Raw genomic sequence first — 47,280 nt, 5'->3', positions numbered from 1 at the left:
GGCCGGGGCCGCCGGCGCGGGAGCGCGCGCGGCGGGCTGCGCGGCCGCGGAGGCCGGGGCCGGCGAGGCATCCAGCGCGACCACGCCGGTCGGGACGTCGCTGCGCACCTCGCGCACGCGCAGGCGCGCGCTCTCCGCCTCGGCGCGCATGGCGTAGGGCCCGACGCGCACCCGCTGCGCCGGGCGCCCCTGCCAGGTGGTGTTCTCGGCGTAGGCCGGCAGCCCCGCCTGGCGGAAGGCGGCGACCAGCGACTGCGCGTTGGCCGCATTGCTGTAGACGCCCGCGTTGACCGCGAAGCGGCCCTGGCCGTCGGCGGCCGGCGCCGGCGCGGAGGCCGCCGGCCGCTGCGTCGCCGGCGCGCTGGGGGCGGGCGCCGGTGCCGCGGGCGGAGGCGTCTCGTCGGCGGGTGCGCGGGAGGAGGCCGGCGGCAGCGCCTCGGCATCGGCCAGCGGCAGTTCGTCGACCCGCGGCGCGGGCGTGCCGCCCGCCTCGACCGTGGCGAGGCGGAAGTCGTCGGTCGGCGCGGTCTGGCCGCCGTCGGCGTCCGCCGTCGCGGCGGTGTTCGCGGGCGTGATGGGCGCCAGCGGCAGCTCGCGCGTCTCGTAGCCGCGCGCCGGCGCGTCCGGGAGCGTCAGCGGAAGATCGCTGGCCTCGTCCTCGGGCGCGGGCCCTTCGAGCAGCATGGGAACGAAGATCACGGCGAGCGCCACGAGAACCGCGGCGCCGATCAGGCGCTGTTTCAGGGCTGAATCCATCGCGCGAGGACGCTCCGGCGGAAGGCGTGCGGCGAATTATACGCGCGGGGTACGACGGGAACGCGGCGCGGGCGGGCGACGCTTCAGCTTTCCGGGGCCTGTCGTGCGCGCGGGGACGCGATGCGGATGCGCGGCCGCCGTCGCCGCGCGCGCCCGGCACGCGCCGGAGCGCACCGCACTCACCTCGAAGGCACCTCGGCCTCCAGCGCATGCAGCGCGGCCGCCACCGTGTAGAAGGAGCCGAACACGAGGATCCGCTCGCCCGGCGCGGCCGTGGCGCGCGCGGCGGCCAGCGCGGTGGCGACGTCGGGCGCGGTCTCCACCGCGTCCGCGGGCAGGACGCCCACCTTCCGCGCGCGCAGCGAGGCCGCGTCCAGGCCGCGCGGCGTGTCGCCGCCGAGCCCCGCGAGATGCCACCGCACCACCTGGCCCGCGAGCGGCGCGAGGATGCCGGCGATGTCCTTGTCGGCGAGCGCCGCGAACACCGCCCGCACCGCGCCCTGGTCCGCGCTCGCCGCCAGCCAGCGCGCGAGTTCGCGCGCGGCCTGCGGGTTGTGCGCCACGTCGAGCACGAAGGTCGCGTCGCCGTGCCGCACGCACTGCAGGCGGCCGGGCACGACCGCGGCGCGCAGGCCCGCGGCGAGCGCCGCGTCGGGCAGCGCGAGATCGAGCGCACGCAGCGCCGCGATGGCCGCGGCGGCGTTCTCGCGCTGGACCGGGGCCGCCAGGGCCGGGTCCGGCAGCGCGACCTCGTAGCCCGGCTCGCGCCAGCGCCAGCCGCCGTCCGGGTCGGAGTCGACGAAGAAGTCGCACTGCGCGCGGATCGCCGAGGCACCGAGGGCGTAGGCGCGCCGCAGCACGCTCGACGGCGGATCGCGCTCGCCGAGCACGACAGGCTTCCAGGCACGGATGATTCCCGCCTTCTCGGCCCCCACCGCCTCGCGGTCCTCGCCCAGCCACTCGGCGTGGTCGAGATCGACGGTGGTGATGACGGCGACGTCGGGGTCGACGAGGTTCACCGCGTCGAGCCGGCCGCCCAGCCCGACCTCGAGCACCGCCAGATCCAGCTCCGCACGTTCGAACAACCAGAGCGCGGCCAGCGTGCCGTACTCGAAGTAGGTGAGCGGGGTGTCCCCGCGCGCGGCCTCCACCGCCTCGAAGGCCGCGACCAGATCGGCGTCGCCGACATCGGCGCCGTCGATGCGCACCCGCTCGTTGTAGCGCAGCAGGTGCGGCGAGGTGTAGGCACCGACGCGGTGGCCGGCCGCCCGGGCGATGGCCTCGACGAAGGCCACGGTCGATCCCTTGCCGTTGGTCCCGCCGACCGTCACCACCCGCCGCGCGGGCCGCCCGAGGCCCAGGCGCGCCGCCACCTCGCCCACCCGCTCGAGCCCAAGCGCGATGGACTGCGGATGCTGGCGGCCGATGCGGTCGAGCCAGGCGTCGAGGGACTGGGGCACGGCGTGTGGGTCCGGAGGGAGGGCCGGACATTGTCGCACCGGTGGGAGAGGCGGGAGTCAGGGCAGGAGTGAGCGACGAGGAGCGAGAAAGAGGAAGAGCGCGCACCGGCCCTCACTCCTCTCCACTCACTCCTCTCCACTCACTCCTCAAGCCCCCTCACTCCGCGAGCCCCCCTCACTCCTCGGAACCACGCACGCCCATCTCCTCCAGCAGGCGCGGCGCCGGCTGCACCTGCTCCATCACCCAGAGCAGGTAGCGGATGTCGACGTGGATGGTGCGGGTGAGTTCGGGGTTGAACACCCAGTTCGAGGCCACGCTCTCCCAGTTCATGTCGAACACCAGGCCCACCAGCTCGCCGTTGGCGTTGAGCGTGGGCGAGCCGGAGTTGCCGCCGGTGACGTCGAGATCGGTGAGGAAGTTGACCGGCACCGTGCCCTGGGCCGCGGACGCGCGGTTGCCGTGGCGCCCGGCCGCGATGGCGTCGAGCTGGGCCTGCCCGGCATCGAACGGGTCCTGGCCGGTGTGCTTATCGGCGATCTCCTCCAGCCGGGTGAAGGGCTGGTGGACGACGCCGGGCGCGGGGCTGTAGCCGGTGACGTTGCCGAAGGTGATCCGCAGGCTGGAGTTGGCGTCCGGATAGACCGCCCTGCCCTCGCTGCGGTTGTAGTCGATCACCGCCTGCAGGAAGAGCGGGCGGTCGCGCATGTCCTCGCCGCTCGCGGCCTTGGCCTGCGCCTCGCGCTCCAGCAGGTAGGGCGAGAGGGCGACGGCCAGGCGCAGGGCGGCGTCGCCGCTGGTCTGGATGCGTTCGAAGTCGGCGTCGATCCAGCCGAGGCGGATCGCGCGGTCGCCCAGGCGGGTGCCCGCGTACAGCCCGTCGAGCGCGCGCTCCACCGCGGCGGCGTCGTTGCCGCCGAGCCAGGCGTCGATGGCCGGCACGCGCTGGTCGGCGGGAAGCTGGACGTAGCGGCCCAGCCAGTAGGCCAGCAGTTGGCGGTCCACGCCGGCGTCGTAGCGACGGTCCATCTGCTCCAGGTTGCCGCGGAAGGCCGCGGCGTCGCGCACCTGGTAGCCGCTGGCGCGCTCGGCGTCGGGCTTGGCCTTCTCGATGGAGGCGCGGACCAGGCGGTTGGCGGTGGAGATCAGGCCCGTGTTGAGCACGCCGTTGACCACGAGGTCGCGCTCGCGGGTCGCGCGCTCGGCGGCATGGGCGGCGCGCAGGCGCTCATAGGCCTGCAGGGCGGGACGGCCCTGGCGCCCCTGGCCGCGCAGCCAGTCCAGCACCGCCGCTTCGTCGCGGCGCTTCGCTGCCATGGCATCGGCCTTCTCGAAGCCCTCGAGCTGGCCGGTCATGTTCTTGAGGTAGTTGTTGAGCCCCTTCACCTGGGCTGCGTACTTGATCTCGACGTCGCGGTCGGCGCGGCCCGCCGCCTCGATGATGTCGAGTTGCGCGCGGTAGCTCTCGATGCCCGCCGGGTAGGTCCAGCCCTGGGTGTGCTCGAACTCGTCGGCGAGCGCGTAGCGGAAGGTGCGCCCCGGGTAGCCGGCGACCATGGCGAAGTCGCCCGCCTCCAGGCCCTCCTCGCCGATGCGCAGCCAGTGCTTCGGCCGGTAGGGCACGTTGTCCTCGGCGTAGGGCACCGGGCGGCCGTCCTTGTCGACGTAGGCGCGCAGGAAGGTGAAGTCGCCGGTGTGGCGCGGCCACATCCAGTTGTCGATGTCGCCGCCGTAGGCGCCGATGCCGGCAGGCGGTGCGTAGACCACGCGCACGTCCTTGATCTCCATCTGCCGGAACAGGCGGTACTCCAGCCCGCCGAAGAACGCGTACACGGTGCAGCGGTAGCCGCCGCCCTGCTCGCACTCGGCCACCATGCGCTTCTGCAGCGCCTCGGTCGCGGCCTGGCGGGCGGCGCCGTCGCGCGCATCCGCCTGCGCCGCGCGGACCTGGTCGGTGACGTCGGTGATGGACTCGGTGACGTAGATGCGCGCGTTCGGGCCGCCGCTGATCTCGTCGGCGAGGGTCGGGGCGTCGAAGCCCTCGGTGGTGAGGTCGCGCTCCGGCGTGGAGTTGAGCTGGAGCGAGCCGTAGGCGCAGTGGTGGTTGGTCACCACCAGGCCTTCCGGCGAGACGAAGCTCGCCGTGCAGCCGCCGAGGCTCACCACGGCCGCCATCGGGTGGGCGGTGAGGTCGGTCAGCTGCTCCGGCGGCAGGGTCAGGCCGGCCTCGCGCAGGGGACCGGCGATCTCCGGCAGCTGCTGGGGCACCCACATGCCCTCGACGGCGCCGGCGCGGGCCGGCAGGAACACGAGGCCGGCGACGAGCGCGGCGGCGAGCGGATGGAAACGAAGGGTCATGCGGTGCTCCGGATGTTCGCGCCCCGCGGCCGCGGGGCGTGGATGAGTGGCGGCAGGATGTCAGCGCGCGGCGGGAACGCCCAGCTCGCGCAGCAGGTGCGGTGCGGGATAGACCTCGTCCATGAGCCAGCGCATGTAGCGCATGTCCACGTGGATCGCGCGCTTGTAGCGCGGGTCGAACTTCCAGCTCGCGCTGACCGACTCCCAGTTGCTGTCGAAGTTGAGCCCGACCAGCTCGCCGCGGGCATTGAGCACCGGCGAGCCTGAATTGCCGCCGGTGGTGTCGAGGTTGGTGAGGAAGTTGACCGGGACGCTGCCGATCGCCGGCTCCACGTAGTCGCCGAAACGGCGCGCGGCAATGGCGTCCAGCAGGGGCTGCGGCGCGTCGAAGGGCGCCTTGCCGGTGTTCTTCTCGACGATGCCCTCCACCCGCGTCAGCGGCGCGTAGCGCACGGCGTCGCGCGGCGCCAGCGACTCCACCCGGCCGTAGCTCACCCGCAGGGTGCGGTTGGCGTCGGGGTACACCGCCCTGCCCTGCTGCCGCCGCCACGCCACCAGGGCGTGCATGTAGGCCGGACGCAGCCGCAGCTGCTCGCCCTCGCGCGCCTTGCGCGCGTCCTCCAGCCGCTGCAGGGCCGGCGTGAGCGCGGCGGCCAGGTCGAGCAGCGGGTCGGGCTCCATGCCACGGCCGGCCCGCGCCGCCTCGAAGCGCGCCAGGCGCTCGGCCTCGGTCCCGAGGGCGGTGCCGCCGTAGAGGCGCGCCAGCACCGCGTCGAGCGCCTCCGGCGTGCGCCCGAAGGCGGCGTCGAGCTCGGGCAGGCGCTGCGCGTCGGGCAGCCGCTGGTAGCGCGTGAGCAGGGTGCGCAGCAGGGCGGTCTCGACCTCGGGCGCGTAGCGCCGCTGCACCTGCCGGAGCTGGCCCTCGATCAGCCCGTGGTCGCGCGCCTGGTAGCCGCGCTCGCGCTCCGCGTCGGGCCGTGCCGACTCCATCCGCAGGCGCTCCAGGGTCAGCGCCGCGCGCAGCAACTGCGTCTGGCTGCCGAGGTAGCCCACGAGCAGGTCGCGCTCGCGCTGCGCGGACGCCGCGGCAATGGACGCCTGCAGCGCCCGGATCGCCGCCAGGTCGGTGCCGTCGGCCGCAGCGAGCATGCCGCGCTCGTCCTCGGCGCGCTCGCGCACCGCGTCGCTGCGCAGCAGGCCCTCGAGCTCACCGGTGAAGCGCTTGCTGCCGTTCTTGAGCGAGGCGAGCTGCGAGGCGTAGCGGGTACGCGCATCGGCGTTCCCGGCGCCCGCGGCCTCGATGGTCGCGATCAGCGCGTCGAGCACCTCGACCTGCGCCGGCAGCCGCCAGTTGACCTGCTCGTCGAACTCGGCCGCGGTGCGATGGCGGTAGGTGATCCCCGGGTAGCCGGCGAGCATGGCGAAGTCGCCCTCGGCCAGTCCGTCGCGCGCCAGGCGCAGGTGCGACGGCGGCGCGTAGGGCACGTTGTCCGCCGAGGGGTCGGCGGGCCGGCCGTCCGGCCCGACGTAGGCGCGGAGCAGGGTGAAGTCGCCGCTGTGCCGCGGCCACATGAAGTTGTCGATCTCGTCCCCGTAGTTGCCGATGCCGCGCGGCGGCGCGTAGACCAGCCGGATGTCGCGCAGCTCGAGCTGGGTCACGCGGTAGAAGTCGCGCCCGTGGAACAGGGTCTCGACGCTGCAGCGGACGTCGCCCTGCGCCTCGCATTCGGCCACCAGCGCCTTGGAGGCACGGTCGACGGCGTCGTAGTAGTCGCGCCCGGTCCGCCCCTGCGCCTCCGCCAGCACGCGTCCGGTCACGTTCTCGAACCCGGTGGTCACCAGCACGCGGTAGTCCGGGTTGGCCGGCAGCTCGGCATGGCGGTCCGCGGCGACGTAGCCGGTCTCGATGAGGTCGCGGCCCTCGCCGGAGTTGTACTGGACGACCCCGAGCGCGACGTGGTGGTTGGTCAGCACCAGCCCCTCCGGCGAGACGAAGGCGCCGGTGCCGCCGCCGACCCGCACCACGGCGTTGAGCGGCGCGCGGGTGAGGTCGGCGAGTTCGGCCGGATCGCCCTGGTAGCCGGCGGCGCGCAGGCTGTCGGCGATCTCGGGCAGCTGCGCCGGCAGCCACATGCCCTCGTCGGCGGCGGCGCTGCCGCAGGCCAGGACGAACGCGACGGCGACTGCGGTGCGGCGGCTCATCGGACCGCCTCCCCGTGCGGCAGGCCCATCTCGTCGAGCAGGTTGTGCGCGCCGGAGACGGTGTCCATCACCCAGCGCATGTAGCGGGCGTCCACGTGGATGGAGCGGGTGACCGCCGGGTTGAACACGTAGTCGGAGGCCAGGCTTTCGTAGTTGCCGTCGAACAGCAGGCCGACCAGCTCCCCGCGCGCGTTCAGGGTGGGCGAGCCGGAGTTGCCGCCGGTGGTGTCCACGTCGCTCAGGAAGTTGACCGGCACCGCGCCGAGCCCCGGCGCCGCGTAGCCGGCCCCGGCGCCCGCCGCGATGGCGTCGAGCTGGGCGCGGGTGGCGTCGAAGGGGTCCTCGCCGGTGTGCTTTTCGACGATCCCGCCCAGCGTGGTGAACGGCGCGTAGGCCACCGCGTCGCGCGGCGAGTAGCCCTGCACGCTGCCGAAGGTGATGCGCAGGGAGTTGTTCGCGTCCGGATAGACCGGGCGTCCCTGCGCGGCGCTGTGGTCGAGCGCCGCCTGCATCGCCTGCGGGCGCAGGACCGAGAGGCGCCCGTCGCGGGCCTTGGCCGCGTCCTCGATGCGCTCGAGCGCCGGCGCCAGCGCGACGGCCAGCCGGATGGCTGCGTCGTCCGCCGTCTCGAAGGCGGCGGCATCGGCCTCGAACCAGCGCAGGCGGTTCTCCGTCTCGCCGAGGCCGCTGCCGGCGTACAGCGCGTCGAGCCGGGCGTCGAGGTCGGGTACCCCGGTCCGTCCCGGCCGCAGGCCCAGCCAGGCGTCGAGTTCCGGCACGCGCTGCTCGGCCGGCAGCGCCGCATAGCGGCGCAGCTTCATCGCCAGCAGGGCGCGATCCACCTGCGGGTCGTAGCGGCGTTCGAGCTGGCGCAGCTGCGCCTCGTTGCGCGCGCGGTCGCGCGCCTGGAAGCCGGGCTCGCGCTCGGCATCGGGCCTGGCGTTCTCGCGGGCCTGGCGGTACAGCCTGCTCGCGGTCCCGACCAGGCCGCCGCTGGCGACCGCGCCGACCCAGAGGTCGCGCTCGCGCGTCGCCCGCGCCGCGGCGATCTCCCGCTCGAGGCCCTCCAGCGCGTCGAGCTGGGCGCTACGGTCGCCCGCCTCGCGCAGCCACGCCGCCAGCGCGGCCTCGTCGGCGCGCTTGTCGGCGACGGCGTCGATGCGTGCGAAGCCGTCGCGCTGGCCGGAGTAGAGCTTGAGCCCGTTGTTGAGGCTGGCGACGGTGGCCGCGTACTTGATGGCCGCGTCGGGGCGCCCCTCGGTCTCGCGCGCGATGACGGCGAGCTGCTCCTGCAGGTAGTCGATCAGCGTCGGCAGGCGCCAGTCGACGATGTCGGCCACCTCGCTCGCCCGGCGGTGCCGGTTGGTGCTGCCGGGATAGCCGGCGACCATCACCAGGTCGCCTTCGGCCGGGCCGTCCGCGGCCACCCGCAGCCAGCTCCTGGGCCGGTAGGGCACGTTGTCCTCGCTGTAGGCCGCGGGCTTGCCGTCCGGGCCCACGTAGGCGCGCATGAAGCTGTAGTCGCCGGTGTGCCGCGGCCACTCGAAGTTGTCCTCGTCGCCGCCGAACTTGCCGATGGCCTCCGGCGGCGCGTGCACCAGCCGCACGTCGCGGATCTCCATCTGCCGGATCAGGTAGAAGCGCAGGCCGCCGAAGAAGTTGTAGACCTCGCAGCGGTAGCCGGCCGTGGCCTCGCAATCCGCGACCAGCGCCTTGGAGTTCGCGGCGATGGCGTCGAAGCGCGCGCGGTCGGAAAGGTCGGCGGCCAGCCCGCCGGTCACCTGGTCGGTGACTTCCTCGATCGCCTCGGTGACGTAGACGCGCATGGACGGATCGGCCGGCAGCTCCTCCTCGAGACTGCGGGCGAGGAAGCCTTCGGCGATGAGGTCGCGCTCGGGCGTCGAGTTGTACTGGATGGCTCCGTAGGCGCAGTGGTGGTTGGTCACCACCAGGCCCTGCGGCGAGACGAAGCTCGCGGTGCAGAACCCGAAGCCGATCACCGCGTTCAACGGGTGCGCGGTGAGGTCGCCCAGCGAGGCCGGATCGATCTCCAGCCCGCGCGCGGCGAGCGTGCCGGCGAGCTCGGCCATCTGGTGCGGCTGCCACATGCCCTCGTCGGCGTGGGCGGCGGACGCGGCGACTGCCGCGAGCAGGGAAACGGCAAGGGCACGCAGGCGCACGGGAGCTCCGGTCGGAACGAGGCGAATCCGTGACCATAGGCAGCCACGGGGAGGAGGCGGATGTGCCGGGGGTCATGGCTCCTGGGGTAAAGCGGGAAAGGTGGGGCGAGAATCGGGAATCGGGACCTGGGGGCGCGACCAGCGGCGGTTTCACTTCGGTCCGGCTGGATCAACGCCTTTCCGGACCGGCATGGCCCGCCATTCCCGATTCCCGATTCCCGGCTCCTCCCGCCTCCCGCCCCACCCTTCCCGCCTTACCCCAAAAGCTATACTCCCCCGCCTCCCCACACCCAGCAGGTCCCGCCCCGATGTCGTCCGCCACCATGAAGGCCCTGGTCAAGCGCCTGCCGGAAGAAGGGATCTGGATGGAGGAGGTGCCGGTGCCGGTGCCGGGTCCGAACGAGGTGCTGATCAAGGTCGAGAAGACCGCGATCTGCGGGACGGACCTGCACATCTACAAGTGGGACGAGTGGTCGCAGCGGACGATCAAGCCGGGCCTGGTCATCGGCCACGAGTTCGTCGGCCGCATCGCCGAGCTCGGGCCGGGCGTCACCGGCTACGCTGTCGGCGACCGGGTCTCGGCCGAAGGCCACATCGTCTGCGGGCACTGCCGCAACTGCCGGGCCGGGCGCCAGCACCTGTGCCCGAACACGGTGGGCATCGGCGTCAACCGCGCCGGCGCCTTCGCCGAGTACATCGTGATGCCGGCCAGCAACCTGTGGCCGATCCCGGACGCGATCCCGTCGGAGCTGGCCGCCTTCTTCGACCCCTACGGCAACGCGGCGCACTGCGCGCTGGAGTTCGACGTGGTGGGCGAGGACGTGCTGATCACCGGTGCCGGCCCGATCGGCGTGATCGCCGCGGGCATCTGCAAGCACATCGGCGCCCGCAACGTGGTCGTGACCGACGTCAACGACTTCCGCCTGAAGCTCGCCGCCGACATGGGCGCCACCCGCGTGGTCAACGTCGCCAAGACGCCGCTCAAGGCGGTCATGGCCGACCTGCACATGGAGGGCTTCGACGTCGGGCTGGAGATGAGCGGCAACCCGCAGGCCTTCAACGACATGCTCGACTGCATGTACCACGGCGGCAAGATCGCCCTGCTGGGCATCCTGCCGAACGGCGCCGGCGCGAACTGGGACAAGATCATCTTCAAGGGCCTGACCCTGCACGGCATCTACGGCCGGCGCATGTACGAGACCTGGTACAAGGCCACCCAGCTGGTGCTGTCGGGCTTCCCGCTGGGCAAGGTGCTGACGCACCAGATCCACATCGACGACTTCCAGAAGGGCTTCGACCTGATGGCCGAGGGCCGCTGCGGCAAGGTCGTCTGCACCTGGTGAGCTCCGCGCCGGCAGGCTGAATCGCAGGCAGCGCGGGCGCGCGCCCCCCGTTCCCGACGGCGTCGGGGCATGGACAATGAGGGGCCATGTCCGTCCCCGCCATGCCCGAGCCCGCCGCCTCCCCGCCGCTGCCCTTCCGCCTGCGCGCCGTCTGCGCGGGGCTGCTCCTGGCCGCGTGCCTGGGCGCCGGTCCGGCCGCGGGCGCCGAGGACGAGCCGCGGCTCCCCGCCTACCAGCTGGTCGCGGAGGAACTGCTCAACGGCCCGACCTGGAGCGTCCGGCCGATGGCGCAGGTGCACGGCTACCAGGCGCGCTTCCTGATCGACACCGACTGGGGAACGATCGAGGCCGAGAGCGTGCAGGTGCTGGCCGAGCGCATCGCCGAGATGCCGGCGGTCGAGGTCATGCAGAACGCCGCGGTGACCGAGGTGCTCGGCGAGGTCGCGCTCGAACAGGTCTCCGCGCCCGCCCGCGCGCTGTGGAACGTGGTGAGCAACCCGGTCGACACGGTGGTCGGCCTGCCGGGCGGCGTGGTGCGCTATTTCGGCGAGCGTCTGCGCAGCGTGCGCGACCGCGCGGTCAAGCTGGGCTCGCGCGCCGAGGACCACATCTTCCACAACGGCTCGGCCTATCGGGACGTGGACGCGCCGATGAGCGCGTGGCGCGCGCCCCTGCCGGACACGCCGGAGGAGGAGGATCCTTGGTACGACAACGACGTCACCGACGAGAGCGTGCGCCTGGTGCGCGGCGAGCTGCGGGTCAACCGCCTGCGCCGCGAGATCGCCGGCCGCCTCGGCGTGAACCCCGAGACCGACAACCCGCTGATCCGCCCGCGGCTGGACCGCCTCGCCTGGATGGCGTCGATCGGGCGGCTGGGCGTGGATCGCGCCTTCACCCTGCTGACGGTCGGCGCCTCCGACGTCATCGGCACCGCCGGCGACCTCAACACGCACGTGCTGCGCATGCCCGAGGAGGACGCGCGCGCCTACAACGACGCGCGACTCGCGCGCCACTGCGCCGACGAGGACCAGCGCTACCTGTTCATCCGGCGCGGCCGCTTCGGCCTGGAGCGCCAGACGCTGCTGATCGACCGCCTGCTCCGCCTCGCGCCCGCCGGCGGCTGCGAGGCGCTGATCGACACCGCGCTGATGGCGCGCAGCGGCATCGAGACGCGCTTCGTCGTCGACGCCCTCGGCATGATCGAGCACCACTTCGGCGACGCCGCCCGCGGCGGGCGCTTCGTCCCGCAGGGCGCGATCCTCGCCTACGAGACGCCGCAGCGCGAGTTCATCCTGCCGCTGCCGGTGGACTACCTCAGCTGGACGCCGCAGATGGAGGCCTGGTTCGACGCGCGCGGCATCGGCGACCGCAGCTACCGGACGGTGCTGATCGGCGGCCGCATCAGCGAGCGCGCCGAGCGCGAACTGACCCGCCGCGGCTGGAGCATCGTCGCCCGGGCGCCCTACCCCGGCGCGCCGCCCTATGCGAGCCCGGTGCTGGGCGCCGCCGTGGCCAGCGAGGACGCCGCGCTGCGCTGAAGGACGGCCGGCGGGCGCCTGCACGACGGGCGCTCCGATACACTGGCGGGCCCGATTTTCCCGCGAGCCCGCCATGTCCCTCACCGCCCGCTACGCCACCGAACTCGACAGCATCCGCGAACAGGGGCTGTTCAAGCGCGAGCGCGTCATCGCCTCGCCGCAGTCGGCGGAGATCGAGCTCGAGGACGGGCGTCGGGTGCTCAACTTCTGCGCGAACAACTACCTCGGCCTCGCCGACCACCCGCGGGTGATCGAGGCCGCCAAGCGCGCGCTGGACACCCACGGCTTCGGCATGGCCTCGGTCCGCTTCATCTGCGGCACCCAGGACCTGCACAAGCGGCTCGAGGCCAGGATCGCCGACTTCTTCGGGCAGGAGGACACCATCCTCTACGCCGCCTGCTTCGACGCCAACGGCGGCCTGTTCGAGCCGCTGCTGGGCGAGAACGACGCCATCGTCTCCGACGCCCTCAACCACGCCTCCATCATCGACGGCGTGCGCCTGTGCAAGGCCAGGCGCTACCGCTACGCCAACTGCGACATGGCCGACCTCGAGGCGCAGCTGAAGCAGGCGCGCGCCGACGGCGCCGGCACCATCCTGATCACCACCGACGGCGTGTTCTCGATGGACGGCTTCATCGCGCCGCTCGACGCGATCACCGAGCTGGCGCGGAAGTACGACGCCCTGGTGCACATCGACGAGTGCCACGCGACCGGCTTCCTCGGCGCCACCGGCCGCGGCTCGGCGGAGGTGCGCGGCGTGCTCGACCGCATCGACATCGTCACCGGCACCCTCGGCAAGGCGCTGGGCGGCGCGCTCGGCGGGTTCACCACCGCCAGGCGCGAGGTGATCGAGATGCTGCGCCAGCGCTCGCGCCCCTACCTGTTCTCGAACTCGCTGCCGCCCCACGTGGTCGCGGCGGGCATCGAGGTGTTCGACATGCTGGCCGAGGCCGACGACCTGCGCGAGACCCTCAAGACCAACACGGCCTACTTCCGCGCGCGCATGACGGCCGCGGGCTTCGACCTCAAGCCGGGCGAGCATCCCATCGTCCCGGTCATGCTCTACGACGCGCCGCTGGCGCAGCGCTTCGCCGAGCGCCTGCTGGAGGAAGGCATCTACGCGATCGGCTTCTTCTTCCCCGTCGTGCCCAAGGGACAGGCACGCATCCGCACGCAGATGTCGGCCGCCCATACCCGCGACCACCTCGACCGCGCCATCGAGGCCTTCGTCAAGGTCGGACGCGAGCTGGGCGCGCTGAAGGACTGACGGCCGGACGCCCGCGGCGCCAGCCTCCCCATCGCGGGCGGCTACGCGCGCACGCGCAGCGCCGCGACCTCGCCGGGTGCCAGCGGGCGCCATGCGCCCTTCGGCAGCGCGCCCAGTTCGAGCGGACCGATCGCGACGCGGATCAGGCGCAGCACGCCGAGCCCGTGCGCGCCGAGCAGGCGCCGGATGTGGCGGTTGCGGCCCTCGTCGAGCTCGATCTCCAGCCAGGTGGTGCGCGGATTCGCGCGGAGGATGCGCAGGGCGTGCACGCCGAGGAAGGTGTCGCCGTCCCGGACGCCTTCGGCGATGGCCGCCGCCCGCGCCGCCTCGATAGGCGCGTCCACCTGCACGCGGTAGGTCTTGAGCAGGGCACTCTCGGGCGACGTGATGCCGGCGGCCCAGCCCGGGTCGTTGGTGAACAGCAGCAGGCCCTCGCTGGCCTGGTCCAGGCGCCCCACCGGTGCCACGTACGGCAGCCCTGCGCCTTCGAGGCAGCGGAAGACGGTGTCGCGGCCGCGCTCGTCGCGCGCCGTCGTCACCAGGCCACGCGGCTTGTTGAGGGCCAGGTAGACGCCGGACGCGGCGGCGACCGGCGCCGCGGCGTCGTCGACCCGGATGAGGGCGCGGACCGGATCGGTGGGCGCCTCGGGGTCGCGAACGAGACGCCCGTCGACCCGCACGCGCCCGGCGACGATCAGCCGCTCCGCCTCGCTGCGCGAGCAGTAGCCGCGCTTGGACAGCACGCGTGCGAGGCCATAGCGCGGGCCGCGCATCGGTGACCGCCCACCGGACTCCGGCGTCTTCGACATTTCCCGCCCCCAACGACGCACGATGCCCGCCACGTGGGCGGGCATCGTGGACTCCTCGGCGCTGCCGGCGGCAGCGCAATCGATCAGTTGGCGGTATCGGCCGCCGGCTCGGGCGCCGCGCCCTCGGCCGGCGCCGGGGCGGCCGGCGTGGCCGCGGGCGCGCGCGAGATGGTGATGCCGCGCGACTTCATCCATGCATCGAATTCGGCGGCGGTGAACTTGGTTCCCGCATTGAAGCGGTAGGGCGTGTTGTCCCACTCCGTGCGCTTCTGGTAGGCGGGCGCGGCCGCGACGTTCTGGCACCCCTCCAGCCGCAGGCGCAGCAGCACACGGTCGACCGACAGCATCTCGTCGCTGGCGCGTGCGAGCGCGCCGACCGGCGCGCCGAGCTGCACGCCGCCACCGGGGAGCTCCATCGCGACGGCAGGGATGCCCGTCGGCCGCACGGGCCGCGGCTGCGGAACGACGGCACCGGAGCACTCCGGCGAGGTCTCGGCCTGCACCACGTGCACGGGCAGGACCGCAAGGGAAAGAACGAGGGCGGGCAGCAGACGGGACATGGCGGCGGACTCGGCGGAGGACTTGCTGCGGATACTAAGGAAGGTGCCGCAACCCATTCAAGGGAAAAGGCAAACTTCCTTTGTGAAGATCGCAAAAGACGAAGCCCGGCACAGGGCCGGGCTTCGTAGGCTACAGCATCCGGAACGTGGATCAGTTCTGGACGTTCAGCTCCGTACGGCGGTTCTCGGCGCGACCCTGCGGGTTGTCCGAGCCGTCCGGGTTGGTGTTCGGCGCGATCGGGCGGCTCTCGCCGTAGCCGACCGGGCCCACCAGGCGCGACGGGTTGATGCCCTGCTGGACCAGGTAGTCGTACACGGCGCGGGCGCGACGCTCGGACAGACGCTGGTTGTACTCCTCGGAACCGATCGAGTCGGTGTGGCCAGCCACCTCGACGCGCAGATCCGGGTAGTTCTGCAGGACCTGCACCGCCTCGCTCAGGACCGAGATCGCGTCCGGACGCAGGGTGGCGCGGTCGAAGTCGAAGTTCACGCCGCGGAGGTCGATGGTGACCGGCACCGGGCAGCCGTCCGGACCGACCGGGGTACCCGGCGGGATGTCCATGCCATCGCAGGGACCAGCCGGCGGCGGCGGCGGCGGCGGCGGAGCGACCGGAGCCGGAGCGACCGGCGCGGCGGGCTCCGGCCCGAGCTTGACGATCAGGCCGACCGACGCGAAGGCATCGACGAAGCGATTCTCGTTCGGAGCGTAGAAGCTCGAGTCGTCGAAGTTGACGCGGGCGCCGACTTCGGTGCGGAGCGCGGTGCGGCCGTAGTCGGCCTGGAGACCGACGCCGACGTTCGCGGCGAGGTAGTTGTCACGACGCTGGCCGGGCGAGCGCGGATCCGGCGTGATGTCGAACTCCTCCTCCGAACGCTGCAGGCCGAGGCCGAAGCGCAGGTACGGCCACCAGGTCTGGTCGGCGGTCGCATCGCGGAAGTGGTAGCGCGCATCGACCGAGGCGCCGTACTGGCTCCACCAGAGATCCTGGTTGTGGTCGAAGTTCGGGTTCTGGTAGTTCAGGGTGAAGTCCAGCGACCAGTTCGGGTTGAGGAAACGACCGAAGCTGAGCTCGCCGAAGGGGGCATTGTTGGTGCCGCGATCGGAGTCCTGGAAGTTGTAGCCGGCGGCGGCGCCGACGTACCAGCGGTCGTCGTAGTCCTGCGCCATCGCGGTGGACGCCGCGCCCATTGCGCCGAGCAGGGCGAGGCCGAGGAGTTTCTTCTTCATTTACGAGCTCCTTTGTAAGGAATTCCGTCGTGCAACGTCGGAGGGGTGGTGACGGCCAACCCGGCGCGCCATCTCGTTCAGCTTATCGATCGGCAGTGAAGATCAGGTTAACACAGTCCTAACGATCCTCACGAAGCTGTCCGGGCCTGCCTATAAAACCAGCCGGGCCATGAACTTAGACACGGGCAGCGACAGCAGCGCCCGGGGATCGCGGGCCAGCGCGCGGAGCGCCTCGGCCCGGTCGGCCGGCAGATGCGCGCCGATGGCCGCGTCGAACTTGTCCATGAGCAACGGGATGCCCTCGGCCCTGCGTCGCCGGTGGCCGACCGGGTAATCCACGCACACCCGGCGGGTGCTGCTGCCGTCCTTGAAGAAAACCTGCACCGCGTTTCCGATGAAGCGCTTCCCGGGGTCGTGGTAGTCGCGCGTGAATCCAGGGTTCTCGACCACCTCGGTCCGCGCCCGCAGGGCGTCGATGCGCGGGTCCGCGGCGACCGCGTCGCCGTAGTCCTCGGCGGTCAGGCGCCCGAAGATCAGCGGCACCGCGACCATGTACTGGATGCAGTGGTCGCGGTCGGCGTAGTTCGCCAAGGGACCGGTCTTGTCGATGATGCGCACGCCGGCCTCCTGGGTCTCGATGACGATGCGCTCGACCTCGTCCAGGCGCAGCGCGACCTCGGCATGCAGGGCCATGGCGCACTCGACGGCGGTCTGCGCGTGGAACTCGGCCGGGTAGCTGATCTTGAACAGCACGTTCTCCATGACGTAGCTGCCGAAGGCGCGGTCGAACTCGAACGGCCTGCCGCCGAACGCCACGTCGTAGAAGCCCCATGTCGGGGCCGAGAGCGCGCTGGGATAGCCGACCACGTCCTTGTGCACCGCGTTGAGGGCATGGATGACGGCGCGCCGGCAGGCGTCGCCGGCGGCCCAGCTCTTGCGCGGGCCGGTGTTCGGCGCGTGCCGGTAGGTCCGCAGCGCGCCGTTGTCGATCCAGCTGTGCGAGACGGCGTTGCGGACCTGGTCGCGGCTGCCGCCGAGCATGGCGGTGGCGACCGCCGTGGAGGCCAGCCGCACGAGGATGACGTGGTCCAGGCCGACGCGGTTGAAGCTGTTCCTGAGCGCATGCACGCCCTGGATCTCGTGGGCCTTGATCGACCAGCCGAGCACGTCGGCGACGGTCGGCCCGGGCCTGCCCCGGCGCTCGGCCTGCCGTCCCTGCCAGTCGGCGACGGCGAGGATGGTGCCGAGGTTGTCCGAGGGATGGCCCCACTCCGCCGCGAGCCAGGTGTCGTTGAAGTCCAGCCACCGCACCTGCACGCCGATGTTGTAGGCGGCCTGGGCGGGATCGAGCTCGAAGTCCGTGCCCGGCACGCGGGCGCCGCCGGGCAGGACGGCGCCGGGCACCAGCGGGCCGAGGTGCCGGGTGCAGGCCGGGAACTTCATCGCCAGCATCGCGCAGGCCAGGGAGTCGAGCAGCACGTAGCGCGCGGTCTCCATGGCCTCGGCCGAGGCCGGCGCGTCGCCCAGCACGTAGTCGGCGACGGCATCGATGGGCGCGTCGAACGCGGGGCGCGCCGCGGAGCGCGCGTCGTGGTCGGCCATCGGTTCCTCCTGGCGGGCAGCGGAGTCCGGAGTGTGGCGGGCGCGGTGTGGCCGTCGCGCGTAGGCGCGCCGACGCCTTGCCCCCGGCATGCGCTTCGGGGCACTGTGCGCCACCCGTACGCGTGCGTATCGACATGACCGCCTACCCGCACCTCTTCGCTCCCCTGGACCTCGGCTTCTGCACCCTGCCCAACCGCGTGCTGATGGGCTCGATGCACACCGGACTCGAGGACCGGCGGGCCGACTTCCCGAAGCTGGCCGCCTACTTCGCCGAACGCGCGCGCGGCGGCGTCGGGCTGATGGTCACCGGCGGCTTCGCGCCCAACCTGCGCGGCTGGCTCAAGCCCTTCTCCGGACATCTCGGCTGGCGCTGGGAGGCGCGGCGGCATCGTGCGGTGACGGCGGCCGTCCATGCCGAAGGCGCGCGCATCTGTGCGCAGTTGCTGCATGCCGGCCGCTACGCCTACCACCCCTTCTCCGTGGCCCCGTCGCCGCTCAAGGCACCGATCAATCCGTTCACGCCGCGCGGCCTGGGCGCGCGCGACGTCGAGCGCCAGATCGAGGCGTTCGTGCGCGCCGCGGCGAACGCGCGCGAGGCGGGCTACGACGGCGTCGAGGTCATGGGCTCGGAGGGCTACCTGATCAACACCTTCCTCGCGCCGCGGACCAACCGCCGCACCGACGCCTGGGGCGGCTCGCCCGAGGCGCGGATGCGCTTCGCGGTGGAGATCGTCCGCCGCATCCGCGAACGCTGCGGCCCCGACTTCATCCTGATCTACCGGCTGTCCCTGCTCGACCTCGTGGAGGACGGCTCGGACTGGGACGAGATCGTGATGCAGGCGCGCGCGGTCGAGGCCGCCGGCGCGACGCTCATCAACACCGGCATCGGCTGGCACGAAGCGCGCGTGCCGACCATCGCCACCTCGGTCCCGCGCGCGGCCTTCGCGGGCGTCACCGGCAAGCTCCGGCCCCTGGTCGGCGTGCCGGTCGTGGCCACCAACCGCATCAACATGCCGGAGGTGGCCGAGCGCATCCTGGCCGCCGGCGAGGCCGACATGGTGTCGATGGCCCGGCCCTTCCTCGCGGATCCCGACTGGGTGGCCAAGGCGCGAGCGGGAACGCCGGAGCGCATCAACACCTGCATCGCCTGCAACCAGGCCTGCCTGGACCACGTGTTCGCGCAGAAGCGCGCGACCTGCCTGGTGAACCCGCGCGCCTGCCACGAGACGGAACTGGTGTACCGGCCCGTGGCGACGCCGCGCCGGATCGCCGTGGTGGGCGCGGGTCCCGCGGGCCTGGCCTGCGCCACCGTCGCCGCCGAGCGCGGGCATGCGGTGACCCTGTTCGAGGCCGCACCGGTCATCGGCGGCCAGTTCAACCTCGCCCGGCGGATTCCCGGCAAGCGCGAGTTCGACGAGACGCTGCGCTACTTCGACCACCGCCTCGACGAGGTCGGCGTGGTGCGCCGCCTGGGACACGCGGCCACCGCCGACGACCTGCTCGGGTTCGACGAGATCGTGCTCGCGACCGGGGTGGTGCCGCGCCGCGTCGACTTCCCGGGCGCCGACGACCCGCGCGTGCTCGGCTACCTCGACGTGCTCGAAGGACGCGCGCGGCCGGGACGGCGGGTGGCGATCGTCGGCGCGGGCGGCATCGGCTTCGACGTCGCCAGCTTCCTGGTGCACGAGGGCGACGCGACCGAGCACGATGCGCGCCAGTGGATGCGCGAATGGGGCGTCGATCCCGACTTCGAGAACCGCGGCGGCCTGGCGCCGGCGCGCCCCGCCCCGCCCGCCCGCGAGATCTGGCTGCTGCAGCGCTCCCCGGGCCGTCCCGGCGCGCGGCTCGGCAAGACCACCGGCTGGATCCACAGGGCCAGTCTCCGCGCCAGGGGCGTCACCGCGCTCGGCGGCGTGCACTACGAGCGCTTCGACGACACCGGCCTGCACATCCGCATCGGCGACGAGACGCGCTGCCTGCCGGTGGACAACGTGGTCGTCTGCGCCGGCCAGGAGCCGCGACGCGACCTGGAGGCGGCACTGGCCGCGCAGGGGCGCCAGGCGCATCGCATCGGCGGCGCGGACCTGGCGGCGGAACTCGACGCCAAGCGTGCGATCGCGCAGGGCAGCCGCCTCGCCGCGACGCTCTGAGCACGCCGGGCCGTCGGTGTGGAGCGGGTCGCACGCCGGCGCCCGCATGCCAGCCGTGCGCGACGCGGCATGCCCGCGGGGCGGGTCGCACGCACCCGACAATCGTGACGAACATCACGTTTTTTGCGCGGCTGCGGCCTAGCAGACAATCGTGCATTGTGAGCGGCCCGCGAACGGGCCGTTCACCTGACGTTGCGTTTTGCGCGGATAAGGTGCGCGCCACTGCAGACCCGCGGCACATGGCCTCGCGGGTTTTTTATGTTCCGAATCAAAGTCTTGCGGAACATGAAACGGCATGGAGCCGTGCTTCCCCATCACGCCAGGCGGGTCTTCCACGGCAAAACGCGTTCCCTGTTCAGCGGGGCGCGGGTGGACCGCGCAACGGAGCAAGGAGAACGCCATGAAGTTGAGCCTGATCCTCTGGCTCGCGCAGATCCTTCCACAGCCGGTCGCCGACCCGCTGTGCCTGACGACGACGATCTACCTCGAGGCGCGCAACCAGTCCATCGAGGGACAGCGTGCCGTCGCGGAGGTCGCCCTCCGCCGCCTCGACAGCGGCCGCTGGGGCGACAGCGTCTGCGAGGTCGTCACCGCGCGCGGCCAGTTCGCGCCGTCCATCGTCCATCCCGGCCACCGCCTGAAGAACGTGCAGGCCTGGACCGCATCCGCGGAGGTGGCGCTGGACGTCCAGCAGCAGTGGGCGCTGCCTCCCGGCGAGCGCAACGAGGTGGTGCCGGGTGCCAGCCATTTCGCCGCGCTGTACGCGAACCCGGCCTGGGCCAACGCGCCGAAGGTGAAGACCATCGGCGACCACGCCTTCTACCGGGTCCTGCGCCTGTAGCAGCCGCGTCCCGTGGCCGGGCGCGACTGCGTCCCGGTCCGCCCTACGCACCCACCCCATCACGAAGAAGGCCGCGCATCCGCGCGGCCTTCCCGTTCCGGCACGACGATCAGCGGCGGTCGATCGGCACGAACTCGCGGTCCTCGGGACCGGTGTAGTTCGCGCTCGGACGGATGATCTTGCCGTCGATGCGCTGCTCGATGACGTGAGCGCTCCAGCCGGCGGTGCGGGCGATCACGAACAGCGGCGTGAACATGGCCGTCGGCACGCCCATCATGTGGTAGCTCACGGCGCTGAACCAGTCGAGGTTGGGGAACATCTTCTTGATGTCCCACATCACCGACTCCAGGCGCTCGGCGATGTCGTACATCTTCATGCTCTCCTGCTCGGCCGAGAGCTGCCGCGCCACTTCCTTGATGACCTTGTTGCGCGGATCGGACACCGTGTAGACCGGATGCCCGAAGCCGATGACGACTTCCTTGCGCTCGACCCGCGCCTTGATGTCGGCCTCGGCCTCGTCGGGCGTCTCGTAGCGCTTCTGCACCTCGAAGGCGACCTCGTTGGCGCCGCCGTGCTTGGGGCCGCGCAGCGCGCCGATCGCGCCGGCGATGCAGGAGTGCATGTCGCTGCCGGTGCCCGCGATCACGCGCGCGGTGAAGGTCGAGGCGTTGAACTCGTGCTCGGCGTAGAGGATCAGGCTGGTGTGCATCGCGCGCACCCAGCTCTCGCGCGGCGCCTCGCCGTGCAGCAGGTGCAGGAAGTGGCCGCCGATGGAGTCGTCGTCGGTCTCCACCTCGATGCGCCGGCCGTTGTGGCTGTAGTGGTACCAGTACAGCAGCATCGAGCCCAGCGAAGCCATCAGCTTGTCGGCGATGTCGCGCGCGCCCGGGTGGTTGTGGTCGTCCTTCTCCGGCGCGATGCAGCCGAGCACGGACACGCCGGTGCGCATCACGTCCATCGGGTGGGCCGAGGGCGGCAACTGCTCCAGCGCGGCCTTCACCGCCGCCGGCACGCCGCGCAGCGCCTTCAGCTTGGCCTTGTAGCCGGCCAGCTCCGCGCGGTTCGGCAGCTTGCCGTGCACCAGCAGGTAGGCGATCTCCTCGAACTCGCTGGTGGTGGCCAGGTCGAGGATGTCGTAGCCGCGGTAGTGCAGGTCGTTGCCGCTGCGGCCGACGGTGCACAGCGCGGTATTGCCGGCGGCGGTGCCGCTCAGCGCGACCGACTTCTTCGGCTTGAAGGTCGGGGCCGGGGTTTCGGACATGGAGCGTCTCCTGTTTGAGCGTGGGGTGTCCGCGCCGGGGGCGCGGCGTGGCCGCGACGGGCGCGGCGGGGGGCGCGTCAGCCGCGCTTCCTGGCGTAGAGCGCGTCGAGGTGCTGCTCGAAGGCGTGGTAGCCGATGCGGTCGTAGAGCTCCTCGCGGGTCTGCATGGTGTCCAGCACGGCTTTCTGGTGGCCGTCGCGGCGGATGGCCGCGTAGACGTTCTCCGCGGCCCTGTTCATCGCGCGGAACGCGGACAGGGGATACAGCTGGATCGCCACGCCCACCGAGGCCAGCTCGTCGCGGGTGAACAGCGGGGTCTTGCCGAACTCGGTGATGTTGGCCAGCACCGGCACCTTCAGCGTCTCCACGAAGCGCCTGTAGGTCTCGAGGTCGTAGGCGGCCTCGGCGAAGATGCCGTCGGCGCCCGCCTCGACGCAGCGCTGCGCGCGCTCCAGCGCCGCGTCCACGCCATCGACGGCGATGGCGTCGGTGCGCGCGATCAGGAAGAAGTCGGGATCGGTCTTGGCGTCCACCGCCGCCTTGACGCGGTCGACCATCTCGTCCGCGGTGACGATCTCCTTGCCGGGCCGGTGGCCGCAGCGCTTGGCGCCGACCTGGTCCTCGATGTGGCAGGCGGCCGCGCCGGCCTTGATCAGCGACTTCACCGTCCGCGCGATGTTGAAGGCGCTGGGGCCGAAGCCGGTGTCGATGTCGACCATCAGCGGCAGGTTGCACACGTCGGTGATGCGACGCACGTCGACGAGCACGTCGTCGAGCGTGTTGATGCCGAGATCGGGCAGGCCCAGCGAGCCTGCGGCCACGCCGCCGCCCGACAGGTAGATGGCGCGGTAGCCCGCGCGCTTGGCCAGCAGGGCGTGGTTGGCGTTGATCGCGCCGACGACCTGCAGGGGGGATTCTTCGACGAGCGCGGCGCGGAAGGCCGCGCCCGGGGACTGCGTCTGCGACATTGCGCGACTCCTGGGACTGGCCGCCGGCGGCCGCCGCGAGTGGCGTCCGGACCCGGCGAACGGGGACGGCGCCGGCGCACGATGCGCGGCGCGGATATCCCGAGGATTCTAGCAGCGCGGTCGATGGCGGTCGTGCTGCGGCACAGAATCGCGCCGCGCGGCAGGCGGCGGCGCGGCCGCCGCAGCGCGGGCGCCCCTAGCCTCCGAAGTCCGGCCCCCGCACCAGCGCGCGCTTGATCTCCTCCAGCGCGTTGGGATCGTCGAGCGTGGACAGGTCGCCGGGGTCGCGGCGTTCGCTGATCGCCGCCAGCGAACGCCGCAGCAGCTTGCCGGAGCGGGTCTTCGGCAGCGCACCGACGATGTAGACGCGCGCCGGCCGCGCGACGGCGCCGAGCTGCTCGACCACGCGCGCGCTCATGCCGCGCGCGGCCTCGGCGCGCGCCGCGTTGTCGCCCGCGGCGCGCAGGGTGGCGAAGACGACGGGCACCTGTCCCTTGAGTTCGTCGGCGCAGCCGATCACCGCGGCCTCGGCCACCGCGGGATGCCCCGAGACCACCTCTTCGATCTCGCGGGTCCCGAGCCGGTGCCCCGCCACGTTGATGACGTCGTCGGTCCGGCCGAGGATGAAGGTGTAGCCGTCCGCGTCCCGCACCGCCCAGTCGAGCGAGCTGTACAGCAGTTCCTTGAAGTGGCTGAAGTAGCTCGACAGGAAGCGCTTGTCGTCGTTCCACACCGTGGACAGGCAGCCCGGCGGCAGCGGCGGCTGGATCACCAGCACGCCCTTCTGGTCCGGCGCGGCGTCCTGCCCCGTGGTCTCGTCGATGACGCGCAGCCGGTAGCCCAGGTTCGGGAGGCCGGGCGAGCCGAACTTGCCGGGCTTGAGGTCCAGTCCCGGCAGCAGGCACAGCACCGGCCAGCCGGTCTCGGTCTGCCAGTAGTTGTCGATGACCGGCTTGCCCAGGCCCTCGTTGATCCAGCGCGCGGTGGGCTCGTCCAGGGGCTCGCCGGCGAGGAACAGCCACTTCAGCGCCGACAGGTCGTACTTCCGGAGGAAGGCAGGGTCGTGCTTCTTCAGCACGCGCACGCCGGTGGGCGAGGAGAACATGGTGCGCACGCCGTACTTCTCGCACAGCGACCACCAGATGCCCGCGTCGGGACTGGTCGGCAGCCCTTCGTACAGCAGCGAGGTCGCACCCACGATCAGCGGTCCGTAGACGTTGTAGCTGTGCCCGACGGCCCAGCCCACGTCCGAGGTGGAGAACATCACCTGCCCCGGGCCGACGTCGTAGACGGTACGCATCGACAGCGCCATGGCCACCGCGTAGCCGCCGACGTCGCGCTGCACGCCCTTGGGCTTGCCGGTGGTGCCGGAGGTGTAGAGCAGGTAGCTCGGCGCGTTGGATTCGAGCCACTCCACCGGCACGTCCGCATCCGCGTGGCGGCCGACGAGTTCGGCGTAGTCGAGGTCGCGCCCGTCGACCCGGCGCAGGTCCGGATCCAGGCCGCGGCCGACGACGAGGACGTGCGGCGGCGGGTGCGCGGCCTCCTCGAGCGCGGCGTCCACCAGCGGCTTGTAGCGCACGACCTTGCCGCCGCGCATGCCCGCGTCGGCGCAGACCAGCAGCTTCGGCCTGGCGTCGTCGATGCGCAGGGCCAGGTTGTGCGCGGCGAAGCCGCCGAACACCACGGAGTGGATGGCGCCGATGCGCGCGCAGGCGAGCATCACCACCACCGCCTCGGCGATGTTCGGCATGTAGACCACGACCCGGTCCCCGCGCCCGACGTCGAGCGACTTCAGCACCGCCGCGGCGGCGTTCACCTCGCGATGGAGCTGGCGGTAGGTGAGTTCTCGGGTGAGGCCGGTCTCGGTGGACACCGCCACCAGTGCGAGCTGGTCGGCGCGTGCGGCCAGGTGCCGGTCCACCGCGTTGTGGCAGAGGTTGGTGGTGCCGCCCACGAACCAGCGGCGGAACGGCGGATGCGAATAGTCGAGGATGCGTTCCGGCGGCCGCTGCCAGTCGATCGCCCTCGCCTGCTCCGCCCAGAACGCTTCCGGCTGCTCGATGGAGTACCGGTAGACTTCTTCGTACGTCTGGCCCTGCTGCGTCATGCCTGTCGTCCGGGGGAAACGATGGGCCTAGGCTACGACCGCCGCGGGGCGAGCGGCCTTCGACCTTGGTCGAAGCGGTACGGCCCGCACGCGGAAACGACGAAGGGCGGCCGGAGCCGCCCTTCGCGAAGCGCCGCGCGACCGCGGACTCAGCCCAGCAGGTGCGCCACGCCGCTGCGCTCCTCCTCGAGCTCGGCGAGGGTCCTGTCCATCATCTGGCGGCTGTACTCGTCGATCTCGACGTCCTTGACCACCGTGTACTCGCCGTCCTGGGTGATCACCGGCACGCCGTAGATGACGCCCTCGGGGATGCCGTAGCTGCCGTCCGACGGCACGCCCATCGTGACCCACTTGCCGTTGGAGCCCAGCACCCAGTCGCGGATGTGGTCGATGGCGGCGTTGGCCGCGGAGGCGGCCGAGGACAGGCCGCGCGCCTCGATGATGGCGGCGCCGCGCTTGCCGACCTTGGGGATGAAGGTCTCGCGGTTCCAGGTCTCGTCGTTGACGAGCTCCTTGAGCTTCCGGCCGCCGGCGGTGGCGAAGCGGTAGTCGGGGTACATGGTCGGGCTGTGGTTGCCCCACACCACCAGGCCCTCGATGTCGCCGACCGGCACCCCGGCCTTCTCCGCCAGCTGGCTGAGGGCGCGGTTGTGGTCGAGGCGCAGCATGGCGGTGAAGTTCTTCGCCGGCAGGTCGGGGGCGGACTTCATCGCGATGTAGGCGTTGGTGTTGGCGGGGTTGCCGACCACCAGCACCTTGACGTCGCGCGAAGCGACCTTGTTCAGCGCGGCGCCCTGGGCGGTGAAGATCTTGGCGTTCTCGAGCAGCAGGTCCTTGCGCTCCATGCCCGGGCCGCGCGGGCGCGCGCCGACGAGCAGGGCGATGTCGGCGTCCTTGAACGCGACCTCCGGATCGTCGGTGCCGACCACGCCGGCGAGCAGCGGGAACGCGCAGTCCTCGAGCTCCATGATCACGCCCTTGAGCGCGGCCTGCGCCTTCTCCATCGGCAGCTCGAGCAGCTGCAGGATGACCGGCTGGTCCTTGCCCAGCATCTCGCCCGAGGCGATGCGGAACAGCAGGGAGTAGCCGATCTGGCCGGCTGCGCCGGTCACGGCGACGCGTACGGGGGTCTTCATCGAGGATTCTCCTGGTCGAACGGGTATCGGGGGCGGCAGCCGGCGCTGCAGGGGCCGGTGCGGCTCAGGCGAGCTCGGCGAAGAACTCGCGGAAGCGCTCGAGGCCGGGCGCCAGCTGCGGCGTCGGGCAGGTGTAGCTGATGCGCAGCGCGCGCGGCTCGCCGAAGGCCGAACCCGGCACGCAGGCCACGCCCTTGGCGTCGAGCAGCGCGTCGCACAGGTCCACGTCGTTCTCGATCCGCCGGCCGTGGTGCGACTTGCCGAAGGCGAAGGACACGTCCGGGAACACGTAGAAGGCGCCCTGCGGCCGCGGGCAGACGAGGCCGGGGATGGACTCCATCACCGCCATCACCTGGTCGCGCTTGGCCTGGAATTCCCGGCACTTGGCGTCCGGCACGTCCTGCGGGCCGGTCAGCGCGGCCACGGCGGCGGCGTTCACGATCTCCGGCACGTTGGTGATGGCGTTGGAGTTCAGGGTCACCACCGCACGGATGGCGTCCACCGGGCCGGCCAGGAAGCCGACGCGCCAGCCGGGCATGCCGTAGGTCTTGGACAGGGAGTCGGCGAAGATCACCCGGTCGCGCAGCTCGGGGCGCGCGTGCACGAAGTTGTGGTAGCCGATGCCGTCGAACACCATGCGGTTGTAGATGTCGTCGGTGACGACCCAGGTGTCCGGATGCTTCGCCAGCACGTCGGCCAGCGCCTCGATCTCGGCGCGGGTGTAGACCATGCCGGTCGGGTTCGAGGGGTTGTTGAACAGGAACAGCCGCGGCTTCGACTGCAGCGCGGCATCCAGCTGCGCCGGAGTGAGCTTGTAGTCCTGCTCCGGCGGGCACGGCAGCGCGGTCACCTTCGCGCCGACGATCTCGGCGATGTCGAGGTAGCTGGTCCAGTACGGGGTCGGGAAGACGATCTCGTCGCCCTCGTCCAGCAGCGCCTCGGCGAGGTTGTAGAGCGCGTGCTTGGCGCCGACCGTCACCACCACGTTCTCGCGGGTGTAGCCGTCCAGGCCCAGCGGCAGCATGTGCTTCAGGAAGGCGTCGAGCACGGCCGGATCGCCGCGGTTGCTGCCGTACTGGCCGGAGTCGTGGTCCAGCGCCTGGCGGACCGCCTCGTAGACGTGCGGCCCCGGCAGGAAGTTGGGCACGCCGATCGAGAAGCTGATGATGTCGCGCCCTTCCGCCTTGAGCTGCTTGGCCTTCTCGGCGACGACCATGATCGCGCTGGGCTTGGCGCGACCGACGCGCTGGGCGAGCTGCGGCATCCGGACAACCTCTCGACGTAGTGGGTGAAAACGCGGCGAACAGCCGCGGAATGGTAGCACGCAGGTCCCGCCCGCAGCGCCGCCGCCGACGGCGCCGGGGGGCCGGCGCCGGGCGTGCGCGATCAGGCGTCGAGCACGCGGTTCCACTCGGCCACGCGGTCCTGCTTCGCGGCCAGCACGGCGTCCACGTCGCCCTCGATCGTCACCTTGTCGATGACGTCGCCGCCCTGCACCGCGTTGACGACCTTCTGGTCGGGCTCGCCGACGATCTTGCCGAACACGGTGTGCTTGCCGTCGAGCCACGGCGTGGCGACGTGGGTGATGAAGAACTGGCTGCCGTTGGTGTTCGGGCCGGCGTTGGCCATCGAGAGCACGCCCGGGCCGTCGTGGCGCAGGCCGTTGTCGGCCTCGTCCTCGAAGCGGTAGCCGGGACCGCCGCGACCCGACCCCTCGGGGCAGCCGCCCTGGATCATGAAGTCGGCGATGACGCGGTGGAACTTCAGGCCGTCGTAGAAGCCGCGGCGGACGAGGTTCACGAAGCTGGCGACGGTGACGGGCGCCTTGTCGGGGAACAGGCGCACGCGGATGGGGCCGCGCTCGGTGGCGAAGGTGGCGATCAGATCGGACATGGGTGGCCTTTCGTGGGGGTTGTGCGCGCACATGTGGGGGCGCCCGCGGCGCCAGACAACTCCCCCGCCGCAGGGTGAACGCTGTCCGACGGCGGTCGCGGGGCTCCGGTATACTCGGCGGTTTCCCTTCCCCCAGTCGCGCGCCTGCGAGCAGGCGTGCCGCGAGCCCGACCTTCATGTCCGTCCAGAACCTCCGCAACATCGCCATCGTCGCGCACGTCGACCACGGCAAGACCACCCTCGTCGACCAGCTCCTGAAGCAGTCGGGGACCTTCGCCGAACGCGCCGTCGTGGCCGACCGGGTCATGGACTCCAACGACCTGGAGAAGGAGCGCGGCATCACCATCCTGTCCAAGAACACCGCGATCCGCTGGACCGCGCCCGACGGGCAGGAATACCGCATCAACATCGTCGACACGCCCGGCCATGCCGACTTCGGCGGCGAGGTCGAGCGCGTGCTGTCGATGGTCGACTCGGTGCTGATCCTGGTCGACGCGATGGACGGGCCGATGCCGCAGACCCGCTTCGTGACCCAGAAGGCCTTCGCGATGGGCTTCAAGCCGATCGTGGTCATCAACAAGGTGGACCGCCCCGGCGCGCGCCCGAGCTGGGTGCTGGACCAGACCTTCGACCTGTTCGACCGCCTCGGCGCCACCGACGAGCAGCTCGACTTCCCGGTGGTCTACGCCTCGGGCCTGCAGGGCTTCGCCGGGCTCGACGAGACCGTGCGTTCGGGCGACATGACGCCGCTGTTCCAGGCCATCGTGGACAAGGTCGCGCCGCCGCCGGTCGACCTCGAAGGTCCCTTCCAGATGCGCATCACCTCGCTGGACTACAACAACTACGTCGGCATCATCGGCGTGGGCCGCGTCCAGCGCGGCAGGATCAGGACCAACCAGCAGGTCACCATCATCGACCGCGAGGGCAAGACCCGCAGCGGCAAGGTGCTGCAGGTGCTGGGCTTCCACGGCCTGGAGCGCCACGAGGTGGCCGAGGCGCAGGCGGGCGACATCATCGCGATCTCGGGCATCGAGAAGCTGGGCATCTCGGAGACGGTGTGCGCGCCGGACGGCGTCGAGCAGCTGCCGGTCCTCACCGTCGACGAGCCGACCATCTCCATGACCTTCCAGGTCAACGATTCGCCGTTCGCCGGCGTCAAGGAGCGCAGCGGCGGCAAGTTCCTCACCAGCCGCCAGCTGCGCGACCGCCTGACCCGCGAGACCCAGCACAACGTCGCGCTCAAGGTCGAGGACACCGAGGACGCCGACAAGTTCCGCGTCTCCGGCCGTGGCGAGCTGCACCTGTCGATCCTGATCGAGACCATGCGCCGCGAGGGCTACGAGCTGGCCGTGTCGCGTCCCGAGGTCATCATCAAGGAGATCGACGGCCAGCTCATGGAGCCCTACGAGTCGCTCGTGGTCGACCTGGAGGAGCAGTACCAGGGCGGCGTGATGCAGCGCCTCGGCGAGCGCCGCGCCCTGCTCCAGAACATGGAGCCCGACGGCAAGGGCCGCGTGCGCCTCGACTTCATCATCCCGGCGCGCGGCCTGATCGGCTTCCAGACCGAGTTCCGCACCCTGACCGCCGGCACCGGCCTGCTGTTCCACGTCTTCGACCACTACGGCCCGAAGGCGGAGGGCACGATCGGTCAGCGCCAGAACGGCGTGCTCATCTCCAACGGCACCGGCCCCTCGCCGGCCTACGCGCAGATGGCGATGCAGGAGCGCGGCCGCCTGCTGATCGAGCCGGGCGAGGAGATCTACGAGGGCCAGATCGTCGGCATCCACTCCAAGGACAACGACCTCACCGTCAACGCGCTGCGCGGCAAGCAGCTCACCAACTTCCGCGCCGCCGGCAAGGACGCGGACGAGGGGCTGATCCCGCCGATCAAGATGTCGCTCGAGCAGGCGCTGGAGTTCATCGACGACGACGAGCTGGTCGAGATCACGCCGATGCAGATCCGCCTCCGCAAGAAGCACCGCACCGAGAACGACCGCAAGCGCGCCAGCCGCGCCGCCTGAGGCGCACCGTCCGCGTCGCCCGGAACGCCTGCGTCCCCGGACGCAGGCGTTTCGCGTTCATGGATCGCGCGCGGACGTGGCGCGGCCCGCCGCCTGGGGCTCGCCCGCCTTCGAACGGCGCAGCTGCTCGCGCCGCTCCGCCTGCTCGTGCGGGTTCACGTCCTCCGGCGCGGGCGAGCGGGTCTCCGCCTCGGTCGGCTTCCGCTGCGGGGGCTCCTGCGATGCCGGCGCCTCCCGGTCGCGCCCTTCCTCGCCGCCGACGACGTCGGCGCGCAGCCGCGGCAGCGCCTCGGGATGGTTGCGCCGGAGGAAGTCGATCATGCGCTCGCGCACCGCGCAGCGGAGGTCGAAGGCGTCCCCGGAGTTGCGCGCGCTGACCAGCAGGCGCACCTCCATGGTGTGCTTGTCGGTCTCGGTCACCTGCGCCACGCAGACGCGGCCGTCCCAGCGCGCGTCGCTCTCGCAGATGCGCCGCAGCTCGTCGCGGACCGCGTCCATCGGCGTCCGGTAGTCGAGCCAGAGGAAGGCCGTGCCGAGCAGCTGTGCGCTGCTGCGCGTCCAGTTCTGGAACGGGTTCTCGATGAACCACTGCAACGGCACGATCAGGCGTCGCTCGTCCCAGATGCGGACGACCACGTAGGCGCTGGTGATCTCGTCGATGCGCCCCCACTCGCCGTCGACGATCACCACGTCGTCCAGGCGGATGGGCTGGGTGAGGGCGATCTGCAGGCCGGCGATGAGATTGCCGAACACCGGCCGCGCGGCGAAGCCGACCACGATGCCGGCGAGACCCGCCGAGGCCAGCATCGCCTGGCCCACCTGGCGGATCGCGGGGAAGGTCATGAGGATGACCGCGACGCCCAGCACGATCACGGCGGTCTGGATGCTGCGGCTGAGCACCCGGGCCTGGGTGTGCACCCTGCGCGCCTGCAGGTTGTCGACCACGTCGACCCGGTTCCTGAGCAGCACCATCGTCTCGAGCGCGCCGATGGCGCGGACGATGGCCCAGGTCACGCAGGCGAGCACGCCGACGGCGAGGAGGTGCTGGATGCGCGCGATCCACGCCTCGGGCAGCGGCGTGGCCACCACCGCCTGGCTCAGGAACACCAGCGGCAACGCCCATGCGGCCGGGACGGTAATCGCGGCGACGATGAGCGCCCAGGTCTTGCGCAGGTGGCCCGCGCGCCGGGCGATCGACAGCAGCAGGCGCCTGACCAGGAAACCGATGAGCAGGGCCACGAACAGCGGCCAGGCGGCCGCGAACAGGGTGCTCCAGTCGATCTCCGGCATGCTCGCCTCCAGCGCCTCGGGGCAGCCCATGCTGCTGGAGGTCGCGTAAACGGCGGGTCGACCCCGCCGGGCGCGTCAGCCCAGGCTCTGCGCGGCCGCCAGTTGCTGGTGCTTGCGCACGATGAGCATCGCGATCTCGAGCGACTGCTCGTAGTTGAGCCGCGGATCCACGTGCGAGCGGTAGGCGCGCGCGAGGTCGGCGTCGGTGAGGTCGCGCGCGCCGCCGGTGCACTCGGTCACGTCGTCGCCGGTGAGCTCGAGATGCACGCCGCCCAGCCGCGTGCCCGCGGCCTGATGCGCGTCGAAGGCCTGTTCCAGCTCGCTGCGGATGTTGGAGAACCGCCGCGTCTTGTAGCCCGAGGCGGCGTTCTCGGTGTTGCCGTGCATCGGGTCGCAGACCCAGAGCACGCGCCGCCCCTCGCGCGCCACGGCGTCGAGCAACGGCGGCAGGCGCTCGGCGATGCGCCCGGCGCCCATGCGGTGGATCAGCGCCAGCCTGCCCGGCTCCTGGTCCGGATCGAGCGTATCGATCAGCCGCAGCAGCATGTCCGGCGTGGTGTCGGGACCGACCTTCATCGCGATCGGATTGCGCAGCCCGCGCAGGTACTCCACGTGGGCGCCGTCGAGCGCGGCCGTGCGCACGCCGATCCACGGGAAGTGGGTCGACAGGTTGAACCAGCCCCACTGGCGCGGGACCTGGCGGGTCAGGGCCTCCTCATAGGGCAGCAGCAGCGCTTCGTGCGAGGTGTAGAAATCGACGCGGTCGATGTTGTGCACCTCGGTGCCGGACAGCGTCTCCATGAAGCGCAGCGCGTCGCCGATGCCGGAGACGACCCGCTGGTATTCGTCGGCGAGCGGGGAATGCCCGACCCAGCCGAGGTTCCAGTATTCCGGGTGGTGGAGATCGGCGAACCCGCCGTCGATCAGCGCGCGGATGAAGTTCATCGTCATCGCCGAGCGCGCATGCCCGCGGATCATCCGGCGCGGGTCGGGGATGCGCGCGGCGGCGTCGAACTCCGGGGCGTTGATGAAATCGCCCCGGTAGGTCGGCAGGGTGACGCCGTCGCGCGTCTCGGTATCGGCCGAGCGCGGCTTGGCGTACTGGCCGGCGAACCGGCCCACGCGCACGACCGGACGCCGCAGGCCGTGCACCAGCACCACGCTCATCTGCAGCAGCACCTTCAGGCGGCTGGAGACGGTCTCCGAGTCGCACTCCGCGAAGCTCTCCGCACAGTCGCCGCCCTGCAGCAGGAAGGCCCGACCCTCCTGCGCCTCGGCGAGCTGCCGGCGCAGGGCGAGGATCTCCCACGAGGTGACCAGGGGGGGCAGGCGGCTGAGCTCGACGAGCGCCGCCTCGAGCGCGGCCGGATCGGGATACACCGGCTGCTGCAGCGCCTGGCGGTTCCGCCAGGAGCCCGGGGACCAGCCCTCGGGAAGGGTCACCGCGCTCACGGGCGCGTCGGAGGAGTCGCGGAGGCGGGTCGTATTGCGGCGCATCACCGCATCATGCCACGCCTGCGGCGCGGGTGCGCCCGCCTCAGCCGCGACGCAGCGCCGCCGCCAGCGCAACGGCCGCCAGGGCGACGAACCACAGCAGCGTCCAGGCCGGCATCGACAGGCCGAGGAAGCTCCAGTCGATCACCGCGCATTCGCCCGAGCCGCTGAAGACGCGCCGCACCACCTCGCCCAGCGGCAGGGTGCCGACCATGTAGTCCAGGCCCATGCTCGAACAGGCGGGCACCTCGTCCGGGGGCAGCGACTGCAGCCAGACGTGCCGCGCCGCGACCGCCGCTCCGCCGCCCGCCGCGAGCAGGGCGAGCGCGCCGTAGACGCTCCGGCCGACGCGACCGCGGGGGCCGTGCAGCGCGCCGACGAGGAACACCAGGCCGAGCGCGATGAAGGCGATCCGCTGGAAGATGCACAGCGGGCAGGGGTCGAGGTAATGCCAGTACTGCAGGTACAGCGCGAAGGCGAGCAGGCCCGCGCACGCCAGCGCGCCCAGCCCGAACAGCGTCCGAAACGACCACGCCAGCGGATTCACGCCCATCGTCCCCTCGTTGCAGTGCGGCGCCCTGCGCCCGACCCCGGAGTCGGACCCCTGGACCCGCGCGTTGGTTCCATGCCCGGAAACGAAAACGCCCCGGAACCCGGGGCGCTTCGTGTACGCGTTCGCGCTACGGCTTACTCGGCCTCGGCAGCCGCCGCCCGCTGCGGGCGGTCGACCAGCTCGACGTAGGCGAGCGGCGCGTTGTCGCCGTCGCGGAAGCCGCACTTGAGCAGACGCAGGTAGCCGCCGGGGCGACCCTGGTAACGCGGGCCCAGCTCGACGAACAGCTTGCCCACCGCTTCCTTGTCGCGCAGGCGCGCGAAGGCGAGGCGGCGGTTGGCGACGCCGTCGACCTTGGAGAGGGTGATCAGCGGCTCGGCGATGCGGCGCAGCTCCTTGGCCTTCGGGAGCGTGGTCTTGATCAGCTCGTGCTTGAACAGCGACGCCGCCATGTTGCGGAACATGGCTTCGCGGTGGGCGCTGGTGCGGCTGAACTTACGGCCGGCTTTACGGTGACGCATGGTCGTGATTCCTGATTTTGGACCCCCGGCCATGCTGGCCGGGCTTTCGCGGAGGGATCCGAGTACGTGTTAGCCCATCATGCCCTGCTGGAGCCCGGCCGGCGGCCAGTTCTCCAGGCGCATGCCGAGCGAAAGCCCGCGCTGCGCCAGCACTTCCTTGATCTCGGTGAGCGACTTCTTGCCCAGGTTCGGGGTCTTGAGCAGCTCGACCTCGGTCTTCTGGATGAGATCGCCGATGTAGTAGATGTTCTCGGCCTTCAGGCAGTTGGCCGAGCGCACCGTCAGCTCGAGATCGTCGATCGGACGCAGCAGCACCGGGTCGACGCCTGCGGTCTGGGTCTTGGCCGGGCCGCGGTCGCGCTGGGTGAAGTCGCCGAACACCGAGAGCTGGTCGGTGAGGATGTCGGCGGCGGTGCGCACGGCCTCCTCGGCGTCGATGGTGCCGTTGGTCTCGATGTCCAGGACCAGCTTGTCCAGGTCGGTGCGCTGCTCGACGCGCGCGGCCTCGACGGCGTAGGCGACGCGACGGACCGGGCTGAAGCTCGCGTCCAGCATCAGGCGACCGATGGCGCGGGTCTCCTCGTCCGGCTGGCGACGCACGGTCGCCGGCTGGTAGCCGAAGCCGCGCTCGATCTTCAGACGCATGTTGATCGCCGTGTCCTTGGTCAGGTGGCAGATCACGTGGTCCGGATTGAGGATCTCGACGTTGTGGTCGGTCTTGATGTCGCCGGCGGTCACGGTGCCCGGGCCCTGCTTGCTCAGGGTCAGGGTCGACTGCTCGACGTTGTGCATGCGGATGGCCACGTCCTTGAGGTTGAGCAGCACCTCGATGACGTCTTCCTGCAGGCCTTCGACCGTGGTGTACTCGTGCAGCACGCCATCGATCTCGACTTCGGTGATCGCGAAGCCGGGGATCGACGACAGCAGAACGCGACGCAGCGCATTGCCGAGGGTGTGGCCGTAGCCGCGCTCGAGCGGCTCGATCACGACCTTCGCGCGGTTCGGCGCGGTGCGTTCGATCTGGGGTCCGCGCGGACGCAGGACCTGATTTGCGGATACCGACATGGTCAGCGTATCTCCTGAATGTATCGATCCGGCACGGCCCGGGAGACCCGGGCCGGCCCAGCCGGATTACTTCGAGTACAGCTCGACGATCAGTGCCTCGTTGATGTCGGAAGGCAGATCGGAGCGCTCGGGAACCGACTTGAACACGCCGGTGAACTTGTTGCCGTCGACCTCGATCCAGCCCGGCACCAGGTCCATCTGCTGCGCGACGGTCACCGACTCCTTGACGCGGAGCTGGCGCTGCGCACGCTCGGTGAGGACGATCTGGTCGCCCGCCTTCACCTGGTACGACGGCAGGTTCACGGTCTTGCCGTTGACCTGGACGCCGCGGTGGGAGACCAGCTGACGCGCCTGCGGGCGGGTCACGGCGAAGCCCATGCGGTAGACGACGTTGTCGAGGCGGGTTTCCAGCAGCTGCAGCAGCGACTCGCCGGTGTTGCCCTTCTTCGAGGACGCCTTCTTGTAGTAGTTGCGGAACTGACGCTCCAGCAGGCCGTAGATACGCTTGACCTTCTGCTTCTCACGAAGCTGGGTGGCGTAGTCGGAGAGCTTGCCGCGGCGCACGTTCGGGCCGTGCTGGCCGGGCTTCTGCTCCAGCTTGCACTTGGAGTCGATCGCGCGCGACGGGCTCTTCAGACCGAGGTCGGCGCCTTCGCGGCGCGCGAGTTTGCAGGTGGGACCAATATAACGAGCCATTTCTGTTCAGCTCCTCAGACGCGGCGCTTCTTGGGCGGCCGGCAGCCGTTGTGCGGGATCGGGGTCACGTCGATGATGTTGGTCACCTTGTAACCGACGTTGTTGAGCGAACGGACGGCGGACTCGCGGCCCGGGCCCGGGCCCTTGATGCGCACTTCGAGCGTCTTCAGCCCGTAGTCGAGCGCGGCGCGACCGGCACGCTCGGCGGCGACCTGGGCCGCGAACGGGGTCGACTTGCGCGAGCCACGGAAGCCCGCACCACCGGAGGTGGCCCAGGACAGCGCATTGCCCTGGCGGTCGGTGATGGTGACGATGGTGTTGTTGAAAGAAGCCTGGACGTGAGCGATGCCGTCGGTGACGACGCGCTTGATCTTCTTCTTGGTCTTGCCAGCAGTCGGCTTAGCCATGGATCAAACCCTTATTTCTTGATCGCCTTGCGCGGTCCCTTGCGGGTGCGGGCGTTGGTACGGGTGCGCTGACCGCGCATGGGCAGGCCGCGACGGTGGCGCAGGCCGCGGTAGCAGCTGAGGTCCATGAGACGCTTGATCGACATGCCGACCTCGCGACGCAGGTCGCCCTCGACCACGAACTTGGCGATCTCGGCGCGGATGCGCTCGACTTCCGCCTCGGTCAGGTCGCGGATCTTGGTGGCCGGGTTGACCCCCACCGCCTCGCAGACCTGCTTGGAGCGAGTACGGCCAATGCCGTAGATGCTCTGGAGCCCCACCCAGACATGCTTCTGGACGGGGAGATTGACACCCGCAATACGCGCCATTACGCGATCTCCAACGCTGATTCGCCGGGCACGCCGGCGCAGTGAACTCGAAATGATAGCAAGGCTTCGTGTTGTCTGGAAGCCCCGCGGCCGTGAAGGCCCGCGAAGCCCGGCATGGGGAGTGTGCCCATGCTCCGGCGCCGGGCCGGGATATCGGCGGGAGAGGCGTACCGCCCTCCTCCGCCGGCCCGCGCTACTCCAGCGCAGGACCTACCCCGGACCTATCCGCGCGCGAAGCCGCCGCGCGAACCGCCCATCGAATGCCCCTTCCCGGAGAACGGGAAGGCGGCCTGGATTACCGCAGGTCAGCCGCGCGGAACGCCGCGCGGGCCGCCCTTGAGGTTCGCCTTCTTGAGAAGGCTGTCGTACTGGTGGGACATGAGATGCGCCTGGACCTGCGCGATGAAGTCCATGACCACCACCACGACGATCAGCAGCGAGGTGCCGCCGAAGTAGAACGGGACGTTCCAGAACAGCCGCATGAACTCCGGCAGCAGGCAGACCGCAACCAGGTAGAGCGCGCCCCACGCCGTGAGGCGGGTCAGGACGCCGTCGATGTACTCCGCGGTCGCCTTGCCCGGACGGATGCCCGGAATCAGCGCTCCCGACTTCTTGAGGTTGTCGGCGGTCTCCTGCGAGTTGAAGACCAGCGCCGTGTAGAAGAACGCGAAGCCCGCGATCAGGCCGCCGTACAGCACCATGTGCAGCGGCTCGCCCGGGCCCAGCGTCTGCGCCAGGTCCTGCAGCCAGCCTGCCGACGTGCCCTGGCCGAACCAGGTCGCGACCGTGGCCGGGAACATGATCAGGCTGGAGGCGAAGATCGCCGGGATCACGCCTGCCATGTTCAGCTTGAGCGGCAGGTGCGACGACTGGTTCATGTAGGCCTGGCGGCCACCCTGGCGTCGCGCGTAGTTCACGGTGATCCGGCGCTGGCCGCGCTCGACGAACACCACGAAGTAGGTCACCGCCGCGACCAGGGCGACGATCACGATCACCGCGAAGCCGCTGATCTCGCCGTTCGACACCTGCTGCAGCGTGCTCACCACCGCACCGGGCAGTCCCGCCACGATGCCGGCGAAGATGATCAGCGAGATGCCGTTGCCGACGCCGCGCTCGGTGACCTGCTCGCCCAGCCACATCAGGAACAGCGTGCCCGCCGTCAGCGCGATGACTGCGGTCATCACGAAGCCCGGGCCCGGGTTGAACACGACCGGACCGGCCGGGCCCACCTGCCCCTGCAGCGCGATCGAGATGCCGATCGCCTGGAACACCGCCAGCAGCACCGTGCCGTAGCGCGTGTACTGGGTGATCTTGCGGCGCCCGCTCTCGCCTTCCTTCCTCAGCGCCTGGAGGCTGGGGAAGATGTGCGAGCACAGCTGCACGATGATCGACGCCGAGATGTACGGCATCACGTTCAGCGCGAACACGCTCAACCGCTCCAGCGCGCCGCCGGAGAACATGTTGAACATCTGCACGATGCCCTGCTGCTGCTGCATCAGGGACACCATCGCCGCCGGGTCCACGCCGGGCACCGGGATATAGGTGCCGAGGCGGTAGACGATCAGGGCGCCCAGGACGAACAAGAGGCGCTGACGGAGCTCGGTGAACTTGCCGAGCCCGCCCATCATTCCGGCGGTGGGTGCTTGTGCCACTGGCTCTTACTCCACGCTTCCGCCGGCCGCCTCGATGGCGGCCCTGGCGCCTGCAGTCGCCGCCACGCCCTTCAGGACGATCTTGCGGTCGATCTCGCCCTTGTTCACCACCTTGGCGCGCTTCGCGGTCGCGGGGACCAGCTTGGCGGCGCGGAGGGCGGCGAAGTCGATGGTGTCGCCCTCGACCAGCGCGAGCTTGTACAGCAGCACCTCGGCGGTGTCGGCCTTCAGCTTGGAGCGGAAGCCGACCTTCGGCAGGCGACGCTGCAGCGGCATCTGGCCGCCCTCGAAGCCCGGCTTGATCTTGCCCTTGCCGGTGCGCGCGTACGAGCCCTTGTGGCCGCGGCCACAGGTCTTGCCGAGGCCCGAGCCGATGCCGCGACCGACGCGGCGGGCGTCCTCGCGGGCGCCCTCGGCGGGCTTGAGTGTGTTGAGACGCATGATTTCTCTCCTGCCCTTACTGCTCGACCCGGACCAGGTACTGCACCTGGTTGATCAGGCCGCGCACCTGCGGGGAATCCTTCAGTTCGCGCACGTCGTTGAGCTTGTTGAGGCCCAGCGCCTTCACCGACAGGCGGTGACGCGCCTGCGTGCCGCGCAGGCCCTTGACCAGGCGCACCTTCACGGTGCCGGTCGATGCGGTCTTGGTATCAGCCATGGAGGATCTCCTCGACGGTCTTGCCGCGCTTGGCCGCGATCCGCTCCGGCGACTGCATCGCCTGCAGACCCTTGACCGTGGCGCGCACCAGGTTGATCGGATTGCGCGAGCCGACCGCCTTGGCCAGCACGTTCTTCACGCCCACCGCCTCGAGCACGGCGCGCATCGCGCCGCCGGCGATGACGCCGGTACCTTCGGAGGCCGGCTGCATGTACACGCGCGCGGCGCCGTGGCCGGCCTTGACTGGGTGCCACAGGGTACCGTTGTTGAGGTCGACCGCAGCCATGTTGCGGCGGGCGATCTCCATCGACTTCTGGATGGCGACCGGCACTTCGCGCGCCTTGCCGTAGCCGAAGCCGACCTTGCCGGAACCGTCGCCGACCACGGTCAGCGCGGTGAAGGTGAACTGGCGACCGCCCTTGACCGTCTTGGAGACGCGGTTGACGGCGACCAGCTTCTCGACCATGCCGTCATCGACTTCCTCGCGGTTGCGATCACGATCACGGCCGCGGGATTCGCGTTCGTTTGCCATAGTTGTGTCCTGGAAGAATTACGGCACTGCGGCCGCTTATCGTTGTGGTGGATCGGAAAGCACGGCCCCGACACGCGCCGGGGCCGCTGGGACATCAGAACTGCAGGCCGCCCTCGCGCGCGGCGTCCGCCAGGGCCTTGATGCGCCCATGGTAGCGGTAGCCGGAGCGGTCGAACGCGACCTTCTCCACACCGGCGGCCTTCGCACGCTCGGCGATGGTGCGGCCGACCTTGGCGGCGGCCTCGATGTTCTTGCTGCTCTTGAGGCCCTCGGCCACGTCCTTCTGGACGGTCGAGGCCGACGCGAGCACCTTCGACCCGTCGGCCGTGAAGAGCTGGGCGTAGAGGTGCTGGCCGGTGCGCAGCACCGACAGGCGCGGCACGCCGAGGACGCGGATGTGCGAACGCGTCGACTTGGCACGACGGAGGCGGGCAATCTTCTTCTGCATGGTCTTGTGCTCCGGAAGCTGAAGGTGGGTTGGTATCCCCGCTCGGGTCCGGCCGCGGAGGGCCGGTCCCCGGCGGAGGACTCCGCCTTACGCCTTCTTGGCTTCCTTACGGATGATGTTCTCGCCGCTGTACCGCACGCCCTTGCCCTTGTAGGGCTCCGGCGGACGGAAACCGCGGATCTTCGCAGCGACTTCGCCCACGCGCTGCTTGTCGGCGCCGCTGACCAGGATCTCGGTCTGGCTCGGCGTCGTGATGGTGATCCCCTCCGGGGCCTTGAACAGCACCGGGTGCGAGAACCCCAGCGACAGGTTCAGGTCCGAGCCCTGCATGGCGGCGCGGTAACCGACGCCGACCAGCTCGAGCTTGCGGGTGAAGCCCTCGGACACGCCGGTGACCATGTTGGACAGGATCGCGCGGAGGGTGCCGGTGATCGCGACGTGCTCGTCCGACTGCGGGTGCAGGGTCAGCACGCCGTTCTCGACCTTGAAGTCGACGCCGGCGGGACGCTTGATGCTGAGGGTGCCCTTGGTGCCCTTGGTCGACACCTCGGTCTCGGTGACCGTGACGTCCACACCCTTGGGCAGGTTGATCGGCTTCTTGGCGACTCGGGACATGGGTTCTCTCCTTACGCCACGAGGCAGATGACTTCACCACCCACGCCGGCCGCGCGGGCCTGGGCGTCGGTCATGATGCCCTTCGAGGTGGAGATGATGGCGACGCCGAGACCGTTGAGGATCTTCGGCAGGTCGTCCTTGCCGCGGTACTGGCGCAGGCCCGACCGCGAGACGCGCTGCAGCTTCTCGATGACCGGCTTGCCCTCGTAGTACTTCAGGACGATCTGGAGTTCCGGCTTGCCGTCGACCTCGACGGTGCGCGCGTCGGAGATATAGCCCTCGTCCTTCAGGACCTTGGCGATCGCCGCCTTGATCTTGGAGCCGGGCATCTTGACGCCGGGCTTGCCGACCGCGGCCGCATTCTTGATGCGGACCAGCATGTCGGCGATGGGATCAGTCATGCTCATGAAAATTCCTCGTAGCACCGATATCCGCAGAAAATTCCGCGAAATTCGAGTTGTGGGTGACGCAAACGCCGGATGCCCGCGTGTTCGCGCGGGCAGCCGGCTATTCTACAACGTTTTCCGCTGACGCGTTACCAGCTCGCCTTTCGCTGGCCCGGAACGTCGCCGTTCATCGTGGCCTTGCGCAGCATGTTGCGGCCGAGGCCGAACTTGCGGTAGACGCCGCGCGCGCGGCCCGAGAGCTCGCAGCGGTTGCGCTGACGGGCCGGGCTCGAGTCGCGCGGGAGCTTCTGGAGCTTGACCGACGCGGCGAGCTTCTCCTCGTAGGAGGCCGTCTCGCTCGCGATGATCTTCTTCAGCGCGATGCGCTTCTCGCCGTGCTGCTTGACCAGCTTCTCGCGCTTCTTCTCGCGATTCACCATCGAAACCTTTGCCATGTCGCTTCCTCGCGGATCAGTTGCGGAACGGGAAGCGGAACGCTTCCAGCAGGGCGCGACCTTCGGCATCGGTCTTGGCGGTGGTGCCAATCGCGATGTCCATGCCGCGGACGGCGTCGATCTGGTCGAAGTCGATCTCCGGGAAGATGATCTGCTCCTTGACGCCCATGTTGAAGTTGCCGCGACCGTCGAACGAACGCGCCGACACGCCACGGAAGTCGCGGACGCGCGGCAGCGAGACGCTGATCAGGCGGTCCAGGAACTCGTACATGTGGGCGCGGCGCAGGGTCACCTTGCAGCCGATCGGCCAGCCGTCGCGGATCTTGAAGCTGGCAACCGAAACGCGCGCATGCGTCACGACCGGCTTCTGACCCGAGATCTTCGCCATGTCGGCGACGGCGTTCTCGAGCACCTTCTTGTTGCCCACCGCCTCGCCCACGCCCATGTTGAGCGTGATCTTGGTCAGGCGGGGCACCTGCATCGGGTTGGTGTAGCCGAACTTCTCGGTGAGCTTCGGCACCACTTCTTCCCGGTAGATCTTTTCAAGCCGTGTCATTGCTGCATTTCCTCAAGAGGGCCTCAGCCCTCGATGGCCTCACCGCTCGAGCGGAACACACGCACTTTGCGTCCATCCTCGAGCACCTTGTAGCCGATGCGCTCGCCCTTGCCGGTGGCGGGGTTCAGCAGCATCACGTTCGACGCGTGGATCGGCGCCTCGCGCTCCACGATGCCGCCCGGCTGGTTGAGCTGCGGGTTGGCACGGGTGTGGCGCTTGACGATGCGCACGTTCTGCACGACGACCTTGTCGCCGATCACGCGCAGCACTTCGCCGGTCTTGCCCTTGTCGGCGCCGGCGATCACGATCACCTGGTCGCCCTTGCGGATACGGTTCATGTTCGGACTCCTCTCCGCCTTAGAGCACTTCGGGCGCGAGCGACACGATCTTCATGAACTTCTCGGAGCGCAGCTCGCGCGTCACCGGTCCGAAGATGCGCGTGCCGATCGGCTCGTGCTTGTTGTTCAGGATCACCGCGGCGTTGCCGTCGAAGCGGATCAGCGAACCGTCCGCGCGACGCACGCCCTTGCGGGTGCGCACCACGACGGCGTCGTAGACCTCGCCCTTCTTGACCTTGCCGCGCGGGATCGCGTCCTTGACGGACACCTTGATGATGTCGCCGATGTGGGCGTAGCGGCGCTTGGAGCCGCCGAGCACCTTGATGCACATCAGCTCACGCGCGCCGGAGTTGTCGGCGGCCTGCAGGTAGGACTGCATCTGGATCATGGTTGCGTCCTCCTTACTCGGCAGCGCGGGCGACGATCTCGACGACGCGCCAGTTCTTGGTCTTGGACATGGGCGCGATCTCGGTCACCCGGACCACGTCGCCCTCGTTGCAGCTGTTGTCGGCGTCGTGCGCGTGGAGCTTGGTCGAGCGACGGATGTACTTGCCGTACAGCGCGTGCTTGACCTGGCGCTCGACCAGGACGGTCACGGTCTTGTCCATCTTGTTGCTGACCACGCGTCCTTCGACCGTGCGCAGCGCCTTCTCTGTATTGTTGTCGGTCATGGCGGGGTCCTTACTTCTGGGCACCCAGCAGGGTGTTCACGCGCGCGATCTCGCGGCGCACCCGGCGGATGTCGTGCGTCTTGGCGAGCTGGCCGGTCGCCTTCTGCATGCGCAGGGAGAACTGCTCCCTGTGCAGGTCCAGCAGGTGGCTCTTGAGCTCGGCCGGCGTCTTCTTGCGGAGGTCTGCGAGTTCCATCAGCGCACCGTACGGGTCACGAAAGTGGTCTTGACCGAGAGCTTGGCTGCGGCCAGGCGGAACGCCTCGCGCGCGGCCTCTTCCGAGACGCCTTCCATCTCGTAGATGACGCGGCCGGGCTGGATCGGGGCGACCCAGTACTCGACGTTGCCCTTGCCCGAGCCCATGCGGACTTCGATCGGCTTCTTGGTGATCGGCTTGTCGGGGAACACGCGGATCCACAGCTTGCCGCCGCGCTTGACGTAGCGGCTGATGGTGCGGCGCGCGGCCTCGATCTGGCGCGCGGTCAGCGCGCCGTGCTCGGTCGCCTTCAGGCCGAACTCGCCGAAGCTGACGGCGGCGCCGTTCCAGCTCAGGCCCTGGTTACGACCCTTGAAGACCTTGCGGTATTTGGTTCGCTTGGGTTGCAGCATGACTTAGTCCCTCGCCTCGCGCGGCGGCCGCGAACCACGCGGTGCACGCTCGCTGCGCTCTTCGGTCTTCTCCTGGGCGACCTGGGTGTAGTCGAACACTTCACCCTTGTAGATCCAGGTCTTGACGCCAATGATTCCGTACGTGGTCTTCGCCTCGGCGAAGCCGTAGTCGATGTCCGCGCGGAGGGTATGGAGCGGCACGCGGCCCTCGCGGTACCACTCCGAACGCGCGATCTCGGCGCCGTTGAGGCGACCGGCGACGTTCACCTTGATGCCGAGGGCGCCCAGGCGGATCGCGTTGCCCACGGCGCGCTTCATCGCGCGGCGGAACATGATACGCCTTTCCAGCTGCTGTGCGATGGACTCGGCGACGAGCTGCGCGTCCAGTTCAGGCTTGCGGACCTCGGCGACGTTGATGTGCGCCGGAACGCCCATCAGCTGCGAGACCTCCCTGCGGAGCTTCTCGATGTCCTCGCCGCGCTTGCCGATCACGACGCCCGGGCGGGCGGTGTGGATCGTGACGCGTGCGTTGTTGGCGGGACGCTCGATCAGGATCTTGGAGATCCCGGCCTGGGCGAGCTTCTTGCGGAGCATCTCGCGGACCTTCAGGTCGGCGGCGAGATACGTCGCGAAGTCGCGCTTGTTGGCGTACCACTTGGAATTCCAGTCCTTGGCGATGCCGAGGCGGATTCCGGTCGGATGAACTTTGTGACCCATGAGTCTTCCTTCCTCGGCTTAGCGACCAGCGCCCACGACCACGGTGATGTGGCTGGTGCGCTTCAGGATGCGGGTGCCGCGGCCCTTCGCGCGCGCCATGAACCGCTTGAGGACCGGGCCCTCGTCGACGGTGATGGTCGCCACCTTGAGCTCGTCGGCGTCGTCGCCCGCGTTGTTCTCGGCGTTCGAGACGGCGGACCACAGGACCTTGTAGATCAGGTGGGCGGCCTTCTTGTCGCTGAACTTCAGCAGGTCGAGGGCGCGCGAGACCGGCAGGCCGCGCACCTGGTCGGCGACCAGGCGGGCCTTCTGCGGCGAGATGCGCGCGGTGCGCAGCGAGCTCTGGCGCTTGGTGATTTCCTTGCGCGCGGCCTTGCGCTCTTCGCGTGCGGCCTTGCGGGCGTCGGCCTTCTCTTTGGCTTCAGTCGTCATGATCGGCTCCTTACTTGCCCTTACGGTCGCCGCCATGACCCTTGAACGTCCGGGTCACCGCGAATTCGCCGAGCTTGTGGCCGACCATGTTCTCGTTGACCAGCACCGGAACGTGAGCCCGGCCGTTGTGGATGGCGATCGTGAGACCGACCATCTCCGGCAGGATCATCGAACGGCGCGACCAGGTCTTGATCGGCTTCTTGCTGTTGGCGGCCATGGCCGCCTCCACCTTGCTCTGCAGGTGGTGGTCCACGAAGGGACCCTTCTTGAGAGAACGTGCCATGGTCTATCAGCCCCTACGGTCGCGCACGATGAACTTGTCGGTGCGCTTGTTCTTGCGCGTCTTGTAACCCTTGGTCGGCACGCCCCACGGGGTGACCGGGTGCGGGTTGCCCTGCCCGGCCTTGGCCTCACCACCACCGTGCGGGTGGTCGACCGGGTTCATGGCAGCGCCACGGACGGTCGGGCGCACGCCGCGCCAGCGCTTGGCGCCGGCCTTGCCCAGCTTCTCGAGGCTGTGCTCGGAGTTGCTGACCTCGCCGACGGTCGCGGTGCACTCGGCCGGCACGCGGCGCATCTCGCCCGAACGCAGGCGGAGCGTCGCGTAGCCCTGGTCGCGGGCGACCAGCTGCACGGAGGCGCCGGCGGCGCGGGCGAGCTGCGCGCCCTTGCCCGGCTTCATCTCGATGCAGTGCACCGTGGAGCCGACCGGGATGTTGCGCAGCGGCAGCGCGTTGCCGACCTTGATCGGCGCCTCGCGGCCGGCGATCACCTGGTCGCCCTGGGCCAGGCCCTTGGGCGCGATGATGTAGCGGCGCTCGCCATCGACGTAGCACAGCAGCGCGATGTGCGCGGTGCGGTTGGGATCGTACTCGATGCGCTCGACGCGCGCCGGGATGCCGATCTTGTCGCGCTTGAAGTCGATGATGCGGTAGTGCTGCTTGTGACCGCCGCCGACGTGGCGCGTGGTGATGCGGCCGTGGTGGTTGCGGCCACCCGAACGGCTCTGCTTCTCGACCAGCGCTTCGTGCGGCCGTCCCTTGTGCAGCCCCGGGGTGACGACGCGTACTGCGGAGCGGCGCCCTGCCGAGGTCGGCTTGAATGTCATCAGTGGCATGGGTCTCTACCTCAGGCCTTGGCCATCACGTCGATGCTCTGGCCCTCGGCCAGACGCACGTATGCCTTGCGGGTGTCGCTGCGGCGACCTTCGCGGAAGCGGAAGGACTTGCTCTTGCCCTTCACGTTCACCACGTTGACCGACTCGACCTTGACCTCGAACAGCGCCTCGACGGCCTGCTTGATGTCGGTCTTGGTCGCGGTGGTCGCGACTTCGAACGCATACTGGTTGCTCAGCTCCTGCAGGCGCGCGGTCTTCTCGGACACGCGCGGCGCACGGATGACGCTGAGAAGCTTGATGTTGCTCATGCCAGCCACTCCTCGATCTTCTTGACGGCGTCGGTCGTGATGACCACGTACTCCGCGCCGACCAGGGCGACCGGATCCAGGCCCTGCACGTCGCGCACCTCGGCGTACGGCACGTTGCGCGCGGCGAGGTACAGGGCCTCGTTGGCCTCCTCGGTCACGATCAGCGGCCGGCTCACCTGGAGCTCCGCGAGCTTGGCGAGGAACTGCTTGGTCTTGGGAGCCTCGACGGTGAAGGTCTCCACGATCTTCAGGCGGTCCTGGCGAGCGAGCTCGGACAGGATCGCCGCGATCGCGGCGCGGTACATCTTGCGGTTGACCTTCTGCGCGAAGCTGCGCGGACGCGCGGCGAACGCGCGACCACCGCCCACGAAGATCGGGGCGCGGTAGTCACCGTGACGGGCGCCACCGCCCTTCTGCTTCTTGAACTTCTTGGTGGTGCCGGACAGGTCCGACCGCGACTTCTGCGCCTTGGTGCCCGAGCGGCCGGCGTTGCGATACGCAACCACCACCTGGTGCACAAGGTCCTCGCTGAATTCGCGACCGAAGACGGCGTCGGAAACCGACAGCGTCTGGTCACTACCGATGACGGCGAGATCCATTATCTAACTCCTTACGCCTTGCTCGCGGGACGGACGATCACGTCGCCGCCCGGAGCGCCCGGCACCGAACCCTTGACCGCGATCAGGCCGCGCTCCAGGTCCACCTTCACTACGGTCACGTTGACTGCGGTCTGCGTCTCCGCACCCATGTGACCCGACATCTTCTTGCCCGGGAACACGCGGCCCGGGGTCTGGCGCTGGCCGATCGAGCCCGGCGCACGGTGCGACAGCGAGTTACCGTGGGTGGCGTCACCCATGCGGAAGTTGTGCCGCTTGATCGTGCCCTGGAAGCCCTTGCCCTTGGTCACGCCCTGGACATCGACCACCTGGCCTTCGCTGAAGATGTCCGCCTTGATCTCGCCGCCGACCTCGAAGCCGGCGACGGCGTCGTCGGCCACGCGGAACTCCCACAGGCCGCGACCCGCTTCCACCTTCGCCTTGGCGAAGTGGCCGGTCTCCGGCTTGTTGACCAGCGCGGCGCGCTTGCTGCCGGCGGTCACCTGGATGGCGGAGTAGCCGTCGGTCTCGACGGTCTTGATCTGGGTGATGCGGTTCGGGCTCGCCTCGATGAGGGTCACCGGGATGGAGACGCCCTCTTCGGTGAAGAGGCGGCTCATGCCGGCCTTGCGGCCCACGATTCCGATTACTTTCTTGCTCATGGTCGTCGCCTCAGGTCAGCTTGATCTGGACGTCGACGCCGGCCGCGAGCTCGAGCTTCATCAGCGCGTCGACGGTCTTGTCGTTCGGGTCGACGATGTCGAGCACGCGCTTGTGCGTACGGGTCTCGTACTGGTCGCGCGCGTCCTTGTCGACGTGCGGGGACACCAGGATGGTGTAGCGCTCGATCTTGGTCGGCAGCGGGATCGGGCCGCGCACCTGCGCGCCGGTCCGCTTCGCCGTCTCCACGATCTCGCTCGCCGAACGGTCGATCAAACGATGATCGAACGCCTTGAGCCGAATCCGAATCTTCTGGTCCGCCATTGCCGTGTTTTCCTAAAGAGCGGTTTGAAACGGCGCGCCGCGTTCCGGCGCGCCGTACTTCGTGTTGCTGTTACTCGATGACCTTGGCGACGACGCCGGCGCCGACGGTGCGGCCGCCCTCGCGGATCGCG

51 protein-coding genes are annotated in these 47,280 nt (G+C 70.3%); 6 read left to right on the top strand and 45 right to left on the bottom strand.

What is annotated here, in order from left to right; all coding sequences use genetic code 11:
* The 5 genes from ACFO3Q_RS16735 to ACFO3Q_RS16715 all read right to left on the bottom strand — a co-directional run.
* A partial coding sequence (locus ACFO3Q_RS16735; protein ID WP_377006035.1) for an SPOR domain-containing protein occupies positions 1-756 on the bottom strand: 756 nt, incomplete at its 3' end.
* Positions 757-935: 179 nt separating this feature from the next.
* Positions 936-2,216, bottom strand: a complete 1,281-nt coding sequence (gene folC / locus ACFO3Q_RS16730) for a bifunctional tetrahydrofolate synthase/dihydrofolate synthase (protein ID WP_377006033.1) — start codon at positions 2,214-2,216, stop codon at positions 936-938.
* A 175-nt stretch (positions 2,217-2,391) separates the two neighbouring features.
* Complete coding sequence (locus tag ACFO3Q_RS16725; protein WP_377006031.1) at positions 2,392-4,572, bottom strand: S46 family peptidase; 2,181 nt, start codon at positions 4,570-4,572, stop codon at positions 2,392-2,394.
* A gap of 60 nt (positions 4,573-4,632) precedes the next feature.
* Positions 4,633-6,774 carry a S46 family peptidase gene (locus ACFO3Q_RS16720; RefSeq protein WP_377006029.1) on the bottom strand — a complete coding sequence of 714 codons (2,142 nt, stop codon included), beginning with the start codon at positions 6,772-6,774 and terminating at the stop codon, positions 4,633-4,635.
* The gene (locus tag ACFO3Q_RS16715; RefSeq protein WP_377006027.1) at positions 6,771-8,954 is read right to left on the bottom strand and encodes a S46 family peptidase; all 2,184 of its coding nucleotides are present in this window, start codon (positions 8,952-8,954) and stop codon (positions 6,771-6,773) included. The genes ACFO3Q_RS16720 and ACFO3Q_RS16715 overlap by 4 nt, the downstream gene beginning before the upstream one ends.
* A 323-nt stretch (positions 8,955-9,277) precedes the next feature.
* On the opposite strand from ACFO3Q_RS16715, the gene tdh reads away from it, so the two are divergent.
* The 3 genes from tdh (at position 9,278) to kbl (ending at position 13,102) form a co-directional block, all read left to right on the top strand.
* Positions 9,278-10,297, top strand: coding sequence for an L-threonine 3-dehydrogenase (tdh, locus tag ACFO3Q_RS16710; RefSeq protein ID WP_377006043.1), 1,020 nt, complete (start codon positions 9,278-9,280; stop codon positions 10,295-10,297).
* Positions 10,298-10,383: 86 nt separating this feature from the next.
* Positions 10,384-11,835, top strand: a complete 1,452-nt coding sequence (locus ACFO3Q_RS16705) for a hypothetical protein (RefSeq protein WP_377006025.1) — start codon at positions 10,384-10,386, stop codon at positions 11,833-11,835.
* Positions 11,836-11,908: 73 nt separating this feature from the next.
* Complete coding sequence (gene kbl / locus ACFO3Q_RS16700; protein ID WP_377006024.1) at positions 11,909-13,102, top strand: glycine C-acetyltransferase; 1,194 nt, start codon at positions 11,909-11,911, stop codon at positions 13,100-13,102.
* A 41-nt stretch (positions 13,103-13,143) separates the two neighbouring features.
* On the opposite strand, the gene ACFO3Q_RS16695 is transcribed toward kbl, so the two are convergent.
* The 4 genes from ACFO3Q_RS16695 to ACFO3Q_RS16680 all read right to left on the bottom strand — a co-directional run bounded on the left by ACFO3Q_RS16695 (position 13,144) and on the right by ACFO3Q_RS16680 (position 17,301).
* Positions 13,144-13,911: a pseudouridine synthase gene (locus tag ACFO3Q_RS16695; RefSeq protein ID WP_377006041.1), complete on the bottom strand. Its 768-nt coding sequence runs from the start codon at positions 13,909-13,911 to the stop codon at positions 13,144-13,146.
* A gap of 83 nt (positions 13,912-13,994) precedes the next feature.
* Positions 13,995-14,471 (bottom strand): hypothetical protein, encoded by a 477-nt coding sequence (locus tag ACFO3Q_RS16690; RefSeq protein WP_377006022.1) that lies wholly within the window; start codon positions 14,469-14,471, stop codon positions 13,995-13,997.
* Positions 14,472-14,622: 151 nt separating this feature from the next.
* Positions 14,623-15,699, bottom strand: coding sequence for an OmpA family protein (locus tag ACFO3Q_RS16685; protein WP_377006019.1), 1,077 nt, complete (start codon positions 15,697-15,699; stop codon positions 14,623-14,625).
* 150 nt (positions 15,700-15,849) lie between these two features.
* On the bottom strand, positions 15,850-17,301 hold the full coding sequence (locus ACFO3Q_RS16680) for a bifunctional 2-methylcitrate dehydratase/aconitate hydratase (RefSeq protein ID WP_377006017.1): 1,452 nt from the start codon (positions 17,299-17,301) through the stop codon (positions 15,850-15,852).
* A gap of 134 nt (positions 17,302-17,435) precedes the next feature.
* On the opposite strand from ACFO3Q_RS16680, the gene ACFO3Q_RS16675 reads away from it, so the two are divergent.
* Both ACFO3Q_RS16675 and ACFO3Q_RS16670 read left to right on the top strand, forming a co-directional pair.
* Positions 17,436-19,451: an oxidoreductase gene (locus ACFO3Q_RS16675; protein ID WP_377006015.1), complete on the top strand. Its 2,016-nt coding sequence runs from the start codon at positions 17,436-17,438 to the stop codon at positions 19,449-19,451.
* Positions 19,452-19,851: 400 nt separating this feature from the next.
* Entirely contained in the window at positions 19,852-20,292 is a 441-nt protein-coding gene (locus tag ACFO3Q_RS16670; protein ID WP_377006013.1) for a cell wall hydrolase, read from the top strand.
* 109 nt (positions 20,293-20,401) lie between these two features.
* On the opposite strand, the gene prpC is transcribed toward ACFO3Q_RS16670, so the two are convergent.
* The 6 genes from prpC to ACFO3Q_RS16640 all read right to left on the bottom strand — a co-directional run bounded on the left by prpC (position 20,402) and on the right by ACFO3Q_RS16640 (position 27,660).
* Positions 20,402-21,553: a bifunctional 2-methylcitrate synthase/citrate synthase gene (prpC, locus tag ACFO3Q_RS16665; protein ID WP_377006011.1), complete on the bottom strand. Its 1,152-nt coding sequence runs from the start codon at positions 21,551-21,553 to the stop codon at positions 20,402-20,404.
* Between the two features lie 77 nt (positions 21,554-21,630).
* Complete coding sequence (prpB, locus tag ACFO3Q_RS16660; protein WP_377006009.1) at positions 21,631-22,521, bottom strand: methylisocitrate lyase; 891 nt, start codon at positions 22,519-22,521, stop codon at positions 21,631-21,633.
* A gap of 196 nt (positions 22,522-22,717) precedes the next feature.
* Positions 22,718-24,631, bottom strand: coding sequence for a propionate--CoA ligase (prpE, locus tag ACFO3Q_RS16655; protein WP_377006007.1), 1,914 nt, complete (start codon positions 24,629-24,631; stop codon positions 22,718-22,720).
* 149 nt (positions 24,632-24,780) lie between these two features.
* Complete coding sequence (locus ACFO3Q_RS16650; protein ID WP_377006005.1) at positions 24,781-25,767, bottom strand: malate dehydrogenase; 987 nt, start codon at positions 25,765-25,767, stop codon at positions 24,781-24,783.
* 64 nt (positions 25,768-25,831) lie between these two features.
* Positions 25,832-27,031, bottom strand: coding sequence for a pyridoxal phosphate-dependent aminotransferase (locus tag ACFO3Q_RS16645; RefSeq protein WP_377006004.1), 1,200 nt, complete (start codon positions 27,029-27,031; stop codon positions 25,832-25,834).
* Positions 27,032-27,153: 122 nt separating this feature from the next.
* Positions 27,154-27,660: a peptidylprolyl isomerase gene (locus ACFO3Q_RS16640; protein WP_377006002.1), complete on the bottom strand. Its 507-nt coding sequence runs from the start codon at positions 27,658-27,660 to the stop codon at positions 27,154-27,156.
* 176 nt (positions 27,661-27,836) lie between these two features.
* On the opposite strand from ACFO3Q_RS16640, the gene typA reads away from it, so the two are divergent.
* Positions 27,837-29,681 (top strand): translational GTPase TypA, encoded by a 1,845-nt coding sequence (gene typA / locus ACFO3Q_RS16635; protein ID WP_377006001.1) that lies wholly within the window; start codon positions 27,837-27,839, stop codon positions 29,679-29,681.
* Between the two features lie 57 nt (positions 29,682-29,738).
* Here the strand turns inward: typA and ACFO3Q_RS16630 are convergent, their stop codons facing one another.
* From ACFO3Q_RS16630 to rpsJ, 30 genes are all read right to left on the bottom strand, one after another.
* Positions 29,739-30,971, bottom strand: a complete 1,233-nt coding sequence (locus ACFO3Q_RS16630; protein ID WP_377005999.1) for a mechanosensitive ion channel family protein — start codon at positions 30,969-30,971, stop codon at positions 29,739-29,741.
* A gap of 75 nt (positions 30,972-31,046) precedes the next feature.
* Positions 31,047-32,468 carry a class II 3-deoxy-7-phosphoheptulonate synthase gene (locus ACFO3Q_RS16625; RefSeq protein WP_377005998.1) on the bottom strand — a complete coding sequence of 474 codons (1,422 nt, stop codon included), beginning with the start codon at positions 32,466-32,468 and terminating at the stop codon, positions 31,047-31,049.
* Positions 32,469-32,508: 40 nt separating this feature from the next.
* Positions 32,509-33,012, bottom strand: coding sequence for a disulfide bond formation protein B (locus ACFO3Q_RS16620; protein ID WP_377006039.1), 504 nt, complete (start codon positions 33,010-33,012; stop codon positions 32,509-32,511).
* Between the two features lie 140 nt (positions 33,013-33,152).
* Positions 33,153-33,539 carry a 50S ribosomal protein L17 gene (gene rplQ / locus ACFO3Q_RS16615; protein WP_377005996.1) on the bottom strand — a complete coding sequence of 129 codons (387 nt, stop codon included), beginning with the start codon at positions 33,537-33,539 and terminating at the stop codon, positions 33,153-33,155.
* Between the two features lie 69 nt (positions 33,540-33,608).
* Positions 33,609-34,604 carry a DNA-directed RNA polymerase subunit alpha gene (locus ACFO3Q_RS16610; RefSeq protein ID WP_377005994.1) on the bottom strand — a complete coding sequence of 332 codons (996 nt, stop codon included), beginning with the start codon at positions 34,602-34,604 and terminating at the stop codon, positions 33,609-33,611.
* Positions 34,605-34,670: 66 nt separating this feature from the next.
* The gene (rpsD, locus tag ACFO3Q_RS16605) at positions 34,671-35,300 is read right to left on the bottom strand and encodes a 30S ribosomal protein S4 (RefSeq protein ID WP_377005990.1); all 630 of its coding nucleotides are present in this window, start codon (positions 35,298-35,300) and stop codon (positions 34,671-34,673) included.
* Positions 35,301-35,314: 14 nt separating this feature from the next.
* Positions 35,315-35,707, bottom strand: coding sequence for a 30S ribosomal protein S11 (rpsK, locus tag ACFO3Q_RS16600; RefSeq protein WP_377005988.1), 393 nt, complete (start codon positions 35,705-35,707; stop codon positions 35,315-35,317).
* 11 nt (positions 35,708-35,718) lie between these two features.
* Positions 35,719-36,075, bottom strand: a complete 357-nt coding sequence (gene rpsM, locus ACFO3Q_RS16595) for a 30S ribosomal protein S13 (protein ID WP_377005986.1) — start codon at positions 36,073-36,075, stop codon at positions 35,719-35,721.
* A 305-nt stretch (positions 36,076-36,380) separates the two neighbouring features.
* Positions 36,381-37,703, bottom strand: coding sequence for a preprotein translocase subunit SecY (gene secY, locus ACFO3Q_RS16590; protein ID WP_377006037.1), 1,323 nt, complete (start codon positions 37,701-37,703; stop codon positions 36,381-36,383).
* Between the two features lie 30 nt (positions 37,704-37,733).
* Positions 37,734-38,168 (bottom strand): 50S ribosomal protein L15, encoded by a 435-nt coding sequence (gene rplO, locus ACFO3Q_RS16585; protein ID WP_377005984.1) that lies wholly within the window; start codon positions 38,166-38,168, stop codon positions 37,734-37,736.
* Between the two features lie 16 nt (positions 38,169-38,184).
* A complete protein-coding gene (rpmD, locus tag ACFO3Q_RS16580) occupies positions 38,185-38,385 on the bottom strand; it encodes a 50S ribosomal protein L30 (protein WP_377005982.1) in 201 nt (66 codons plus the stop codon).
* Entirely contained in the window at positions 38,378-38,917 is a 540-nt protein-coding gene (gene rpsE, locus ACFO3Q_RS16575) for a 30S ribosomal protein S5 (RefSeq protein WP_377005980.1), read from the bottom strand. Before rpsE ends, rpmD begins: the two co-directional genes overlap by 8 nt.
* A 94-nt stretch (positions 38,918-39,011) precedes the next feature.
* The gene (gene rplR, locus ACFO3Q_RS16570) at positions 39,012-39,365 is read right to left on the bottom strand and encodes a 50S ribosomal protein L18 (RefSeq protein WP_377005978.1); all 354 of its coding nucleotides are present in this window, start codon (positions 39,363-39,365) and stop codon (positions 39,012-39,014) included.
* A gap of 87 nt (positions 39,366-39,452) precedes the next feature.
* On the bottom strand, positions 39,453-39,980 hold the full coding sequence (gene rplF / locus ACFO3Q_RS16565) for a 50S ribosomal protein L6 (protein WP_377005976.1): 528 nt from the start codon (positions 39,978-39,980) through the stop codon (positions 39,453-39,455).
* Between the two features lie 11 nt (positions 39,981-39,991).
* Positions 39,992-40,387: a 30S ribosomal protein S8 gene (gene rpsH, locus ACFO3Q_RS16560; protein ID WP_377005974.1), complete on the bottom strand. Its 396-nt coding sequence runs from the start codon at positions 40,385-40,387 to the stop codon at positions 39,992-39,994.
* A 128-nt stretch (positions 40,388-40,515) separates the two neighbouring features.
* Positions 40,516-40,821 carry a 30S ribosomal protein S14 gene (gene rpsN / locus ACFO3Q_RS16555; protein WP_377005972.1) on the bottom strand — a complete coding sequence of 102 codons (306 nt, stop codon included), beginning with the start codon at positions 40,819-40,821 and terminating at the stop codon, positions 40,516-40,518.
* A 16-nt stretch (positions 40,822-40,837) separates the two neighbouring features.
* Positions 40,838-41,377, bottom strand: a complete 540-nt coding sequence (gene rplE / locus ACFO3Q_RS16550; RefSeq protein WP_377005970.1) for a 50S ribosomal protein L5 — start codon at positions 41,375-41,377, stop codon at positions 40,838-40,840.
* A gap of 23 nt (positions 41,378-41,400) precedes the next feature.
* Positions 41,401-41,715, bottom strand: a complete 315-nt coding sequence (gene rplX, locus ACFO3Q_RS16545; protein WP_377005968.1) for a 50S ribosomal protein L24 — start codon at positions 41,713-41,715, stop codon at positions 41,401-41,403.
* 19 nt (positions 41,716-41,734) lie between these two features.
* Complete coding sequence (rplN, locus tag ACFO3Q_RS16540) at positions 41,735-42,103, bottom strand: 50S ribosomal protein L14 (RefSeq protein ID WP_377005966.1); 369 nt, start codon at positions 42,101-42,103, stop codon at positions 41,735-41,737.
* 13 nt (positions 42,104-42,116) lie between these two features.
* Positions 42,117-42,386 carry a 30S ribosomal protein S17 gene (rpsQ, locus tag ACFO3Q_RS16535; protein WP_377005964.1) on the bottom strand — a complete coding sequence of 90 codons (270 nt, stop codon included), beginning with the start codon at positions 42,384-42,386 and terminating at the stop codon, positions 42,117-42,119.
* A 10-nt stretch (positions 42,387-42,396) separates the two neighbouring features.
* On the bottom strand, positions 42,397-42,582 hold the full coding sequence (rpmC, locus tag ACFO3Q_RS16530) for a 50S ribosomal protein L29 (RefSeq protein ID WP_377005962.1): 186 nt from the start codon (positions 42,580-42,582) through the stop codon (positions 42,397-42,399).
* Entirely contained in the window at positions 42,582-42,995 is a 414-nt protein-coding gene (gene rplP / locus ACFO3Q_RS16525) for a 50S ribosomal protein L16 (RefSeq protein WP_377005960.1), read from the bottom strand. The genes rpmC and rplP overlap by 1 nt, the downstream gene beginning before the upstream one ends.
* Before the next feature lie 3 nt (positions 42,996-42,998).
* Positions 42,999-43,712, bottom strand: coding sequence for a 30S ribosomal protein S3 (gene rpsC, locus ACFO3Q_RS16520; protein WP_377005958.1), 714 nt, complete (start codon positions 43,710-43,712; stop codon positions 42,999-43,001).
* Positions 43,713-43,730: 18 nt separating this feature from the next.
* The gene (gene rplV / locus ACFO3Q_RS16515) at positions 43,731-44,144 is read right to left on the bottom strand and encodes a 50S ribosomal protein L22 (protein ID WP_377005955.1); all 414 of its coding nucleotides are present in this window, start codon (positions 44,142-44,144) and stop codon (positions 43,731-43,733) included.
* A 10-nt stretch (positions 44,145-44,154) separates the two neighbouring features.
* The gene (rpsS, locus tag ACFO3Q_RS16510; RefSeq protein WP_377005953.1) at positions 44,155-44,427 is read right to left on the bottom strand and encodes a 30S ribosomal protein S19; all 273 of its coding nucleotides are present in this window, start codon (positions 44,425-44,427) and stop codon (positions 44,155-44,157) included.
* A gap of 6 nt (positions 44,428-44,433) precedes the next feature.
* Positions 44,434-45,261 carry a 50S ribosomal protein L2 gene (gene rplB, locus ACFO3Q_RS16505; protein ID WP_377005951.1) on the bottom strand — a complete coding sequence of 276 codons (828 nt, stop codon included), beginning with the start codon at positions 45,259-45,261 and terminating at the stop codon, positions 44,434-44,436.
* Between the two features lie 11 nt (positions 45,262-45,272).
* Complete coding sequence (gene rplW / locus ACFO3Q_RS16500; protein WP_377005949.1) at positions 45,273-45,569, bottom strand: 50S ribosomal protein L23; 297 nt, start codon at positions 45,567-45,569, stop codon at positions 45,273-45,275.
* A complete protein-coding gene (gene rplD, locus ACFO3Q_RS16495; RefSeq protein WP_377005947.1) occupies positions 45,566-46,168 on the bottom strand; it encodes a 50S ribosomal protein L4 in 603 nt (200 codons plus the stop codon). Before rplD ends, rplW begins: the two co-directional genes overlap by 4 nt.
* An 11-nt stretch (positions 46,169-46,179) precedes the next feature.
* The gene (gene rplC / locus ACFO3Q_RS16490) at positions 46,180-46,827 is read right to left on the bottom strand and encodes a 50S ribosomal protein L3 (RefSeq protein ID WP_377005946.1); all 648 of its coding nucleotides are present in this window, start codon (positions 46,825-46,827) and stop codon (positions 46,180-46,182) included.
* A gap of 10 nt (positions 46,828-46,837) precedes the next feature.
* Positions 46,838-47,149, bottom strand: a complete 312-nt coding sequence (gene rpsJ / locus ACFO3Q_RS16485; protein ID WP_010341589.1) for a 30S ribosomal protein S10 — start codon at positions 47,147-47,149, stop codon at positions 46,838-46,840.
* Positions 47,150-47,280 lie beyond the last annotated feature (131 nt).

It is taken from the genome of Coralloluteibacterium thermophilum (genome assembly GCF_042654365.1).
In the GTDB taxonomy this organism is placed as follows: domain Bacteria; phylum Pseudomonadota; class Gammaproteobacteria; order Xanthomonadales; family Xanthomonadaceae; genus Coralloluteibacterium; species Coralloluteibacterium thermophilum.
The sequence above is the reverse complement of the archived record's forward strand: the minus strand, read 5'-3'. Positions and strand labels throughout refer to the sequence as shown.

Excerpts from the sequence above, each read along its gene's own strand:
- ACFO3Q_RS16725 (WP_377006031.1), bottom strand. The coding sequence starts at position 4,572 with ATGACCCTTCGTTTCCATCCGCTCGCCGCCGCGCTCGTCGCCGGCCTC.
- ACFO3Q_RS16720 (WP_377006029.1), bottom strand. The coding sequence starts at position 6,774 with ATGAGCCGCCGCACCGCAGTCGCCGTCGCGTTCGTCCTGGCCTGCGGC.
- tdh (WP_377006043.1), top strand. The coding sequence starts at position 9,278 with ATGAAGGCCCTGGTCAAGCGCCTGCCGGAAGAAGGGATCTGGATGGAG.
- ACFO3Q_RS16705 (WP_377006025.1), top strand. The coding sequence starts at position 10,384 with ATGTCCGTCCCCGCCATGCCCGAGCCCGCCGCCTCCCCGCCGCTGCCC.
- kbl (WP_377006024.1), top strand. The coding sequence starts at position 11,909 with ATGTCCCTCACCGCCCGCTACGCCACCGAACTCGACAGCATCCGCGAA.
- ACFO3Q_RS16695 (WP_377006041.1), bottom strand. The coding sequence starts at position 13,911 with ATGTCGAAGACGCCGGAGTCCGGTGGGCGGTCACCGATGCGCGGCCCG.
- ACFO3Q_RS16690 (WP_377006022.1), bottom strand. The coding sequence starts at position 14,471 with ATGTCCCGTCTGCTGCCCGCCCTCGTTCTTTCCCTTGCGGTCCTGCCC.
- ACFO3Q_RS16685 (WP_377006019.1), bottom strand. The coding sequence starts at position 15,699 with ATGAAGAAGAAACTCCTCGGCCTCGCCCTGCTCGGCGCAATGGGCGCG.
- ACFO3Q_RS16680 (WP_377006017.1), bottom strand. The coding sequence starts at position 17,301 with ATGGCCGACCACGACGCGCGCTCCGCGGCGCGCCCCGCGTTCGACGCG.
- ACFO3Q_RS16675 (WP_377006015.1), top strand. The coding sequence starts at position 17,436 with ATGACCGCCTACCCGCACCTCTTCGCTCCCCTGGACCTCGGCTTCTGC.
- ACFO3Q_RS16670 (WP_377006013.1), top strand. The coding sequence starts at position 19,852 with ATGAAGTTGAGCCTGATCCTCTGGCTCGCGCAGATCCTTCCACAGCCG.
- prpC (WP_377006011.1), bottom strand. The coding sequence starts at position 21,553 with ATGTCCGAAACCCCGGCCCCGACCTTCAAGCCGAAGAAGTCGGTCGCG.
- prpB (WP_377006009.1), bottom strand. The coding sequence starts at position 22,521 with ATGTCGCAGACGCAGTCCCCGGGCGCGGCCTTCCGCGCCGCGCTCGTC.
- prpE (WP_377006007.1), bottom strand. The coding sequence starts at position 24,631 with ATGACGCAGCAGGGCCAGACGTACGAAGAAGTCTACCGGTACTCCATC.
- ACFO3Q_RS16650 (WP_377006005.1), bottom strand. The coding sequence starts at position 25,767 with ATGAAGACCCCCGTACGCGTCGCCGTGACCGGCGCAGCCGGCCAGATC.
- ACFO3Q_RS16645 (WP_377006004.1), bottom strand. The coding sequence starts at position 27,031 with ATGCCGCAGCTCGCCCAGCGCGTCGGTCGCGCCAAGCCCAGCGCGATC.
- ACFO3Q_RS16640 (WP_377006002.1), bottom strand. The coding sequence starts at position 27,660 with ATGTCCGATCTGATCGCCACCTTCGCCACCGAGCGCGGCCCCATCCGC.
- typA (WP_377006001.1), top strand. The coding sequence starts at position 27,837 with ATGTCCGTCCAGAACCTCCGCAACATCGCCATCGTCGCGCACGTCGAC.
- ACFO3Q_RS16630 (WP_377005999.1), bottom strand. The coding sequence starts at position 30,971 with ATGCCGGAGATCGACTGGAGCACCCTGTTCGCGGCCGCCTGGCCGCTG.
- ACFO3Q_RS16625 (WP_377005998.1), bottom strand. The coding sequence starts at position 32,468 with ATGCGCCGCAATACGACCCGCCTCCGCGACTCCTCCGACGCGCCCGTG.
- rplQ (WP_377005996.1), bottom strand. The coding sequence starts at position 33,539 with ATGCGTCACCGTAAAGCCGGCCGTAAGTTCAGCCGCACCAGCGCCCAC.
- ACFO3Q_RS16610 (WP_377005994.1), bottom strand. The coding sequence starts at position 34,604 with ATGTCGGTATCCGCAAATCAGGTCCTGCGTCCGCGCGGACCCCAGATC.
- rpsD (WP_377005990.1), bottom strand. The coding sequence starts at position 35,300 with ATGGCTCGTTATATTGGTCCCACCTGCAAACTCGCGCGCCGCGAAGGC.
- rpsK (WP_377005988.1), bottom strand. The coding sequence starts at position 35,707 with ATGGCTAAGCCGACTGCTGGCAAGACCAAGAAGAAGATCAAGCGCGTC.
- rpsM (WP_377005986.1), bottom strand. The coding sequence starts at position 36,075 with ATGGCGCGTATTGCGGGTGTCAATCTCCCCGTCCAGAAGCATGTCTGG.
- secY (WP_377006037.1), bottom strand. The coding sequence starts at position 37,703 with ATGATGGGCGGGCTCGGCAAGTTCACCGAGCTCCGTCAGCGCCTCTTG.
- rplO (WP_377005984.1), bottom strand. The coding sequence starts at position 38,168 with ATGCGTCTCAACACACTCAAGCCCGCCGAGGGCGCCCGCGAGGACGCC.
- rpmD (WP_377005982.1), bottom strand. The coding sequence starts at position 38,385 with ATGGCTGATACCAAGACCGCATCGACCGGCACCGTGAAGGTGCGCCTG.
- rpsE (WP_377005980.1), bottom strand. The coding sequence starts at position 38,917 with ATGGCAAACGAACGCGAATCCCGCGGCCGTGATCGTGATCGCAACCGC.
- rplR (WP_377005978.1), bottom strand. The coding sequence starts at position 39,365 with ATGCAGAAGAAGATTGCCCGCCTCCGTCGTGCCAAGTCGACGCGTTCG.
- rplF (WP_377005976.1), bottom strand. The coding sequence starts at position 39,980 with ATGTCCCGAGTCGCCAAGAAGCCGATCAACCTGCCCAAGGGTGTGGAC.
- rpsH (WP_377005974.1), bottom strand. The coding sequence starts at position 40,387 with ATGAGCATGACTGATCCCATCGCCGACATGCTGGTCCGCATCAAGAAT.
- rpsN (WP_377005972.1), bottom strand. The coding sequence starts at position 40,821 with ATGGCAAAGGTTTCGATGGTGAATCGCGAGAAGAAGCGCGAGAAGCTG.
- rplE (WP_377005970.1), bottom strand. The coding sequence starts at position 41,377 with ATGACACGGCTTGAAAAGATCTACCGGGAAGAAGTGGTGCCGAAGCTC.
- rplX (WP_377005968.1), bottom strand. The coding sequence starts at position 41,715 with ATGAACCGTATCCGCAAGGGCGACCAGGTGATCGTGATCGCCGGCGCC.
- rplN (WP_377005966.1), bottom strand. The coding sequence starts at position 42,103 with ATGATCCAGATGCAGTCCTACCTGCAGGCCGCCGACAACTCCGGCGCG.
- rpsQ (WP_377005964.1), bottom strand. The coding sequence starts at position 42,386 with ATGACCGACAACAATACAGAGAAGGCGCTGCGCACGGTCGAAGGACGC.
- rpmC (WP_377005962.1), bottom strand. The coding sequence starts at position 42,582 with ATGGAACTCGCAGACCTCCGCAAGAAGACGCCGGCCGAGCTCAAGAGC.
- rplP (WP_377005960.1), bottom strand. The coding sequence starts at position 42,995 with ATGCTGCAACCCAAGCGAACCAAATACCGCAAGGTCTTCAAGGGTCGT.
- rpsC (WP_377005958.1), bottom strand. The coding sequence starts at position 43,712 with ATGGGTCACAAAGTTCATCCGACCGGAATCCGCCTCGGCATCGCCAAG.
- rplV (WP_377005955.1), bottom strand. The coding sequence starts at position 44,144 with ATGACGACTGAAGCCAAAGAGAAGGCCGACGCCCGCAAGGCCGCACGC.
- rpsS (WP_377005953.1), bottom strand. The coding sequence starts at position 44,427 with ATGGCACGTTCTCTCAAGAAGGGTCCCTTCGTGGACCACCACCTGCAG.
- rplB (WP_377005951.1), bottom strand. The coding sequence starts at position 45,261 with ATGCCACTGATGACATTCAAGCCGACCTCGGCAGGGCGCCGCTCCGCA.
- rplW (WP_377005949.1), bottom strand. The coding sequence starts at position 45,569 with ATGAGCAACATCAAGCTTCTCAGCGTCATCCGTGCGCCGCGCGTGTCC.
- rplD (WP_377005947.1), bottom strand. The coding sequence starts at position 46,168 with ATGGATCTCGCCGTCATCGGTAGTGACCAGACGCTGTCGGTTTCCGAC.
- rplC (WP_377005946.1), bottom strand. The coding sequence starts at position 46,827 with ATGAGCAAGAAAGTAATCGGAATCGTGGGCCGCAAGGCCGGCATGAGC.
- rpsJ (WP_010341589.1), bottom strand. The coding sequence starts at position 47,149 with ATGGCGGACCAGAAGATTCGGATTCGGCTCAAGGCGTTCGATCATCGT.